Source organism: Embleya sp. NPDC050154, assembly GCF_044460165.1.
GTDB lineage: Bacteria > Actinomycetota > Actinomycetes > Streptomycetales > Streptomycetaceae > Embleya.
Genome location: NZ_JBITJP010000021.1, coordinates 57672 through 114705 on the forward strand (window position 1 = coordinate 57672; position 57034 = coordinate 114705).

At 70.3% G+C, this 57034-nt stretch carries 53 protein-coding genes (2 of these 53 only partly in view); 35 read left to right on the forward strand and 18 right to left on the reverse strand.

Annotation, left to right across the window (positions count from 1 at the left end):
* Window positions 1-307, reverse strand: partial view of a redox-regulated ATPase YchF gene (gene ychF / locus ACIBSV_RS35270; protein WP_395870423.1) — the 5' end (the start) only. 767 nt of this gene lie to the left of the window's left edge; only the first 307 of its 1074 coding nucleotides appear in the window; the start codon lies at window positions 305-307; its stop codon lies beyond the left edge, outside the window.
* Window positions 308-442: 135 nt separating this feature from the next.
* Between ychF and ACIBSV_RS35275 the strand changes: the two genes are divergently transcribed.
* The gene (locus ACIBSV_RS35275; protein ID WP_395870425.1) at window positions 443-985 is read left to right on the forward strand and encodes a hypothetical protein; all 543 of its coding nucleotides are present in this window, start codon (window positions 443-445) and stop codon (window positions 983-985) included.
* A 226-nt stretch (window positions 986-1211) separates the two neighbouring features.
* Entirely contained in the window at window positions 1212-1841 is a 630-nt protein-coding gene (locus ACIBSV_RS35280; protein ID WP_395870427.1) for a DUF6542 domain-containing protein, read from the forward strand.
* A gap of 204 nt (window positions 1842-2045) precedes the next feature.
* Here ACIBSV_RS35280 and ACIBSV_RS35285 read toward each other — a convergent pair whose 3' ends face one another.
* Window positions 2046-2999, reverse strand: a complete 954-nt coding sequence (locus tag ACIBSV_RS35285) for a 4-hydroxy-3-methylbut-2-enyl diphosphate reductase (RefSeq protein ID WP_395870429.1) — start codon at window positions 2997-2999, stop codon at window positions 2046-2048.
* Window positions 3000-3219: 220 nt separating this feature from the next.
* On the opposite strand from ACIBSV_RS35285, the gene ACIBSV_RS35290 reads away from it, so the two are divergent.
* Entirely contained in the window at window positions 3220-4239 is a 1020-nt protein-coding gene (locus ACIBSV_RS35290; RefSeq protein WP_395870431.1) for an acyltransferase, read from the forward strand.
* 54 nt (window positions 4240-4293) lie between these two features.
* Here ACIBSV_RS35290 and ACIBSV_RS35295 read toward each other — a convergent pair whose 3' ends face one another.
* Window positions 4294-5331: an alpha/beta hydrolase family esterase gene (locus ACIBSV_RS35295; RefSeq protein ID WP_395870433.1), complete on the reverse strand. Its 1038-nt coding sequence runs from the start codon at window positions 5329-5331 to the stop codon at window positions 4294-4296.
* A gap of 133 nt (window positions 5332-5464) precedes the next feature.
* Here ACIBSV_RS35295 and ACIBSV_RS35300 point away from each other — a divergent pair, with 133 nt between their 5' ends.
* Window positions 5465-5989, forward strand: coding sequence for a (deoxy)nucleoside triphosphate pyrophosphohydrolase (locus tag ACIBSV_RS35300; RefSeq protein ID WP_395870435.1), 525 nt, complete (start codon window positions 5465-5467; stop codon window positions 5987-5989).
* 24 nt (window positions 5990-6013) lie between these two features.
* Complete coding sequence (locus ACIBSV_RS35305) at window positions 6014-8467, forward strand: SpoIIE family protein phosphatase (RefSeq protein ID WP_395870437.1); 2454 nt, start codon at window positions 6014-6016, stop codon at window positions 8465-8467.
* An 80-nt stretch (window positions 8468-8547) separates the two neighbouring features.
* On the opposite strand, the gene ACIBSV_RS35310 is transcribed toward ACIBSV_RS35305, so the two are convergent.
* The 7 genes from ACIBSV_RS35310 to ACIBSV_RS35340 form a co-directional block, all read right to left on the reverse strand.
* Window positions 8548-8811, reverse strand: coding sequence for a type II toxin-antitoxin system RelE/ParE family toxin (locus tag ACIBSV_RS35310; protein WP_395870440.1), 264 nt, complete (start codon window positions 8809-8811; stop codon window positions 8548-8550).
* On the reverse strand, window positions 8804-9070 hold the full coding sequence (locus ACIBSV_RS35315) for a type II toxin-antitoxin system Phd/YefM family antitoxin (protein WP_395870442.1): 267 nt from the start codon (window positions 9068-9070) through the stop codon (window positions 8804-8806). The genes ACIBSV_RS35310 and ACIBSV_RS35315 overlap by 8 nt, the downstream gene beginning before the upstream one ends.
* Before the next feature lie 109 nt (window positions 9071-9179).
* Window positions 9180-9938 carry a succinate dehydrogenase/fumarate reductase iron-sulfur subunit gene (locus ACIBSV_RS35320; protein WP_395870444.1) on the reverse strand — a complete coding sequence of 253 codons (759 nt, stop codon included), beginning with the start codon at window positions 9936-9938 and terminating at the stop codon, window positions 9180-9182.
* On the reverse strand, window positions 9938-11866 hold the full coding sequence (locus tag ACIBSV_RS35325) for a fumarate reductase/succinate dehydrogenase flavoprotein subunit (protein ID WP_395870446.1): 1929 nt from the start codon (window positions 11864-11866) through the stop codon (window positions 9938-9940). Before ACIBSV_RS35325 ends, ACIBSV_RS35320 begins: the two co-directional genes overlap by 1 nt.
* A gap of 160 nt (window positions 11867-12026) precedes the next feature.
* Entirely contained in the window at window positions 12027-12848 is an 822-nt protein-coding gene (locus tag ACIBSV_RS35330) for a hypothetical protein (RefSeq protein WP_395870448.1), read from the reverse strand.
* Between the two features lie 4 nt (window positions 12849-12852).
* Window positions 12853-13176 (reverse strand): hypothetical protein, encoded by a 324-nt coding sequence (locus ACIBSV_RS35335; protein ID WP_395870449.1) that lies wholly within the window; start codon window positions 13174-13176, stop codon window positions 12853-12855.
* Window positions 13177-13468: 292 nt separating this feature from the next.
* Entirely contained in the window at window positions 13469-14278 is an 810-nt protein-coding gene (locus tag ACIBSV_RS35340; RefSeq protein ID WP_395870451.1) for a hypothetical protein, read from the reverse strand.
* Between the two features lie 201 nt (window positions 14279-14479).
* On the opposite strand from ACIBSV_RS35340, the gene typA reads away from it, so the two are divergent.
* The 11 genes from typA to ACIBSV_RS35395 all read left to right on the forward strand — a co-directional run bounded on the left by typA (window position 14480) and on the right by ACIBSV_RS35395 (window position 29498).
* Window positions 14480-16345: a translational GTPase TypA gene (gene typA / locus ACIBSV_RS35345; protein WP_395870453.1), complete on the forward strand. Its 1866-nt coding sequence runs from the start codon at window positions 14480-14482 to the stop codon at window positions 16343-16345.
* 324 nt (window positions 16346-16669) lie between these two features.
* Window positions 16670-17713, forward strand: coding sequence for an ABC transporter permease (locus tag ACIBSV_RS35350; RefSeq protein WP_395870455.1), 1044 nt, complete (start codon window positions 16670-16672; stop codon window positions 17711-17713).
* Window positions 17714-17847: 134 nt separating this feature from the next.
* Window positions 17848-19611, forward strand: coding sequence for an ABC transporter substrate-binding protein (locus tag ACIBSV_RS35355; RefSeq protein ID WP_395870457.1), 1764 nt, complete (start codon window positions 17848-17850; stop codon window positions 19609-19611).
* 130 nt (window positions 19612-19741) lie between these two features.
* Complete coding sequence (locus ACIBSV_RS35360; protein ID WP_395870459.1) at window positions 19742-20728, forward strand: ABC transporter permease; 987 nt, start codon at window positions 19742-19744, stop codon at window positions 20726-20728.
* Between the two features lie 13 nt (window positions 20729-20741).
* Window positions 20742-21959, forward strand: a complete 1218-nt coding sequence (locus tag ACIBSV_RS35365) for an ABC transporter ATP-binding protein (protein ID WP_395870461.1) — start codon at window positions 20742-20744, stop codon at window positions 21957-21959.
* Window positions 21960-22002: 43 nt separating this feature from the next.
* Entirely contained in the window at window positions 22003-23136 is a 1134-nt protein-coding gene (locus tag ACIBSV_RS35370; RefSeq protein WP_395870463.1) for an ABC transporter ATP-binding protein, read from the forward strand.
* Window positions 23137-23629: 493 nt separating this feature from the next.
* On the forward strand, window positions 23630-25273 hold the full coding sequence (locus ACIBSV_RS35375) for an ABC transporter substrate-binding protein (RefSeq protein WP_395870465.1): 1644 nt from the start codon (window positions 23630-23632) through the stop codon (window positions 25271-25273).
* Window positions 25274-25430: 157 nt separating this feature from the next.
* The gene (locus tag ACIBSV_RS35380) at window positions 25431-26360 is read left to right on the forward strand and encodes an ABC transporter permease (RefSeq protein WP_395870467.1); all 930 of its coding nucleotides are present in this window, start codon (window positions 25431-25433) and stop codon (window positions 26358-26360) included.
* A complete protein-coding gene (locus tag ACIBSV_RS35385) occupies window positions 26353-27363 on the forward strand; it encodes an ABC transporter permease (RefSeq protein ID WP_395870469.1) in 1011 nt (336 codons plus the stop codon). The genes ACIBSV_RS35380 and ACIBSV_RS35385 overlap by 8 nt, the downstream gene beginning before the upstream one ends.
* 16 nt (window positions 27364-27379) lie before the next feature.
* On the forward strand, window positions 27380-28423 hold the full coding sequence (locus tag ACIBSV_RS35390) for an ABC transporter ATP-binding protein (RefSeq protein ID WP_395870471.1): 1044 nt from the start codon (window positions 27380-27382) through the stop codon (window positions 28421-28423).
* Window positions 28416-29498, forward strand: coding sequence for an ABC transporter ATP-binding protein (locus ACIBSV_RS35395; protein WP_395870473.1), 1083 nt, complete (start codon window positions 28416-28418; stop codon window positions 29496-29498). The genes ACIBSV_RS35390 and ACIBSV_RS35395 overlap by 8 nt, the downstream gene beginning before the upstream one ends.
* A gap of 76 nt (window positions 29499-29574) precedes the next feature.
* Here ACIBSV_RS35395 and ACIBSV_RS35400 read toward each other — a convergent pair whose 3' ends face one another.
* A complete protein-coding gene (locus ACIBSV_RS35400) occupies window positions 29575-31716 on the reverse strand; it encodes a prolyl oligopeptidase family serine peptidase (RefSeq protein WP_395870475.1) in 2142 nt (713 codons plus the stop codon).
* A 208-nt stretch (window positions 31717-31924) separates the two neighbouring features.
* Between ACIBSV_RS35400 and ACIBSV_RS35405 the strand changes: the two genes are divergently transcribed.
* The 5 genes from ACIBSV_RS35405 to ACIBSV_RS35425 all read left to right on the forward strand — a co-directional run bounded on the left by ACIBSV_RS35405 (window position 31925) and on the right by ACIBSV_RS35425 (window position 37418).
* On the forward strand, window positions 31925-32125 hold the full coding sequence (locus ACIBSV_RS35405) for a DUF2304 domain-containing protein (protein ID WP_395870477.1): 201 nt from the start codon (window positions 31925-31927) through the stop codon (window positions 32123-32125).
* 129 nt (window positions 32126-32254) lie between these two features.
* Window positions 32255-32875 (forward strand): class I SAM-dependent methyltransferase, encoded by a 621-nt coding sequence (locus ACIBSV_RS35410; protein ID WP_395870479.1) that lies wholly within the window; start codon window positions 32255-32257, stop codon window positions 32873-32875.
* Window positions 32876-32934: 59 nt separating this feature from the next.
* The gene (gene mshB, locus ACIBSV_RS35415) at window positions 32935-33834 is read left to right on the forward strand and encodes an N-acetyl-1-D-myo-inositol-2-amino-2-deoxy-alpha-D-glucopyranoside deacetylase (protein ID WP_395870481.1); all 900 of its coding nucleotides are present in this window, start codon (window positions 32935-32937) and stop codon (window positions 33832-33834) included.
* A 10-nt stretch (window positions 33835-33844) separates the two neighbouring features.
* Window positions 33845-34237 carry a DUF6113 family protein gene (locus ACIBSV_RS35420; RefSeq protein WP_395870483.1) on the forward strand — a complete coding sequence of 131 codons (393 nt, stop codon included), beginning with the start codon at window positions 33845-33847 and terminating at the stop codon, window positions 34235-34237.
* A 355-nt stretch (window positions 34238-34592) separates the two neighbouring features.
* Window positions 34593-37418 carry a VanW family protein gene (locus ACIBSV_RS35425; protein WP_395870485.1) on the forward strand — a complete coding sequence of 942 codons (2826 nt, stop codon included), beginning with the start codon at window positions 34593-34595 and terminating at the stop codon, window positions 37416-37418.
* A gap of 216 nt (window positions 37419-37634) precedes the next feature.
* On the opposite strand, the gene ACIBSV_RS35430 is transcribed toward ACIBSV_RS35425, so the two are convergent.
* Window positions 37635-38354, reverse strand: a complete 720-nt coding sequence (locus ACIBSV_RS35430; protein ID WP_395870487.1) for a hypothetical protein — start codon at window positions 38352-38354, stop codon at window positions 37635-37637.
* Between the two features lie 92 nt (window positions 38355-38446).
* On the opposite strand from ACIBSV_RS35430, the gene ACIBSV_RS35435 reads away from it, so the two are divergent.
* From ACIBSV_RS35435 to ACIBSV_RS35450, 4 genes are all read left to right on the forward strand, one after another.
* On the forward strand, window positions 38447-39397 hold the full coding sequence (locus ACIBSV_RS35435) for an ABC transporter ATP-binding protein (protein WP_395870489.1): 951 nt from the start codon (window positions 38447-38449) through the stop codon (window positions 39395-39397).
* On the forward strand, window positions 39394-40122 hold the full coding sequence (locus ACIBSV_RS35440; protein WP_395870491.1) for an ABC transporter permease: 729 nt from the start codon (window positions 39394-39396) through the stop codon (window positions 40120-40122). The genes ACIBSV_RS35435 and ACIBSV_RS35440 overlap by 4 nt, the downstream gene beginning before the upstream one ends.
* A 65-nt stretch (window positions 40123-40187) precedes the next feature.
* Window positions 40188-41396, forward strand: coding sequence for a sensor histidine kinase (locus ACIBSV_RS35445; RefSeq protein WP_395870492.1), 1209 nt, complete (start codon window positions 40188-40190; stop codon window positions 41394-41396).
* A 10-nt stretch (window positions 41397-41406) separates the two neighbouring features.
* Window positions 41407-42012 (forward strand): response regulator, encoded by a 606-nt coding sequence (locus ACIBSV_RS35450; protein WP_395870495.1) that lies wholly within the window; start codon window positions 41407-41409, stop codon window positions 42010-42012.
* Between the two features lie 36 nt (window positions 42013-42048).
* Here the strand turns inward: ACIBSV_RS35450 and ACIBSV_RS35455 are convergent, their stop codons facing one another.
* Window positions 42049-42801 (reverse strand): class I SAM-dependent methyltransferase, encoded by a 753-nt coding sequence (locus ACIBSV_RS35455; protein ID WP_395870498.1) that lies wholly within the window; start codon window positions 42799-42801, stop codon window positions 42049-42051.
* Between the two features lie 176 nt (window positions 42802-42977).
* On the opposite strand from ACIBSV_RS35455, the gene ACIBSV_RS35460 reads away from it, so the two are divergent.
* Window positions 42978-44591, forward strand: coding sequence for a cellulose binding domain-containing protein (locus tag ACIBSV_RS35460; protein WP_395870500.1), 1614 nt, complete (start codon window positions 42978-42980; stop codon window positions 44589-44591).
* Window positions 44592-44619: 28 nt separating this feature from the next.
* Here the strand turns inward: ACIBSV_RS35460 and ACIBSV_RS35465 are convergent, their stop codons facing one another.
* Window positions 44620-45459 (reverse strand): SirB1 family protein, encoded by an 840-nt coding sequence (locus tag ACIBSV_RS35465; RefSeq protein ID WP_395870502.1) that lies wholly within the window; start codon window positions 45457-45459, stop codon window positions 44620-44622.
* Window positions 45456-46394, reverse strand: a complete 939-nt coding sequence (locus ACIBSV_RS35470) for a GNAT family N-acetyltransferase (protein WP_395870504.1) — start codon at window positions 46392-46394, stop codon at window positions 45456-45458. The genes ACIBSV_RS35465 and ACIBSV_RS35470 overlap by 4 nt, the downstream gene beginning before the upstream one ends.
* Before the next feature lie 204 nt (window positions 46395-46598).
* Between ACIBSV_RS35470 and fdxA the strand changes: the two genes are divergently transcribed.
* The 5 genes from fdxA to ACIBSV_RS35495 all read left to right on the forward strand — a co-directional run bounded on the left by fdxA (window position 46599) and on the right by ACIBSV_RS35495 (window position 51606).
* Window positions 46599-46925: a ferredoxin gene (gene fdxA, locus ACIBSV_RS35475; RefSeq protein WP_020556628.1), complete on the forward strand. Its 327-nt coding sequence runs from the start codon at window positions 46599-46601 to the stop codon at window positions 46923-46925.
* Window positions 46926-47013: 88 nt separating this feature from the next.
* Window positions 47014-48096 carry a succinyldiaminopimelate transaminase gene (gene dapC, locus ACIBSV_RS35480; protein WP_395870668.1) on the forward strand — a complete coding sequence of 361 codons (1083 nt, stop codon included), beginning with the start codon at window positions 47014-47016 and terminating at the stop codon, window positions 48094-48096.
* A gap of 68 nt (window positions 48097-48164) precedes the next feature.
* Window positions 48165-49226, forward strand: a complete 1062-nt coding sequence (gene dapE / locus ACIBSV_RS35485) for a succinyl-diaminopimelate desuccinylase (RefSeq protein ID WP_395870506.1) — start codon at window positions 48165-48167, stop codon at window positions 49224-49226.
* An 89-nt stretch (window positions 49227-49315) separates the two neighbouring features.
* Complete coding sequence (locus ACIBSV_RS35490) at window positions 49316-50101, forward strand: TIGR00730 family Rossman fold protein (protein WP_395870508.1); 786 nt, start codon at window positions 49316-49318, stop codon at window positions 50099-50101.
* A 98-nt stretch (window positions 50102-50199) separates the two neighbouring features.
* Window positions 50200-51606 (forward strand): alkaline phosphatase PhoX, encoded by a 1407-nt coding sequence (locus ACIBSV_RS35495; protein ID WP_395870510.1) that lies wholly within the window; start codon window positions 50200-50202, stop codon window positions 51604-51606.
* A gap of 133 nt (window positions 51607-51739) precedes the next feature.
* Here the strand turns inward: ACIBSV_RS35495 and folP are convergent, their stop codons facing one another.
* A complete protein-coding gene (folP, locus tag ACIBSV_RS35500) occupies window positions 51740-52552 on the reverse strand; it encodes a dihydropteroate synthase (RefSeq protein WP_395870670.1) in 813 nt (270 codons plus the stop codon).
* Between the two features lie 206 nt (window positions 52553-52758).
* Between folP and ACIBSV_RS35505 the strand changes: the two genes are divergently transcribed.
* Both ACIBSV_RS35505 and ACIBSV_RS35510 read left to right on the forward strand, forming a co-directional pair.
* Window positions 52759-53478 (forward strand): DivIVA domain-containing protein, encoded by a 720-nt coding sequence (locus ACIBSV_RS35505; RefSeq protein ID WP_395870512.1) that lies wholly within the window; start codon window positions 52759-52761, stop codon window positions 53476-53478.
* Window positions 53475-54053, forward strand: coding sequence for a DNA-3-methyladenine glycosylase I (locus ACIBSV_RS35510; RefSeq protein ID WP_395870514.1), 579 nt, complete (start codon window positions 53475-53477; stop codon window positions 54051-54053). The genes ACIBSV_RS35505 and ACIBSV_RS35510 overlap by 4 nt, the downstream gene beginning before the upstream one ends.
* Before the next feature lie 103 nt (window positions 54054-54156).
* Here ACIBSV_RS35510 and ACIBSV_RS35515 read toward each other — a convergent pair whose 3' ends face one another.
* On the reverse strand, window positions 54157-54954 hold the full coding sequence (locus ACIBSV_RS35515) for an enoyl-CoA hydratase/isomerase family protein (protein ID WP_395870516.1): 798 nt from the start codon (window positions 54952-54954) through the stop codon (window positions 54157-54159).
* A 304-nt stretch (window positions 54955-55258) separates the two neighbouring features.
* On the opposite strand from ACIBSV_RS35515, the gene ACIBSV_RS35520 reads away from it, so the two are divergent.
* A complete protein-coding gene (locus tag ACIBSV_RS35520; RefSeq protein ID WP_078976897.1) occupies window positions 55259-55426 on the forward strand; it encodes a DUF3117 domain-containing protein in 168 nt (55 codons plus the stop codon).
* A 106-nt stretch (window positions 55427-55532) separates the two neighbouring features.
* Here the strand turns inward: ACIBSV_RS35520 and ACIBSV_RS35525 are convergent, their stop codons facing one another.
* Window positions 55533-56219 (reverse strand): O-methyltransferase, encoded by a 687-nt coding sequence (locus ACIBSV_RS35525; RefSeq protein WP_395870518.1) that lies wholly within the window; start codon window positions 56217-56219, stop codon window positions 55533-55535.
* Between the two features lie 325 nt (window positions 56220-56544).
* Here ACIBSV_RS35525 and sigE point away from each other — a divergent pair, with 325 nt between their 5' ends.
* Window positions 56545-57034, forward strand: the 5' portion of a protein-coding gene (sigE, locus tag ACIBSV_RS35530; RefSeq protein ID WP_052174094.1) for an RNA polymerase sigma factor SigE. It continues 128 nt past the right edge of the window; the window shows 490 of its 618 coding nt (coding positions 1-490); it begins with the start codon at window positions 56545-56547; its stop codon lies off the right edge, out of view.

Sequence of the window (57034 nt, forward strand, 5' to 3'; positions counted from 1 at the left end):
CCTGGCAGATCGCGTCCGACTCGCGGATGTTGGCGAGGAACTTGTTGCCCAGGCCCTCACCCTCGGAGGCGCCGCGCACGATGCCCGCGATGTCCACGAAGTCGACCGTGGCCGGGACCTTCTTGGCCGATCCGAAGATCTCCGCCAGCTTGTCCAGACGCGGGTCCGGCACGCCCACCACGCCCACGTTCGGCTCGATGGTCGCGAACGGGTAGTTCGCCGCGAGCACGTCGTTCTTGGTCAGGGCGTTGAAAAGCGTCGACTTGCCGACGTTGGGCAGGCCGACGATTCCGATGGTGAGCGACAACTGGATTCCCTGGCTTCTCGGCGATCGATGTGGCGCGCTGCGGACATACAAGCGCCTTCGGAAAGTGTAGGTGGTGGCCTGTGGCCAGTAGCATCCCTGGTTTCGTACGCCGGCCACTCAACGACGGGGACATCGATGAGCCGCACCTCGAACACCCAGCACAACCGCAGGCAGCTCATCGACGGCGTGCTGTGGGAGTCCAAGCCCATGCGCGTCCTGCTGTTCACCGCGTTCATTCCGATCGCGCTCGGCTTCCTCGACCTGGCCGGCCTCGGACTGCCGACCGTCGTGGCCGTGGCCCTCTACGGCGGGCTCAGCCTCTTCGTACTCGTCGGCTTCGCGCTCTACCAGTACCGCAAGCTCTCGATCGGCCCCAACGGTCTGGTCTTCCACGGCCTGTTCCGCACGCGCGGCCTGCGTTGGGAGGAGATCTCCTCGGTCGAGGTCAAGCTCAAGGCCAACGCGGGTGACAGCCCCTGCTACGCGGTGGTGCGCTGCGCGATGCGGGCCGGCGGCCGCAAGCAGCACACGATCAACTTCCTGGGCAAGGAGATGTTGCCGTACCTGGCCGTGGACCTGCGCTGGTACGCCGCCTCGCGCGCCATCCCGGTCCAGGTCCTCGGCACCGCCGAGGTGGTTCACGCCGTGGACACGGTGGAGAGCGGCGCCCGGGCGTGACCGACGCCACGCCCATCCGACGACCCGGGTGAATTACTCGACCCGAACTGCCACCAATCCCGGCCGGGAAAGCGTCCTCCCTGGTGAAACCGAGAAATCGGGGGCAGGAAACAGATCGGTCGAGGACGAGGTGAGCGGCGACCGGGCGGACGTTTCGACACGGGCGGAGTGAGGTTTTTCGTGTTCTTGGACGGTTTTGACCGTGATGCGGCAATACCTTGGGTGGATGGAACAGCGCAGCCGAGCGGGAGCGCGTCCCGTACCGACCCGGAACCCCCGGAAAAGGCCGCCCGTGCCGGCGCCGGGACGAGGTGACGCCGGGCGCCGTCGACCCGTTTCGTCCGCGCCGATTCCACCGGCCTCGACACCCGCCGACCGCGAACCGCCCCGGGAGCGCACCGGCCCTCGGCCCCACCCTCGTCGCCCCGGCGCCCCCTCGCGGCGGGCGAACGGCGCGCCCGGCGGATACCGCCCGTCCGGCAGCGGCCTGACCGCCGCCGGTGCGGCCGTGTTCGGCTTCGGCGGCACCCTGCTCGGCGGCCTCGTCGACCACCTGGCCACCGATCGGCTGGGATTCGTGTTCGGGTTCGCGTTCCTGGTCGCCTCGGTGTTCGTGGCCTGGAAGGTGCGCGCCCAGGACTGGCTCGCCGCGATCATCACGCCGCCGATCGCGTTCGCCACGACCGTCGTGCTCGTGAGCACCCTGCTGGGCGACGACACGCAGGAGAGCCATCTCTCCCGGGTGGGCCTGGACCTGATCACCGCGCTGTCCTTCAAGGCCGGTCTGCTGTGGGGCGGTACCGCCCTGGCCGCCGTCGTCGTCCTGGTCAAACGCCGCGCGGCCGACCACCCGTAGCGCGAATCCCGCGAGCCCGCGATACGCGGGGCGGGTCCGCGTACGCCGAAAAGGCCCCGGGCGCGCCGAAAGGCTCGCGGGTGCGCTCGAAAGAGCCGAGCGGGCGCCGAAAAGCCGACGGGCCCGTCCGATGCCTCGGACCGGCCCGTCACCGACAAGTCGCCCACATCACGCACCCCGCGCCCGCCACCGGCACGCGCGGCCTCAGGCGTTGCGCAGGTCCCGGCGCAGCTCCTGCGGCAGCGCGAACTGCAGACGCTCCTCCACCGATCGGTGAATGTGCACGTCGCCGAAGCCGCGCTCGGCCAGCCACGCCAGCACGCCGTCCACGAGCACCTCGGGCACCGACGCGCCGGAGGTGACGCCGACCGTGCCGACCCCCTCCAGCCACTCGTCCTTCAGCTCTTCCGCGTAGTCGACCAGGTACGACGCCCGGGCGCCCGCCTCCAGCGCGACCTCGACCAGCCGCACCGAGTTGGACGAGTTGGTCGAGCCGACCACGATCACCAGGTCCGACTCGGCGGCGATCTGCTTGACCGCGACCTGGCGGTTCTGCGTCGCGTAGCAGATGTCGTCACTCGGCGGGTCGATCAGCAGCGGGAGCCGCTTGCGCAACTCCTTGACCGTGGCGATGGTCTCGTCCACGGACAGCGTGGTCTGGGACAGCCAGGCCACCTTCGACGGGTCGCGCACCTCGACGTTCGCGACGCCCTCGGGGCCGTCCACCAGGTGGATGTGATCGGGCGCCTCACCGGCGGTGCCGATCACCTCCTCGTGGCCCTCGTGGCCGATCAGGAGGATGTCGTAGCCCTCCTCGGCGAAGCGCACGGCCTCCTTGTGCACCTTGGTCACGAGCGGGCACGTGGCGTCGATCGTGCGCAGCGAACGGGCCGCCGCCTCCTCGTGCACCACGGGAGCCACACCGTGGGCGGAGAAGACGACGGTGGCGCCCTCGGGCACCTCCGCCGTCTCGTCCACGAAGATCGCCCCGCGCTTCTCCAGCGTCTCGACGACGTATTTGTTGTGCACGATCTGCTTGCGCACGTACACCGGCGCACCGTACAGATCGAGGGCCTTCTCGACGGTCTCGACGGCTCGGTCGACGCCCGCGCAGTACCCCCGGGGGGCGGCGAGCAGGACGCGGCTGGTTGACGACATGTGTCCATCGTACGGGCGGCCACGCGTGCTCCACCGGGGCCCGCGCGGCAAAGCGCGCGTAATAGGGTCCTTTGTCGAGGCCGGCCGTCGGTGCGCCGCGCCCCGGACAGGACCAGGTCCACCCACGCCGTCCACGGGAAGACGTCGGATGCCCTTCAGCTCAGCGGAACGGCCCGGAAACGACACGTCGCGTCGATCGGAGTCCGCGAAGCGGCGCCGGGTGAGCTGGGATCTGCTGCGGGTGACGTTCGTGGGGCTGGTGCTGCTGTTCCACGGCACCCATCTGGCCCGGCAGTGGCATCCCGAATTGGCCGCGCGTCCGTTCGTCTTTCCGTACCAGTTGGGCGCGAGCCTGCTTCTGGTCGTGTCCGGCTACTTCGCGGCGGTCTCGCTGCGCAAGGGCGACGTGGTGCGCTGGTGGGTCGGCCGGATGGCGCGGATGTTGCCGGCGTTCTTCGTCGGCGTGCTCGGCACGTCGCTGTTCCTGCGGCTGTGCGCGCCGCCGGGATGGTACGCGCCGAGCCTGCGCGACGTGCTCGCCAATCTGGCCATGCTCTGGAACTGGAAACCGCAGTCGTACACCTATGTGGACGCGGCCTACTGGACGATTCCGCTGCAACTGTTGTGGTTCACCGCGATCTTCGCGCTGTGGCGCTCGCGCCGGGTGCACGGGGACGCGACGGTGCGCACGTTGTGGCTGGTGTTGTGCCTCGAACTGTTCCTGCTGCCGGTCCGGCTGCACCTGCAATCGGAGGCGTTCCGCACGCTCTACGACGGGTTCGGGCTCTACCGCGTGCACCTGTTCGTCGCCGGTATCGGGGTGCACCTGTGGTCACGGCATCGCGTCCGCGGCCCGCACGCGGTGTTCCTGCTCGGCGCGTGCTCGTTCGTGCACCTGTGCCAGACCCGGCACGCGTCCTGGACGGTCGGACTCGTGCTGGGCATCGCCGCGATCTGCGTCGCGGCGCTGGGGCCGGACTGGGACCGATGCGTGCCCGCGTGGGCGGGTCGCGCGCTGCAGTGGACGGCCGGGATCACCTACGCGATGTACCTGGTGCACCAGTCGATCGGCTACGTGGTGATGCGCCGACTCCAGGACCACGGCGTCGGCGCGGTGGGGCAACTGCTCGCGTTGGGTGTGCTGGCGGTGCTGCTCGGCTGGCTGCTCACGGTGCTGGTGGAACGTCCCGCGCATCGCGCGATCATGCGCGGCTTCGATCGGCTGCGGCCCAAGCCCTGAGCGGCGGTCCGGCCGGGTGCCGCCGCGCGCGATCCCCGGGCATTCCTCGCGCCCTCACAGCGTGTACTCGGAGAAGAACGCCCACATCAGTTCATTGGCCGAGATCTCCTGGTTGATCCGGCCGAAGCCGCGCACCTCGGTGCCCGCCGCGCCCGGCCAGGTGTGCCCCGCGTCGGACTGCGTGTACAGGACCACCGCCGCGCCGCCCGCGCAGCCGGTGTACGCCGTGCGCTCGACGTGCCGGGACACGCGGGTGCGTACCGCCGTGCTCGGGCAGTCGTCGACGGCCGCCCAACGCCGCGCCGCCTCGGTCACCGAATAGGTCCAGCGCGACGCCCGCCCACCGTCGTAGGGGTTGGCCTGGTCGGCCAGGCCGTGGAAGGTCAGCACCGGGACCGGTCGGATCGGTCGGCACGGCGCCGGCCGCGCGCCGTCGGTGCCGTCCGCGCGCAGGCCCGCGACCGGCGCCACGGCCGCTATCCGCCGACTCAGCGTGCAGGCCAACAGCGAGGTCATCCGCGCCCCGCCGGAGAATCCGGTCGCGTACACGCGCCGGTCGTCCAGGCACAACGAGCGGTCGAGCGCGTCCAGCGTGGCGCCGACGAAGCCGACCTCGTCCCGGCCGCCGACCGCGGCCGGGTGGCCGCCGTACAGCGGCACACCGGGGATGTTCCAGGCCCGCCCGCCGGTCGTCCCGGGGTAGCTCAGGCCGCCCTCCGGGATCGCCACGACGAAGCCGTAGCGCTCGGCGGACGCGCCCAGACCGGTGATGGCCATCTGCGCCACGCCGGTGCTGTTGCTGCCGTGCAGGTTCAGCACCAGCGGCCGCGGCCGGGCGCCGTCGTAGCTGCGCGGGACGTACGCCTGGACCCGGTAGGTCTCGCCGGAGAAGGACACCGGCACGGCCACCCACCCCTGCCGGTCCCGCCCGTCGCACCCGGTGTCCGCGGCGGCGGATCCGGTCGCCGCGGCCGGGCCGTCCTGGCGGGCCGTCAACCGGGCCAGCGCGAACACCGCGAGCACCGCCGCGACCGCGGCGAACACCGCGAGCACCCGGCACACCCGCAGGCCGGTACACCGGAATCCCGCCACAGCCACCCCACCTCGTTCGGTGATCCGGGTCCGGATCCGGTCCGTTTCGCGAGCATGTCCCCGAAGACAGACGTTCGCGAACCGTCCAAGGTTGCCTCATACGGCGACCGCTCGGCACGTAGAGTTGTCCGCCATGACCGGGACCCGCATCGTCGTCGGCGCCGCGATCCTCCACCGAGGGCGCGTACTCGCCGCGTGCCGCAGCGCGCCGGCGGAGTTGGCGGGTGGTTGGGAGTTCCCCGGCGGCAAGGTCGAGCCGGGCGAGAGCGAGGCCGCGGCCCTGGTCCGGGAGTGCCACGAGGAGCTCGGCGCGACGGTGCGACCGGTACGCCGGCTACCCGGCGCCTGGCCGCTCGCGCGTGGGTATGTGCTGCACGTGTGGCTCGCCGACCTGGTCGCGGGCGAGCCCCGGGCGCTCCAGGACCACTCGGCGCTGCGCTGGCTCGGCTCCGGCGAGGTGTCCGGGCTCGACTGGCTGGCCCCCGATCGCCCGGCCGCGGAACTGGTCGCGAAGGTGCTCGCGAAACCGGTCGCGGCCGAGTCGGAGAAGCGGTCCACAGGCCCCGAAATGCCGCCGAGAACACCTGTCGGGTCGACTCGGCCGCACCCGGCGGCCGGGCTTGAGAACGTGATCAACCGGGAAAACGGTCCGGAGTAGCAGCGACAAAGGGATCCGCCGTCCATGGAGCAGCGCCGAGAAGCCGATCGGAATCCGGGGGACGCGACCCGGCGATCCACGGCGCCCGGTTCCCTGTTCGATCTCGTCCCGTCGGCTACGTGGGTGCTCGACGCCGAGGGTCGGATCGTGATGTGGAGCGCCGCCGCCGAGCAGTTGTTCGGCTATCGACGCGAGGACATCCTCGGAGCCCGCGCGGTCGACCTGGTGCATCCGCCGTTCACCGCCGCGCAGGAGGCCGCCACAGGGCAGGCCGTCGCGGGCGCGGACGTCTTCGCCGGCTCGTACACGATGCGCAGGGGCGACGGCACGCTGTGCACGGTGGAGTCGCGCGCGGCCTTCGCCGAGGACCTGGCCGGGAACCGGTTCGTCCTGATCACCTCGATGGACTCGACGGTGGTGCGCAAGGTCGAGGCCGACCTGGCGATCCGCGAGGCGCTGTTCGACCAGTCGCCGATCGGCGTGGGCATCTTCGACGCCGACCTGCGCTACGTCGCGGTCAACGACGCGCTCGCCGCGATCAACCGGCTGCCCGTGGAGGAACACATCGGGCGCCGGCTCGAGGAGGTCCGTCCCGGGATGGACACCGAGCGGGTGCGCACGATCCAGCAGCGGGTGCTGGAGACCGGCGAGCCCGTGGTCGACTCGCGGATCTTCGGCCCGATCCCCACCGACGGCAGCCCGCGCACCGTGTGGTCGATGTCGTACAACCGGCTGGAGGCGCCCGGCGGCCGGATCCTGGGCATCAGCTGTTCGCTGATCGACGTGACCGAGCGGCACTACGCGATGGTCAAGGTGGACGCCGCGCGCAAGCGGCTCGCGCTGCTGAACGAGGCGGGCACCCGACTCGGCGCCACCCTGGACATCCCCCGGATCGCCGAGGAGCTGACCGCGTCGGTGGTGCCCGGCTTCGCCGACCTGGCCGCGGTGGACCTGCTCGACGCGATCGTGCAGGGCGAGGAGATCCCGCCCGGCGCGCACGCCGAGAAGGCCCGCCTGCAACGCGTGGCCTCGCGCGGCGCGCGCCCGGGGCGATACACCGACGAACTGCTCCGTCAGGGCAGCACCCTGGTCTACGCGGCCGACTCGACGTTCGGCCGATGTCTGCGCACGGGCGGCTCGTACCTGATGCGCAACGTGCAGGACGACATGTACGACGAGCTGATCCACGATCCCGGCCGGGCCGAGGCCGCCCGCGCGCTGGGCCTGCACACGATGATCGTGGTGCCGCTCAGCGCCCGGGGCGTGGTGCTCGGCACGATGCTGCTCGGACGCGGCGAGGGCCGACCCGCGTTCGACCCGGACGACCTCACGCTCGCCACCGAACTGGGCTCGCGCGCGGCCGTTTCGGTGGACAACGCGCGGCTGTACCACCACCAGCGCGAGACCGCGGTGATGCTCCAGCGCAGCCTGTTGCCACAGAACCTGCCCACGCTGCCGGGCATCGCGGTCGCGCACCGCTACCTGCCGGGCAGTTCGGTGACCGAGGTCGGCGGCGACTGGTACGACGTGATCCCGCTGTCCGGCGGCCGGATCGGGCTCGTGGTCGGCGACGTGATGGGCCACGGCGTGCACGCGGCGGCGGTGATGGGCCAACTGCGCACCGCGGTACGCACGCTCGCGGGCCTGGAGTTGCCGCCGGCCGAGGTGCTCGGGCACCTGGACGACATCGTGGTGGGCCTGGGCGAGCTGCACTACGCGACGTGTGTCTACGTGGTCTACGACCCGGTGGCGCGCACCTGCGAGTTCGCCAGCGCGGGGCACATGCCGCCGGTCCTGGTACCGCCGGGCGGCCGGCCGCGCGTGGTCGACAACCCACCCGGGACGGTGCTGGGCGTGGGCGGCCTCGGCTTCGAACAGGGCGATTTCGCGGTCGAGTCGGGCAGCACCCTGGTGTTGTACACCGACGGCCTGGTGGAGACCCGTGATCGCTCGCTCGACGTCGGCATCGACCTGCTCTGCACTGCCGTGGCGGGCCCCCTGGGCACCCTCGAGCAGACCGCGGACAAGGTGGTCGCGGACGTGCACGAGGAGCCGGGATTCGACGACGTCGCCCTGCTCGTGGCCCGCCTGGACGCGCTCGCCGAGGACTCGGTCGCCTCCTGGTGGCTGCCGGCCGAACCCGCGGTGGTCTCCCGCGCCCGCGAACTCAGCCGCAAGACCCTCACCGAGTGGGGCCTGGACGCGCTGGTCGACATCACCGAACTGCTGGTCAGCGAACTCGTCACGAACGCGCTGCGCTACGGCGCGGGCCCGATCCGACTGCGCCTGCTGCGCGGCCGGGCCCTGCTGTGCGAGGTCGCGGACGCCGGCACCACCCTTCCGCGCATGCGTGAGGCCGAGGACACCGACGAGGGCGGCCGCGGCCTGCAACTCGTCAACCAACTCGCCGAACGCTGGGGCAGCCGAAAGTCCGGCCACGGCAAGACGGTCTGGTTCGAACTGCCTTTGCCGGAGTAGCCGAGGGGCCACAGCCACGACGGCGACCCGGACCGCGGGGGGTTCTCGCCGATCGGGCGTGCGCTCCTCGAGCCGGCGATTCAGGTGTCGTGGACCGTCGAGCGGTGCCCGACGTGGATCACCCACACCACCAGCTTGCCGTTGTCGATCGTGTAGACGACGCGGTAGTCGCCGACGCGTAGGCGGCGGCGCTCCGGCCGCGATACGAGTGCCGTGGTGTTGAAGCCGAGTGGGTTGCTCTCCAACTGGGTCAGCTTGACCAGGATGCGCAGCGCCATGTCGCGAGGGATCTTGCGAAGTTCGGCCTGCGCTTCGGGTCGAAAGACGGTGCGGTATTCACTCACTGCGCGCCAGGGTCTCCCCCATCACGTCCTCGATCGGGATCCCGGCCGCCGGATTGGCCATGCGCTCGTCGATGACCCGGTTGATCTCGCGCTCTTCCCACTCCTGGTACTTCCGCAGCACCTCGATGGACACCACCGCGGCCACCTCTTTGCCGCGACGCGTGATGACCGTGGGCATGTCGTCGCGATCCGCCCGCTCCACGACCTCGGCCAGGTGCGCGCGCACGTCGCGGATGGACTCTATGGGCATCCGGCTCATGAATCGATGTGTACAGAATGTCTCATGTGTACACAAGCGCGCATTCCCCGTGACGACGCCCGGCCCGCCCACGAGCCCGCGACTCCCGAGCCGAGCGTCGTCCCGCCCCTCAGTCCCCGGACCCCCGTCGCCGGATCTTGTTGCCCAGCCACACCAGCGGGTCGTACTTGCGGTCCGCGACCCGCTCCTTCATCGGAATCAGCGCGTTGTCGGTGATGTGGATGTTCTCCGGACACACGTCCGTACAACACTTGGTGATGTTGCACAGGCCCAGGCCGTGCTCCTCCTGGGCGGCCTTCTGCCGGTCCGCGACGTCCAGGGGGTGCATGTCCAGCTCGGCGATCCGCATCAGGAAGCGCGGGCCGGAGAAGGCCGCCTTGTTGTCCTCGAAGTCACGGATGACGTGGCAGGTGTTCTGGCACAGGAAGCACTCGATGCACTTGCGGAACTCCTGCGAGCGTTCGACGTCGACCTGCTGCATGCGGTACTCGCCCGGCTCCAGGCCGGGCGGCGGCGTGAACGAGGGCACCTGCCGGGCCTTGGCGTAGTTGAACGACACGTCGGTGACCAGGTCGCGGATCACCGGGAACGTGCGCATCGGGGTGACCGTGACCACCTCCTCCGGCGTGAACGTGCTCATCCGCGTCATGCACAACAGCCGGGGCCGGCCGTTGATCTCGGCGCTGCACGAACCACACTTGCCCGCCTTGCAGTTCCACCGCACCGCGAGGTCCGGCGCCTGGGTGGCCTGCAGGCGATGGATGATGTCGAGGACCACCTCGCCCTCGTTCACCTCGACCTTGAAGTCGCACAACTCGCCGCCGGCCTCGTCGCCGCGCCAGATCCGAAAGTCCGCCTTGTAGGACATCAGCCGTCCTCCCCGGGAAGTTCCGCGTCGGTCAGGTACTTCTTCAGCTCGTCGCGCTCGAAGAGTTCGAGCAGGTCGGCACGCATCGGTACGGCCTCGCTCCGGGTCAGGGCCACGGACAGGTGCTCCGCGTCCGGGTCGACGATCGAGCACGCGAGCACCACCCGACGCCACTGCGCGGACATCCCGGGGAAGTCGTCGCGGGTGTGCCCGCCCCGGCTCTCCTGGCGTTCCAGCGCCGAGCGCGCCACGCACTCGCAGACCAGCAGCATGTTCCGCAGGTCCAGGGCCAGGTGCCAGCCCGGGTTGTACTGCCGGTGGCCCTCCACGCCCGCCTTGGCCGCGCGCGCCTTGAGCTCCTCCAGGCGGCCCAGCGCCTCGGTCATCTCGCTCTCTTTGCGGATGATGCCGACCAGGTCGTTCATGGTCTGCTGGAGTTCCTGGTGGACCGTGTACGGGTTCTCCGCGCTTTCCACCGCGAACGGCGCGAGCGCCTCGGCGGCGGCCGCGTCGATCTGCTCCTGGGCGGCTTCGCGCCGCGCCTCGCCGATCTCCTCGGCATAGCGCGCCGCGTGCTCGCCCGCCCGACGGCCGAACACCAGCAGGTCGGACAGCGAGTTCCCGCCGAGCCGATTGCTGCCGTGCATGCCGCCGGCGACCTCACCGGCCGCGTACAGGCCCAGCACGCCCGGCGTCGCGGCGGTGTCCGGATCCACCGCGATCCCGCCCATCACGTAGTGGCAGGTGGGCCCGACCTCCATCGCCTCGGCCGTGATGTCGACGTCGGCCAGTTCCTTGAACTGGTGGTACATCGACGGGAGTTTGCGGCGGATCTCCTCGGTCCCGCCGGCCATCCGGCCGACCACGGTCAGGAACACCCCGCCGTGCGGCGACCCCCGGCCCGCCTTGACCTCGGAGTTGATCGCACGGGCGACCTCGTCCCGGGGCAGCAACTCGGGCGGGCGCTTGTTGTTCTCCTGGTCGTTGTACCAACGGTCGCCCTCGGCCTCGGACTTGGCGTACTTCTCCTTGAACACGTCCGGGATGTAATCGAACATGAAGCGCCTGCCCTCGGAGTTGAGCAGCACTCCGCCGTCCCCGCGCACCGACTCGGTGACCAGGATTCCCTTCACCGACGGCGGCCAGACCATGCCGGTCGGGTGGAACTGGACGAACTCCATGTTGATCAGCGGCGCGCCCGCGAGCAACGCGAGGGCCTGCCCGTCCCCCGTGTACTCCCACGAGTTCGAGGTCACCTTGAAGCCCTTGCCGATCCCGCCGGTGGCCAGCACGACGGCCGGCGCGTCGAACACCGTGAAGCGGCCCGACTCGCGCCAGTAGCCGAACGCGCCGGTGATCCGGGTGCCGGCCTCGGAACCCGCGTCCGGGACGGTCAACAGGCGGGTGATCGTGCACTCCTGAAAGACCTTCAGTCGTGCCTCGGGATCGCCGAACTCGCGCTCGTCCTGCTGTTGCAGGGCGACGATCTGCTGCTGGAGGGTACGGATCAGCTCCAGACCGGTGCGGTCGCCGACGTGTGCCAGCCGCGGATACTCGTGGCCGCCGAAGTTGCGCTGACTGATCCGACCGTCCGCGGTGCGGTCGAACAACGCGCCCCAGGACTCCAACTCCCAGACCCGGTCCGGGGCTTCCTTCGCGTGCAGTTCGGCCATCCGCCAGTGGTTGAGGAACTTGCCGCCGCGCATCGTGTCGCGGAAGTGCACCTTCCAACTGTCCTGCGAGTTGACGTTGCCCATCGAGGCGGCGATCCCGCCCTCGGCCATCACGGTATGGGCCTTGCCGAACAGCGACTTGCAGACGACGGCGGTGCGCAGGCCGCGCATCCGGGCCTCGATCGCGGCCCGCAACCCGGCGCCGCCCGCGCCGATCACGACCACGTCGTACGAATGACGTTCCACTTCGGACACGAGTGCCACTCCTGTACTGGGCTGGGCCGGGGTGTTTCCGGTGATGCTCGGGCTTGGGAGCGTTTACACGGGGGGTGAGTCGCCGCTCCAGGCGGGCGAACTCGGAACAGGCGCGCTCGAACCGGCGAAGCTTGCGCGAGCGCGCTCGGAGCAGACGCGCTCAGAAGAAGCGGGGGTCGTCGAAGGCGCCGCTCGCGACCAGGTACACGTACAGATCGGCCAGTGCGACGCTGAACAGCGAGGCCCAGGCGAGTTCCATGTGCCGGCCGTTGAGCCTGCTGACGAAACCCCACAAGCGGTAGCGCACCGGGTGCTTGGAGAAGTGCTTGAGCTTGCCGCCGACGATGTGCCGGCACGAGTGGCAGGACAGCGTGTACGCCCAGATCAGCAACACGTTGGCGAGCAGCACCAGCGTGCCGAGCCCCATGTGCCCCCAGGCGCCGTGCTCGTCGCGGAACGCGATCAGCACGTCCCAGGACAGGATCACCGCCACGATCGTGGCGAACCAGAAGAAGTAGCGGTGGATGTTCTGCACGATCAGCGGGAACCGGGTCTCACCCGAGTACGAGCCGCGCGGCTCGGGGACCGCGCACGCCGACGGCGACGCCCAGAAGCCCCGGTAGTAGGCCTTGCGGTAGTAGTAGCAGGTCAGTCGGAAGCCGAGCGGGAAGATCAGGATCAGCAGCGCGGGGGACAGGCCCCACCAGTCGCCGAACAGTGGCGCGTTCGCGCTCATCGGCATGCTGTCGCACTTGGACGCCAGACACGGCGAGTAGAACGGCGACACGTACGGCTCGGCGAAGTAGTCGTCGTTCGCGAACGCGCGCCAGGTCGAATAGACGATGAACGCGGACAGGATGGACACCGTCACCGCGGGCGAGAGCCACCAGCGGTCCGTGCGCAGATGCCGGGCTTGGATCTGTGCCCGGCCGGGCGCGTTGGTGCCGGTACCGCCGGCGGGTCCCGTCGTCCCTGTAGCCAAGACGTCACCTTCCTGTGCGGCGGGGCGGTCGCATGCCACCCACGCCTTCGTCGTCCGCGTCCGCGAAGAGGACCGGGTCGTAAGGCAGGTCGGACATCACTTCGGTCGGCGTCGGGACGGGAACGACCGCCGGTTCGCTCTCGGCGACCGTCTCGGCCAGGAAGCCGAGACTGCTCCGCGCCCGGTCCACGTCGTCGCCGAGCCTGCGGACGCCGTACGTGTCGCCGAGCGTGCGGCGCAGAGCGCGCACCGCGCGTGCCAGATCGTCGAGCCTGCGCCTGGCCAGAGCCAGGTCCTCTTGCGCCCGATTCGTCAAGATCGCGCTCACCTCCTGCTTTTCCGGCGCCACGTCGTCGGGGGCCGGGGGATGGGGATGGTGTTGCGGACTTGCCATTGATTCCCGAGGTGGGATCGTCGGCAGTCTGGCGCGAACGATCAATCGATGGAAAGTGTTTCGAGGATCTGATGGGTCACAGATCGGGAAAACATGATCAACGACGAAAAGATCACCGGAATTCGATCTTCGAGGAACAAGATCGAATTCCGGTGATCAGGACGAACGGGGTTCGAGGATCTCCGCGACGGGCGGGAAAGTCGAGGTTTAACGATCTTCGCGAGGCTTAACGGTCCTCGATGCGCATCGTGGCCGCCGGGCTGGATTCCACCCGGGTACGGGTCGCGCCGATTCGCGGCCGGCCGGGAAGAATGCGCTCCGCTTCGGCGAGCGCCTCGCGCGCGGCGACGATGTCGCCCTCGGCGCACACGCACAGCGCGAAAGTGCACAACGCGTCGGCGTGCCCGGCGCGCGACGAACGCTTTTCGGTGGCCACCAGGCGTTTGGCGGCGCGTACCGCCTTGGGCGCGTTTCCGTGCAACACCATCAGCAGCGGTTCGTCGTCCTCGGATTCGAGCCGGATGGTCGCACCGGAGGGATGCAGGTAGGAATCACCGGGTTTGCGCAGTGCCTCCTCGGCGGCGGCCAGGTTGTCCGCGAGCGGCACCGTGCCCATGATCAGCGCCTGCACCATCACCTCGCCGAACAGCGCGCGGGCGGTGTCCCAGGCCGGGTGGCTCGGTCCGATCCGGTCCAGGTAGGCCCGGGCGACCGCCGCCGCGGCGGCGTCGTCGGCGTGCGCCTCGAGCGCCTGGACCCGTGCGAAAGTGCGATAGGGCTCACTTTCGGGCCCCTCGGGAATCAGATCGGCCAATTGTTCGACCATTGCGACATCCCCGTCGCGATACGCCTCGGTGGCCCGTTCGTACAGCAGCCGGGCCCGCCCCGCCGGGGTGCCCTGATCGGACGATGGGGGTGTCTCACCGGCCCCCATATCGGATGGAACGGGCCCAAAGGTCCCGTCCTGCCGGTCGGCGGCCCGTCGGGACCACCGCTTGCGGATGCGCTCGTTGAAGGACTCGCCAGACTCGCTCACACCTACGGATTCTGCCCTGTGGGGCCTTCGAACGGCGGTCGGCGGGCGCCGGGACCGAGCGCGGGACGCTCCTCCCCGTACGATTGACCTTGGCGCCGAGGAGGCAGGCCGGTTCGCGCGACGCTTATCGCGCGGCTGAGGAGGCTCGCGGTCGCCGGCCCGTCCGTAGCATCCCCGACTGAAGCCGAGAGACACGCAGCCGTGCCCACGCGCCATGACATCCGCAACGTCGCCATCGTCGCCCACGTCGACCACGGCAAGACCACCCTCGTCGACGCCATGCTGAAGCAGGCGGGCACGTTCAGTGCCCACCACCAGATGGACGATCGGGTGATGGACTCCAACGACTTGGAGCGCGAGAAGGGCATCACCATTCTCGCGAAGAACACCGCCGTCGCCTATCACCCCAAGGACGGTGGCCCCACGGTCACCATCAACATCATCGACACGCCCGGCCACGCCGACTTCGGCGGAGAGGTGGAGCGCGGACTGTCGATGGTGGACGGTGTCGTGCTGCTCGTCGACGCTTCGGAAGGCCCGCTTCCGCAGACCCGCTTCGTGCTCCGCAAGGCGCTCGCGGCGAAGATGCCGGTCATCCTGTGCATCAACAAGGTCGACCGTCCCGACTCGCGCATCTCCGAGGTCGTCGACGAGACCTACGAGCTGTTCATGGACCTGGACGCGACCGAGGAGCAGATCGAGTTCCCCATCGTCTACGCGTGCGCGCGGGACGGTGTGGCCACCCTGGTGCGTCCCACCGACGGCACCGTGCCCACCGACAGCGACAGCCTGGAGCCGTTCTTCCAGGCCATCCTGGACTCCATCCCGGCCCCCGAGTACGACGAGGGCGCGCCGCTCCAGGCGCACGTGACCAACCTGGACGCATCCAACTTCCTCGGCCGGATCGCGCTGTGCCGCGTGCACCAGGGCACGATCCGCAAGGGTCAGCAGGCCGCGTGGTGCCGGCACGACGGCACCATCGAGCGGGTCAAGATCACCGAGCTGCTGATGACCGACCAGCTCGAGCGCAAGCCCGCCGAGGAGGCCGGTCCCGGCGACATCATCGCGATCGCCGGTATCCCGGAGATCATGATCGGCGACACCATCGCCGACCCCGAGGACCCGCGTCCGCTGCCGCTGATCACGGTGGACGAGCCCGCGATCTCGATGACCATCGGTACCAACACCTCGCCGCTGGTCGGCAAGGGCGGCAAGGGCCACAAGGTCACCGCGCGCCTGGTCAAGGACCGCCTGGAGCGCGAGCTGGTCGGCAACGTGTCGCTGCGCGTACTGCCCACCGAGCGTCCCGACACGTGGGAGGTCCAGGGCCGCGGCGAGCTTGCCCTGGCGATCCTGGTGGAGACCATGCGCCGGGAGGGCTTCGAGCTCACCGTCGGCAAGCCGCAGGTGGTCACCCGCGAGGTCAACGGCAAGATCCACGAGCCGGTGGAGCGGCTGACCATCGACTCGCCGGAGGAGTACCTCGGCGCGATCACCCAGCTCCTGGCGTCCCGCAAGGGCCGCATGGAGACCATGACCAACCACGGCACCGGCTGGATCCGGATGGAGTTCGTGGTGCCCGCGCGTGGCCTGATCGGCTTCCGCACCGAGTTCCTCACGGACACCCGGGGCACCGGCATCGCGCACAGCGTGCACGAGGGCTACGAGCCGTGGTTCGGCGAGATCCGGACCCGCAACAACGGCTCCCTGGTCGCCGACCGCGCGGGTGTCGCGACGCCGTTCGCGATGATGAACCTGCAGGAGCGCGGCCAGATGTTCGTCGAGCCGACCACCGAGGTGTACGAGGGCATGATCGTCGGCGAGAACTCGCGCGCCGACGACATGGACGTCAACATCACCAAGGAGAAGAAGCTCACGAACATGCGCTCGTCGACCTCCGACGAGACCGAGAAGCTGATCCCGCCGCGCAAGCTGTCGCTGGAGCAGGCGCTCGAGTTCTGCCGCGAGGACGAGTGCATCGAGGTGACCCCGGAGACCGTGCGCATCCGCAAGGTCGTTCTCGATCAGAAGGAGCGTGGCCGCTCGGCCTCGCGTGCCAAGCGCTGATCATTTGACGGTCGCCGTCGGCGACCCGAAACGAGCCGGTGACCTGCGGTCGAATCCGCAGGTCACCGGCTTTTCGCATGCTGAGACCAAGTCGATATCTTTGCCCGGTTATATTCGTTATGTTGGCTATGTGCGCGAAATATTCGATCAATAATCGATCAACTTCGAACTTTCAAAGAAACGTAAATGTTAATTACTTTTCGTTTCAAGGTTTACTCTGACTGCCTCTTGACGTCCGGGTAATTGGGTTGCGAGAGTCCGTGCGGCCACCAAACCAAACGGCACTCGGTCGAACCCGACCTCACCTCGGGGGTATTTGCGGCAATGACCATGCAACCCCAGCTGGTCCCGGAAGCGGGCGGACCCCCGGCTTCAGGGGAACCCGGCGCGATGCTCGACAAAACGGGCGTCGGCGCCGTACCGAAAGAGATCGTCGGGCGTTCGCCGAGCCAACTGGCATGGCGGCGCTTTCGCAAGGATCGTATCGGTATGGTCTCGACGGCCATAGTGGTTTTCTTTTTCGTGATCGCTTTTGCCGCGCCCTTGATCTCGAAGCTGTACGGCAAGAACCCTTACACGCGTTACGGCCAGACCGAGCCCGGGTTGCTCAACTCCCGCGGGTTCCCGATCGCGCCCAACGGTGGCATGTCCGGGGAGTACTGGTTCGGCATCGAGCCGACGCTGGGCCGGGACGTGCTGACCCAACTCGTCTACGGCATCCGGACGTCCCTGCTGCTCGCGGTCATCGTGGTGCTGATCGTCACGATCATGGGCACCATCCTGGGGATCACGGCCGGCTACCTCGGTGGTCGGACCGACTACGTCATCAGTCGGGTCATCGACACCCTCCTGGCGATGCCGTCGCAGCTGTTCTTCATCGCCTTCACGCCGATCGCCCTCGCGCTGTTCGTGAGCGACCGCGAGACCACGCCGACCTGGCTGCGGGCCACGGCGCTGATCATCGTGTTGTCGCTCTTCGGCTGGTGCCGGATCGCCCGCATCCTGCGCGGGCAGGTGCTGTCGATGCGCGAGCGCGAGTTCATTGAGGCCGCCAAGATCAGCGGCGCGAGCTCCAGGCGGATCATCTTCCGCGAGCTGCTGCCCAACCTGTGGACCCCGATCCTGATCGTCGCGACGATCGAGGTGCCGACCTACGTCACCACCGAGGCGGCGCTCTCCTTCCTCGGCGTCGGCATGACGGAGCCGACCCCCGACTGGGGCCGGATGATCCACAAGGGCTTCGAGAACATGCAGAGCGACGTCACGTACATGGCCTTCCCGGCCGCCGCGATGGTGATCTTCGTACTCGCCTTCAACCTCTTCGGCGACTCGGTCCGCGACGCGCTGGACCCCAAGGCCAACCGATGAGGGGGCGTGGTCACGTCCCTGGTCGACGCGCATAAACCGCGTTCCGTCACGGCCTTCGCGTCTGCTTCTGGCACTTCCTTGCATGCCGTAAGGCACCAGCCGGGTCAACCCGGATTTCTTGATGAGGGGATTACATGACAACGACCGGGAAGCACCGGTTCGCCGCGTTGCTCGCAGTGGGGGCCCTCGCGGTCTCGGCGTCCGCGTGCAGCAGCGGCGGCGGGGACGAGAAGGAAGAGCAGGGCAAGCCGCAGGCCAAGACCGCGGCCGTCTCGGTGGGCACGGCCGCCGATTCGAAGGGGCCCGCCCCCGAGATCCCCGGTGCCAAGAAGGGCGGCGTGGCCGGCGTCCTCAACCGCAGCGGCTTCGCGCACCTGGACCCCCAGCGCGCGTACGTCAGCAACCTGATGACCATCTCCGAACTGGTCTCGCGGCGCCTGACCTTCTACAAGAAGGAGGGCGACAAGACCACGCTCGTCGGCGACCTGGCCACGGACCCGGGCACCACCACCGACGGTGGCAAGACCTGGAAGTTCACCCTGAAGGACAACCTCAAGTACGAGGACGGCACGCCGATCGTCGCGGCGGACGTCAAGTACGGGGTGGAACGCTCCTTCCACAAGGCCTACAACCAGGGCCCCAAGTGGGTGCAGCAGTGGCTCACGGGCACCGAGAACTACTTCGAGGTGTACGAAGGCCCGTTCAACGGCAAGGAGTTGGGTCCGGACAAGATCGAGGTGCCGGACGCGAAGACGATCATCTTCAAGCTGACCGAGGCGCACCCCGACTTCCCGTTCGCGGTCGCCATGGGTACCTCCTCGCCGATGCCGAAGGCGAAGGAGACCAAGGACGACAACGACCGCAAGCCGTTCGCGAGCGGTCCGTACAAGATCACCACGCACGAGCCGGACAAGGCCCTGATCCTGGACAAGAACACGAACTGGGACCCGGCGACCGACGCGATCCGGCACCAGTACGTGGACCAGTTCAAGTTCGAACTCGGGGTCGCGGCTCCGCAGCAGTTCCAGCGGCTGACCGCCGCGGCCGGCAGTGACGCCGCCGCGTTCACCCTCAACGAGCGCCCCGACGCCAACTTCGCGCAGCAGATCGCGACCGACCCGGCGCTCAAGAACCGGGTCACCGACGCCGTGGGCCCGTACACGAACCGCTGGGACATCAACAACAAGCGGATCACCGACGTCAACGTGCGCAAGGCGATGTTGACCGCGTTCCCGCGCAACTCGGCCCGACTGGCCGAAGGCGGCCCGACCGCGGGCGACTTCGCGAACTCGCTCGCCTCGGTGACCCAACTCGGCTTCGCGCCGTACAAGAGCCTGTTCGACGGTCTGCCGCCGGACGGTGACCAGGCCAAGGCCAAGCAGATGCTGGAAGCGGCGGGCAAGGTCGGCCAGAAGGTCGTCTTCTGCTTCACCACGTCCAAGACCCAGCAGGAGCGCGCGCTGCCCATCATCGACTCGCTGAACAAGGCGGGCTTCCAGATGGAGCGCAAGGAGATCTCCGACAAGGAGTACTACGACGTCATCGGCAAGCTGGACACCCCCTGCGACCTGTACTGGGCCGGCTGGGGCGCGGACTGGCCGACCGGCGCCACCGTCTACACCCCGGTCTTCGACGGTCGCAAGGTCGTCGACGACGGCGAGAACTACTCGCAGTACAACAACCCGAGCGTGAACACGGAGATCGACCGGATCCTCAAGATCACGGACGTGAACCAGCAGGCGGTCGAGTGGATGAAGCTGGACCAGAAGATCATGGAAGACGTGCCGACGATCCCGTACCTGTACCAGCGGCACCGTCTCGTCTACGGCCCGCAGATCGGTGGTGCCGGGCTGAACATCCACGGTGCGATCGACCTGCACAACGTCTTCGTCAAGTAGTAGCCGTCAGCCCCTCTTCCGGTTGATCCGACGGTGAAGCGTTCGGTCCGGGACCCCGAGACGGGGGTCCCGGACCGACGCGGCGGGACGGATCCACCCCCTGGGCACATCGCGGAGGAAGCCCGGCCTCATGCTTCGATTCCTGGTCCGTCGGCTGATCGGCGTAGTGGCGATCCTGCTCGTCGTCAGCGGCATCACCTTCTATCTCTTCTTCGCGGCCTCCGGCGCCGACGACGTCGTACGACTTTCGTGCGGTCGCAACTGCACCCCGGAGATGCGCGAAGTGGTCCGGCAGAACCTCGGCCTGGACAAACCCCTCATCGAACAGTTCTGGATCTTCATCTCGGGGATCTTCACGGGCCGGACCATCGGCGACAAGGCCTGCGACGCGCCTTGTCTGGGCTACTCGTTCGCCAACAACGAGAACGTCTTCGACAAGTTGTCCGACCGTTTCCCGGTGACCCTGTCGCTCGCGATCGGCGCGATCCTGCTGTGCACCACGATCGGCATCGGGATGGGCGTGCTGGCCGCGCTCAAGCGCGGCAAGACCACGGACAAGGTGACCACCGGCGTCGCACTGCTCAGTGGCTCCGCCCCGATCTACGTTCTGGGCCCGCTGTTCATCTACGTCTTCGTGCAGCAACTCGGATGGCTCGACCGACCGACGGACCCCCCATCGTTCTTCGGTGATCCCGGAGGATGGGCATCCGCTCTGCTGCTGCCGTGGATCTGTCTGATGACGATCCATATGGCGATGTACTGCCGCCTCACCAGATCCACCATGGTCGACGTGTTGTCCGAGGACTACGTCCGAACACTCAAGGCCAAGGGCCTGTCCGGACGCAGCGTCTACTTCAAACACGCCTTCCGCGGCGCGCTCAGCCCGATCGTCACCGTCCTGGGCGTGGACATCGGCGTCCTGATGAGCGGCACGATCATCACCGAGTCCACCTTCAGCCTGCACGGCATCGGCATGCTCGCGGTGACCTCGGTGGTCGACTCGGACCTGCCGATGATGATGGGCGTGGTGATGGTCGCGGCCACCTTCACGATGCTCGCCAACCTCGCGGTGGACATGGCCTACGCGGCCATCGACCCCCGGGTACGGCTGTCATGACGGGCGGCCCGCGATGAGACTCCGCCGCGGCGCGGCCACCAGCCCCGCCGAATCCGAAGCGTCAAAGCCCACCACGCCCGCGGCATCCACGGATGTCACGGTCTCCGACGAACAGGCCCGGGAGCAGGACATGGCCGCCGGCACCGATACCACCGACGGCACCCCGAGCCTGGTCAAGCAGCGCGATTCGAGTTCCTCTGGCGACCGGCCCGACGCGTTCCTGTCGGTCCGGGACCTGCAGGTGCACTTCAGCACCGAGGACGGTGTGGTCAAGGCCGTCGACGGGTTGTCCTTCGACGTCGAGAAGGGCCGCACGCTCGGCATCGTCGGCGAGTCCGGATCGGGCAAGTCGGTCTCCTCGCTGACCATCCTGGGACTGCACAACCGGGAACGGACGAAGATCCACGGCGAGATCCGGTTCGACGGCCACGAGTTGGTCCGGATGCCCGAGCGCAAACTGCGCGACCTGCGCGGGCGCCGGATCTCGATGATCTTCCAGGACCCGCTGACCGCGCTGTCGCCGTTCTACACGGTCGGCGAGCAGATCGCCGAGTCCTACCGCCGGCACACCGGTGCCAATCGGCACGACGCGCACGCGCGGGCCATCGAGATGCTGGACCGGGTCGGCATCCCCAACCCCAAGACCCGGGTGAACGACTACCCGCACCACTTCTCCGGCGGCATGCGCCAGCGCGCGATGATCGCGATGTCCCTGGTCTGCGACCCCGACCTGTTGATCGCCGACGAGCCGACGACCGCGCTCGACGTGACGGTCCAGGCGCAGATCCTCGATCTGCTGCGGGACCTGCAGGACGAGTTCGGCACCGCGATCCTGTTCATCACGCACGACCTGGGCGTGATCGCGTCGATGGCGCACGACGTGCTCGTGATGTACGCGGGCCGCAGCGTCGAGAAGGGCACCGTGCGCGAGGTGCTCAAGAACCCCCGCCACCCGTACACGTGGGGCCTGTTGTCGTCGATGCCCAACCTCTCGGGCGACGTCGACATCCCGCTGCGGCCGGTCCGCGGCACTCCGCCGAGCCTGTTGTCCCCGCCCTCGGGATGCCCCTTCCACCCGCGCTGCGACTACGTCGACGTGGTCGGCGGCGACCGGTGCTCGACCGAGCGCCCGCCGCTCGCCCTGGTGGACGGTCGCGGCGCCGCGTGCCACCTGAGCGCCGAGGACAAGCAACGGATCTTCATCGACGACGTCCGCCCGCTGCTCGGCTGACCGCCCAAGCCCGGCCGACGACGGTAGAAAGCAGGAAACGACGATGACCGAGACGATCAGCGAGTCCCCGGCGCCGACCCCGGACCCCGCGCCCGCGTCGCCCGGCGAGGCGCTGCTCGACGTGCGGGGCCTGGTCAAGTACTTCCCCGTCAAGGGGGGCGGTCTGGTCCGCCGCAAGACACTGCACGTGCGCGCGGTCGACGGGATCGACCTGTCGGTCGCGGCGGGGGAGAGCGTGGGCCTGGTCGGCGAGTCCGGCTGCGGCAAGTCCACGACCGGTCGGCTGATCAGCCGGCTGCTCGAACCCACCGGCGGCACGATCCGCTACGACGGCAAGGACATCACGCACGCCACCCGGCGGCAGATCGCGCCGATCCGCACCGAGATCCAGATGATCTTCCAGGACCCGTACTCGTCGCTGAACCCGCGACAGACGGTGGGCGCGATCATCGCGTCGCCGATGGAGGTCAACGGGATCGATCCCGAAGGTGGCCGAAAGAAACGGGTCCAGGAGCTGCTGGAGCGGGTGGGCCTGAACCCCGAGCACTACAACCGCTTCCCGCACGAGTTCTCCGGCGGGCAGCGTCAGCGCATCGGCATCGCCCGCGCGCTCGCGCTGCAACCGCGGCTGATCGTGGCCGACGAGCCGGTCTCCGCGCTCGACGTGTCGATCCAGGCGCAGGTGATCAACCTGCTCCAGGGCCTGCAACGGGACCTGGGCATCGCGTTCGTGTTCATCGCGCACGACCTCGCGGTGGTGCGGCACTTCTCCCAGCGGGTGGCGGTGATGTACCTCGGCAAGATCGTGGAGATCGCCGACCGCACCTCGCTGTACGCGAACCCGCACCACCCGTACACGCACACCCTGCTGGCCGCGGTGCCCGAGGCGGACCCGGACAAGGGCTCGAACCGGACACGGGTACACGCCTTCGGCGACATGCCCTCGCCGATCAACCCGCCGTCGGGTTGCCGGTTCCGGACCCGCTGCCCCAAGGCGCAGGACGTGTGCGCGAGCGAGGAACCGCCACTGATCGGGATCGAGAGCCTGCTCCAGGGCCACCGCGTCGCGTGCCACTTCCCCGGACCGTTGGAGGCCACCGCGAAGGCGGAGGAGGAGATGCCCGAGGAGCGGATCGAGGCGGCCTTGGAAGCGGGCATCGTCTCCGACCCGGAGTAACGACCCGCCCCTCTATCGCACTCCGGAACGGGATGCCACCGATTTGGTGGCATCCCGTTTTTCGTGCTTTCCTGCAGGTCAGCTACGCGCGTTGAACCGGATCCGATGCGCCGGCGGAGGCCGTCTCGGCCGGGCGAGTATCGTCACGCTCGGTAGCGTTTCTCGCTTTGTGAGACGAGGTAGGGGCCGTGCTATGGGTGTTCGTTCATCGGACTGTATGCTCCGGGCAGCGGTACATGGTGTCCGTTTGATACGGCTTCATTACTGGTCTCATATGTCTGGGTTTCGAGATTGATCACAGATTTACGTGATCAAACTGAAACCTGTAGGGGATTGGTCGCAGCCAATCGGTGACGGATAGTAGATCCGCTTGTGCTCGGAACCTGGTCACGCGCTCGGGGGCGCCGACTCTACGAGCAGCTGTGACGGAAGCTTCCCGCTTGGGAGCCCCGTTGCACTTCACTTCGGTAGTGATTCCATGAGGAGGCAACCCATGCGCGGAACAACGCGCGTGAAGTGGGTCGTGGGTATGGCCGTTCTCGGCCTGGCCGCGACTGCGTGTGGCAGCAGCGATGACGACAAGGGCAGCAAGGGCGGCAGCGGGCTCCCCGCCGGCTACTACTCCGCCAGCAGCACCGAGCCGCAGAACCTGATTCAGCCGGCGAACTCGAACGAGACCGGTGGGTTCTACCCGCTGCAGCTCATGTTCCGCGGTCTGTACACCTACGACTCGAAGACCGGCCAGCCCGTGCCGGCCATGGCGCAGTCGGTGGACAGCCCGGACTCGACGAACTACACCGTGAAGCTCAAGCCCGGGTGGACCTTCCACAACGGCGAGCCGGTCACGGCGAAGTCCTTCGTCGACGCTTGGAACTGGGGTGCCAACTCCGAGAACAAGCAGATCAACTCGAGCTGGTTCGCCAAGATCGAGGGCTACGACGCGGTGCACCCGGAGAACGGCGCGCCGACGACCAAGGAGATGTCGGGCCTGAAGGTGGTGGACGACAACACGTTCACCATCAAGCTCACCCAGGCCGTCTCGTCCTTCAAGGCGAGCCTCGGCTATGTGGTCTACTCGCCGCTGCCGCAGGAGTTCTTCAAGGACCCGAAGAAGTACGGCGAGGCGCCGATCGGCAACGGTCCGTTCCAGCTCGACACCGCCAACGGCGGCTGGAACCACAAGAAGTCGATCACCGTGAAGAAGTACGACAAGTACGCCGGTGATGACAAGGCGAAGTCGAACGGTGTGCGTCTGGAGATGTACACCACGTACGACGCCGCCTACACGGCGCTGCGCGACAACAAGCTCGACGTGATCGACCAGATCCCGACGGCGGCGGTCGGCAGCTTCAAGAAGGACCTGGGCGAGCGCGCGATCGAGGCCCCGCAGTTCTCGATCCAGAAGATCGGCTTCCCGCTGTACGACGCCGGCTGGGGCGCCCCGGGCAAGGAGAAGGTCCGTCAGGGCCTGTCCATGGCGATCGACCGGGCGAGCATCGTCAAGGCGATCTACAAGGGCGCCGAGCAGCCGGCGACCGACTGGCTGGCCCCGAACATCCCGGGTTACAGCAAGGACATCACCGGCGAGCTGACCAAGTACGACCCGGCCAAGGCCCGTGAGCTGGTCACGGCCGGCGGCGGCATCCCCGGTGGCAAGCTCACCATCGCCACCAACGCGGACGGCCCGCACAAGGAATGGGTCACCGCGGTCTGCAACAGCATCAACGAGTCGCTGAAGCAGCCGGGCGCCTGCGAGCCGAAGCTGTACCCCGAGTTCAGCGTGGCGCGCAAGGACATCACCGACAAGAAGATGACCGGCGCGTACCGCACCGGCTGGCGTGCGGACTACCCGTTCCCGGACAACTTCCTCGCGGACGTCTACCTGACCGGTGCCGGCTCCAACGACTCGGGCTACTCCAGCCCGGTGTTCGACGACCTGGCCAAGCGCGCGATGGCCGCCCCGGACCAGACCGAGGGTGTCAAGCTCTGGCAGCAGGCCGAGCAGCAGATGGCGAAGGACGTTCCGTCCATCCCGCTGTGGTACTACGTGACCAAGGCCGGCTCCTCGACCAAGGTCTCCAACGTCCAGTTCGACCCGTACGGCAACCCGGTCTTCACCGAGGTCACCGTCAAGTAGTGATCCGGACATGAACCGGCGCTGACATCGGTCCGGCCGCACCCCCGGGTGCGGCCGGACCTTGCCGGTGGCGGCCGGACCGGCGACGTGCGATCCGCGGCGCCGGTTGCTGGTCCGATCCCTCGCTTCGGGCCGACGACGACAGCAGGAGGCTGGCATGGGGCGATATGTCGTACGGCGACTGCTCCAGATGATCCCGGTGTTCATCGGGACCACGTTCTTGATTTATTTCATGGTGTACCAGCTCGGTGGCGATCCCATCGCAGCCATGTTCGGCGACAAGGGTGCCGACCCTGTCTTCGTGCGCCAGATGCGGGAAGAGTTCCACCTGAACGACCCGCTGATCGTGCAGTACTGGTACTACATCACCGACCTGCTCCAGGGTGATTTCGGGACGAGCTTCAACGGCCGTCCCGTCGCCGACGAGCTCAAGCGAGCCTTCCCGGTGTCGATCCGGCTCGCGATGATCGCGTTCGCGATCGAGGTCGTCGTCGGTGTCGGCCTGGGCCTGCTGTCCGGCCTGCGCCGCGGCAAGTTCGTCGACACGCTCGTTCTCGCCGGCACGCTGGTGGTCATCTCGATCCCGGTCTTCGTGCTCGGTACCGTCGCCCAGTTCTGGCTGGGTTCGGAGTGGGGCATTTTCGAGGCCACCGCCACCGTGGGCGACGCAACCTGGAGTCAGCTCCTGTTGCCGGGCATCGTGCTCGGCTCACTTTCCTTGGCCTTCGTCGCCCGACTCACCCGGACCAGCGTCGCGGAGAACATGCGCGCCGACTACGTCCGGACCGCGACCGCCAAGGGTCTTCCGCGTCGGCGGGTGGTCACCCGCCACCTCCTGCGCAACTCGCTCATTCCCGTGGTGACGTTCCTCGGTGCGGATCTCGGTGCCCTGATGGCCGGCGCGATCGTGACCGAGGGCATCTTCAACGTCGACGGTGTCGGCCGCCTGATCTATCTCGCGGTCACCAAGCACGAGAGCGCGACAGTGGTCGGCGCGGTGGCGGCGCTGGTGATGATCTACCTGGTCATGAACCTGATCGTCGACCTGCTGTACGCCGTCCTGGACCCGAGGATCCGGTATGCCTGACATGAACAAGCAGCAGCGCGAACAACTGGGGACCAGCAGCGACGAGCAGCCCCAGTCCGCCATCGAGCTGCCCGGAATGCTGCTCGCGGACGAAGAGGGCACGACCCTGGAGAAGCGCGGCGCCTACGCGGCGCCCGACGTGCAGGGACCGCAGGACAAGCCGCGCGGGGCCTGGGCCGAGGCGTGGCGCGAGCTGCGCAACAGCCCGAGCTTCTACGTGTCGGGCGTGCTGCTGCTCTTCCTGGTGTTCATGGCCTGCTTCCCGGGTGTGTTCACGAACATCGACCCGCGGCACTGCCCGATCCTGGACACCAACAAGGACCCGTCCGGCGACCACTGGTTCGGCACCAACGTCCAGGGCTGCGACGTGTACGCGCGTACCGTCTACGGCGCCCGCGCCTCGATCATCGTCGGCGTGGCCACGACCGCGCTGATCGTGGTCATCGGCGGTCTCGTCGGTGCGCTGTCCGGCTACTTCGGCGGCTGGCTGGACACCATCCTGGCTCGCATCACCGACATCTTCTTCGGCATTCCGCTGCTGCTGGCCGCGCTCGTGTTCATGAGCTCGGTCAAGGACCGCACCGTGTGGACCGTGGTGACCGCGCTCGGCGTCTTCGGTTGGATGCAGATCGCGCGCATCATGCGCGGTTCGGTGATCACCGTGAAGAAGTCCGACTACGTGGTCGCCGCCAGGGCGCTCGGCGCCGGCACCCCGCGGATCCTGGGCCGGCACGTGCTGCCGAACGCGATCGCCCCGGTGATCGTGGTCGCGACCATCTCGCTCGGCACCTTCATCGCCACCGAGGCGACGCTGTCCTTCCTGGGCATCGGGCTGCCGCCCACCGAGATCTCGTGGGGCGCGGACATCAGCTCCGCGACCACCGCGCTGCGCGACTCGCCGTACCAGCTGATCTTCCCGTCGATCTTCCTCTCGGTCACGGTGTTCAGCTTCATCCTGCTCGGCGACGCGGTGCGCGACGCCCTCGACCCGAAGCTCCGCTGAGGGAGGGGACAGACAAGTGACGACGATCGACACGAAGAACAAGCCCGAGGGCTCGGGCTCGGCCGCCGCCGCGCCGCTGCTCGAAGTGGACAACCTCCACGTCGAGTTCCGCACTCGCGACGGCGTGGCCAAGGCGATCAACGGTGTCTCGTACGACGTCAGCGCCGGCGAGACGCTCGCGGTGCTCGGCGAGTCCGGCTCCGGCAAGTCGGTGACCGCGCAGACGATCATGGGCATCCTGGACATGCCGCCGGGGCATATCACCGGTGGTGAGATCCGCTTCCACGGCAAGGACATGCTCAAGATGTCCAAGGAGGAGCGCCGGAAGATCCGCGGCCAGAAGATCTCGATGATCTTCCAGGACGCGCTCTCCGCGCTCAACCCGGTGTACTCGGTCGGCTTCCAGCTCGCCGAGATGTTCACCGTGCACCGCGGGATGTCCAAGAAGGACGCCAAGCTCAAGTCCATCGAGTTGATGGACCAGGTGCGCATTCCGGCTGCCAAGGACCGGGTGAACGACTACCCGCACCAGTTCTCCGGCGGTATGCGCCAGCGCATCATGATCGCGATGGCGCTCGCGCTGGACCCCGAGCTGATCATCGCGGACGAGCCGACCACGGCGCTGGACGTGACCGTGCAGGCGCAGGTGATGGACCTGCTCGCGGAACTCCAGCGCGAGCGCAACATGGGCCTGATCCTGATCACCCACGACCTCGGCGTGGTCGCCGACGTCGCGGACAAGATCGCGGTCATGTACGCGGGCCGGATCGTCGAGCAGGCGCCGGTGCGCGAGTTGTACCGGCAGCCGACCCACCCGTACACCAAGGGTCTGCTCGAGTCGATCCCGCGCCTGGACCACAAGGGCCGCGAGCTGTACGCGATCAAGGGCCTGCCGCCGAACCTGATGCGGATCCCGTCCGGCTGCGCGTTCAACCCGCGCTGCCCGTACGCGCAGGACGTGTGTCGCAGCGAGGTTCCGCCGCTGCACGAGATCTCGGTCGGGCGTGGCAGCGCTTGCCACTTCTGGGAGACCGTGATGGAGGGAGAAGTCCGTGGCTGAGTCCGCGAGCGGCGCGACCGCCGCCGATCTGCGCAAGCTCGTCAAGCCGGTGGCGCAGGGCGAGCCGATCCTTCAGGTGCGAGGGCTGGTCAAGCACTTCCCGATCACCCAGGGCATCCTCTTCCAGAAGAAGATCGGCGCCGTCAAGGCCGTCGACGGTGTCACCTTCGACCTGATGAAGGGCGAGACCCTCGGTCTGGTCGGCGAGTCGGGTTGTGGCAAGTCGACGGTGGCCCGACTCCTGATGAACCTGGAGACGATCACCGCCGGCAGCGTCCTGTACAAGGGCGACGACCTGGCGAAGCTGTCCGGTCGCGCGCTCAAGGCGGTGCGCCGCAACATCCAGATGGTCTTCCAGGACCCGTACACCTCGCTGAACCCGCGGATGACGGTCGCCGACATCGTCGGCGAGCCGTACGACATCCACCCGGAGGTCGCGCCCAGGGGCGACCGCAAGCGGCGGGTCCAGGAACTGCTGGACCTGGTGGGTCTGAACCCGGAGCACATCAACCGGTATCCGCACCAGTTCTCCGGCGGTCAGCGCCAGCGCATCGGGATCGCCCGCGGCCTCGCGCTCAACCCGGAGATCATCATCGCGGACGAGCCGGTCTCCGCGCTGGACGTGTCGGTGCAGGCGCAGGTGGTCAACCTGCTGGAGAAGCTGCAGAACGAACTGGGTCTGTCCTACCTGTTCATCGCGCACGACCTCTCCGTGGTGCGGCACATCTCGGACCGCGTCGCGGTGATGTACCTCGGGCGAATCGCCGAGATCGGCACCGACGCGCAGATCTACGACCACCCGACGCACCCGTACACCCAGGCGCTGCTGTCCGCGGTGCCGGTGCCGGACCCGGACGGCCGTGAGCACCGCGAGCGGATCATCCTCACCGGTGACGTGCCCTCGCCGGCGAACCCGCCGTCGGGCTGCCGGTTCCGCACCCGCTGCTGGAAGGCGCAGGACATCTGCGCCGAGCAGGAGCCGTTGCTGGAGATCCGCAAGGGCCTCTCCGGTCTGGGCGCGCACGACAGCGCGTGTCACTTCGCCGAGGAGAAGGACATCGTCGGCGCGTCCTGAACCGCGCACCGACCCGACAGTGCCCGCCGTTCCGATCGGAACGGCGGGCACTGTCGTGTTTCCGGGCGGCTTCGGGTCAGCCGGCGCCGTCGGTCGCCGGCCGCGCCAGGGCGCGGTGCAGGAAGTCGACCTGGAGGAGCAGGAGGTTCTCGGCGACCTGCTCCTGCGGTGTCATGTGGGTGACTCCGGACAGCGGCAGCACCTCGTGCGGGTAGCCCGCCGCGAGGAGCGCGCCGCTCAGCCGCAGGGTGTGCGCCGCGACCACGTTGTCGTCGGCGAGGCCGTGCACCAGCATCAGCGGGCGGCGGGTCGCCGCCACTTCGCCCGGCTCGGTCCCCGAGACGAGCGAGTTCTCGCGGTACACCTCGGGCCGTTCGCTCGGCAGGCCGAGATAGCGCTCGGTGTAGTGCGTGTCGTACAGCGCCCAGTCGGTGACCGGCGCGCCGGCGACCGCCGCGTGGAAGACGTCCGGGCGGCGCAGGACGGCCAGCGCCGCCAGGTAGCCGCCGTAGGACCAGCCCCGGATGCCCACCCGCGTGGTGTCCAGCCAGGGCCGCTCGGCGGCGAGCGCTTGAAGCGCGTCCACCTGGTCCTGGAGGGTGATCGGGCCGAGGTCGAGGTGGACCGACTTCTCCCACTCGGGGGAGTGCCCGGGGGTGCCCCGGCCGTCCGCGACGAGCACCGCGAAGCCCTGGTCGGCGAACCACTGCGAGGTCAGGTGCGGGTTGCGGGCGGCGAGCACGCGCGGGCCGTGCGGGCCGCCGTACGGGTCCATCAGGACCGGCAGCCGCTCGCCTGAGGCGGGGTCGAACCCGGTCGGCAGGAGCAGCGCGCACGGGATCTCGCGGGCCCCGGCGCGGAGCAGCTCGACTCGTGCGGTGAGCACCGGGGTGGCCGCGTGCGAGGTGATCTCGGCGAGTTCGGCGCCGTCCCGGTGCACGGTGACCCGGGTGCCGAAGCGGTCGAGCGAGGCGGACAACAACACCGTGGTGTCGCCGGAGCGCACCGCGCTGTGCCAGCCGGGCTCGGTGCTCACCCGGGTGACCCCGTCCGAGGCGACGCGGTACACGTGCACCTCGCCGATCTCGGCGGCGCTCGCGTCGGTGCCGGCCGACGCGGTGATCAGCACGTCCTCGTCGGCGATGTCCAGGATCGTGCGGACGAACAGGCGCCGGTCGGTCGACTCCTTGTCCGCGACCACCAGGCGACGCGCGCCGTCGGCGTCGACCAGCCGGACCAGCCGACCGTCCGGCGTCCACGCCGGTACGCCGGGGATCAGGTCGACCCACACGTCGTCGGTCTCGGTGTGCAGTTCGCGGGTGGTCCCCGTGGCGACGTCCACGGCGAGGGTGAGCAGGCGCTTCTGGTCGCGCGGCTGCACACTCAGCAGCGGGTCGCCGCCGGCCGACCAGTGCACGCTCGCGAGGTAGGGGTACGCGTCGTGATCCCAGCCCAGTTCGGTGCGGTTGCCGTCCAGACCGATCAGCCACGCGGTGACCTCGGCGTTGGCGGTGCCGGCCGCCGGATAGGCGACCCGGGTCGGCGCGGCGGCCGGGTTCGCGGGGTCGCCGATCCACCAGCGGTCCACCGGCGCGTCGTCGGCGCGTGCGGCGATCAGCGCGGAGCCGTCGGGGGCCCACCAATAGCCCCGGAACCTGGACATCTCCTCGGCGGCGATGAACTCGGCCAGACCCCACGTGACGCCGTCGCCGTCCGGTTCGGCCAGCGCGACGTCGAGCGAGCCGTCGGCGGTCACCACGCGCAGCGCGCCGCCGGCCACGTAGGCGATGTGCGTGCCGGTGGGGGAGGGCCGCGGATCGATCACCGGGCCCGGCACGGCAAGCTCGCGCGGGGCCTCGCCGGTGGCGAGGGAGACCGCGAACAGCCGGCCCGAAAGGGTGAAAGCGGCCAGGTCGCCCACGCTGTCGAGCGCGTAGCCGACGATGCCGGCCGCCCCCTCGCGACTGCGTTCGCGCCGGGCCCGCTCCTCGGCCGACAGGTGCTCGGCCGCGCCACCGAGCAGGACCGCGGGATCGGCCACCAGGCGCTCGACGCCGGTGAGCGGATCCAGCGTCCACAGGCACGTGGTGGAGTCGTCGGCGGCCTTGGACCGCAGGAATGTGATCCGGCGGTCGGCGATGCCGAAGCCGCGTGGAGCGCCTTGGGTGAAGCGCTGCGTGCGGGCGTATTGCCGGGGAAATGTGATCTCCGAGCTCATGCGCCACAGCGTACGGGGGCGGTGACGGCGGGAGGAGGGGAGACCGAGGGAGAGTGCGGACGGTTGTACGAACACCACCTCGCGCCCGCTGAACGAGTGAACGCGGTTCGTGACCGTTGGGCTTACAGTCTGTGTGTAGACATGTCCCTTTGGGTGCGAAGGCCGGTTTCCCCGAGTCGGCCCCGGACCCCCTGCGCACAGGAGGTGCGTGACTGTGGTGGTGTCCGTCTCCGCCGTGCTGCTGCTCGGTGTCACCGTGGTCTTCCTCGTCCGGAAGTCCTCCCTCAGGCCCGTCCACGCGATCGTCTGCGCGTTGCTCGGCTTCTATTTGTCGAGCACGTCCATGGCCCCCTCCATCCGCGACGCGGGCATGAGCTTCGCGGGAGTGGTGAACGGGATCCACTTCTGACCGAGTCGCGGGATCGATCTTCGACGGGCCCGCTTCCTGATCGAGCCTCGTGGGCGTGGGCCCCGGGGCCGCTCCCGGGGTCGGCACGTTGCGATGACGGGTTCGGCGGGCTTTGTAGGCTCGTCTGCCATGACCAATCGATGGCTGGCCAATACCGGTGGCACCCGAGGGCCCGAGTACGCCGAGCGGTTTCGCAGGCTCGCTGCGGAAGGGCGGGACCTGCACGGTGAGGCGCGGTTCTGCGACGAGCTGCTGGACGAGCCCGCGCGCGTGCTGGACGCGGGCTGCGGGACGGGTCGCATCGCGATCGAGTTGGCCCGGCAGGGCCACGAGGTGGTCGGCGTCGACCTGGACGCCTCGATGCTGGCCGAGGCGGAGGCCGCCGCTCCCGGGCTGACCTGGGTGCTCGACGACCTCGCCGACCTGGAGCCGCGGGCGCTCGGCGGTCGCGGGAGCTTCGACCTGGTGGTGGCCGCGGGCAACGTGATGATCTTCCTGGCCCCGGGCACCGAGGCCGAGGTCGTGCGCGCGCTGGCCACGATGTTGCGGCCGGGCGGCGTGCTGGTCGCCGGCTTCAGCCTCGCGGGCGGCCCCGACGGGGTCGGGGCGACGCTCGGCGTCGACGAGTACGAGGCCGCGTGCGCGGCTGCCGGGTTGGTCCGGCGCACCCGGTACGCCGGGTGGGCGCGCGAGCCGTGGATCGAGGGCGGCGACTATCTGGTCGCCGTGCACGCGATGCCGACCGGCTGACCCGTGACCGCGGGGGTCGCCCCCCGGGCACGTCGGTTCGGCTGCGTAGGCTGTCGAACATGACCGAACGCACCGAGGCCCCGCTGCGGCTGTTGCTCGTGCACGCCCATCCGGACGACGAAGTGATCAACAACGGCGCTTCCATGGCGCGCTACGCCGCGGAGGGCGTGCACGTCACGCTCGTCACCTGCACGCTCGGCGAGGAGGGCGAGATCCTGGTCCCCGAGCTGGCCCACTTGGCCGCCGACCGCGAGGACGCGCTCGGGCCGCATCGGATGACCGAGATCGCCGACTCGATGAAGGTGCTCGGCATCGCCGACCAGCGCTTCCTGGGCGGCCCGGGGCGCTACCGCGACTCCGGGATGATGGGCGTGCCGAGCAACGAGCGGCCCGACTGCTTCTGGCAGGCCGACGTCGACGAGGCCGCCGAGCACCTGGTGCCGGTGATCCGCGAGGTGCGCCCGCAGGTGCTCGCCACCTACGACGAGCGCGGCGGCTACGGCCACCCGGACCACATCCAGGCGCACCGGGTGGCCCTGCGCGCCGCCGAGTTGGCCGCCGACCCGACCCACGCCGAGGGCGAGGGCGAGTCCTGGACGATCGCCAAGATCTACTACAACGTGATGCCCCGGTCGGTTCTCAAGGCCGGCATCGAGCGCATGGTGGAGGCCGGCCAGGAGGTGCCCTTCACGGCCGTCGAGGTCGACGAACTGCCGTTCGCGGTGGACGACGACCAGGTCACCACGGCGGTGGACGCGGGCGAGTACGTGGGCGCCAAGTTCGACGCGCTGCGGGCCTACCCCACCCAGGTCTCGGTCGAGGACGGCTTCTTCGCGCTGTCCAACAACATCGGCCAGAGCATCATGTCGGTCGAGCACTACCGACTGGTCCGCGGCGACCTCGGGCCCACCGGCCCGGACGGCCGCGAGGACGACCTGTTCGCCGGACTGCGCCCGTAAGGTAGCCCTCGTGCCACAGAAAGCCGGCCGCGTCGCGGCATACGTCGTGCTGTTCCTGCTCGGCGTGGTGATCGCCTTCATCGGGGCGTTCACCCAGGCGGCCTACCCGCCCGCCGGGCTGATCGTCGCGCTCGCGGGCAGCGGCGCCCTGTTCGTCGCGGGCGGTTCGCTGTTCAAGGCGAAGGCCGGGGCGGTGGTGCCGGTGGCGGGCTGGATGTTGACCGTGTTGTGGCTGGCGAGCTGGACCAAGCCGGAAGGCGACTGGATCTTCGTCAGCGGGTTCCTGTCCTATATCTACCTGCTCGGTGGCACCATCTTTGGTGTCGCCTCGGCCACTTACCCCTGGGGCGGCATCAAACCCGTCCTTCTTTCGGGTGAATCGGTCAAGACGCATACGAGGTGAGGCCCTTGCGCGGCCATGCTTGCCGACGGCGCGTGTCATGCGGCACGCGACGGTGCGGGGTACCGGTGTGGCGGGAGCGCAGTATTGTGTTTGCCGAGGTGCGGTGCGTGTCATGCCCTGTCCACAGGGCCGTCGCGACCGACTCCTCTAGCCCGTCGTACCGGGCAACCTCGGTGGCCGAGTTCGTCCACTCGCCTTCGAAGGGGAGCAGGAAAACCCTCGAAGGCGGTGTCACGACCCGCACGCGGCGTGTGTCAACGCACCGTCGTCGCACTTTCCTGGATACCGTCCGACCCCGGGCGGGGGCGGCCGTGCGCCGCCACGCAACCTTCAGCTGTCGGAGAGCTCGTTCTTCGTGAGTAACGACCAGCCCCCCACGCCCGACGACCCGGGCGCGCAGCCGCGCCGCGACGACCTCGGCGGTGATCCGCATCCGTTCTTCGGACGGGTCGGCCGGCAGTCGCAGGCAGCGCCCGCTGCCCGTGAGCGATCCGTCGCGCCCGCGTCGCCCCACCCATCCCCCGATCCGTTCGGGGACGACGACGAGTTCGCGTCGTGGTTCGACGACGAACCGCCCCGGCCCGCGCCCGTCGCGGGGCCGCCCGGTGGCTCGTCGTGGCCCAGCGCGGACGACGATGTGCCACCCGTCGCGGAGCCGCCTCGGCACGCGGCCCCGCAGTTGGGACCCAACGGGCTGCCCCAGCGCGTTCCCGGCGCCTCGGGAGCCAGGAGCCTGACGGCCGACGGGACGGGTGCGCCCGGTCCCGTGCCGTTCTCGGACGGGCCGCCGCCGTTCGTACCGGCGCAGCCCGGACAGCCGCCGGCCCCACCCCGACCGCCGGGGCAACCGGGATCCGGCATGCCGACCGCCCACGCGGGCGAGCCCGGCCCGGGCACGCCCGGTGCCGGCCTGGACGACGCCGGCTACGGCCCGCCGCCCGGGACCGAACCGGTCGTCCAGCCGAACCAGCCGGTCGCGGCGGCCGAGAGCGGTGCGCTGCCCCCGCGGGTGGGCCGCCGCCGACTGATCGCCGGCTTCGGCACGCCCGAGGCCGCGCCGGTCCCGGTCGCGCCGACCGAGGAGGCGGACGCCGAATCGGACGCCGAGTCGGGCGACCAGACCATGACCACCCGGGTCAGCATCAAGATCCCCGGGTCGCGGCCGATCCCGCCGGTGGTGCTGCGCGGCCAGGCCCCGCTGCCCTCACAGGAGGCGCCGCGGTGGACCCGGGACGGCGAGGGCGAGGGACCGTACGAGTACCAGACCCGGCAGGAACAGGACGCCGCCGACCACGGGTTCCCGCAGTACGGCAGCACCGACGCGCACGCGACGGAGCCCGGCGCGGGACACCCCGCCGACACCGGGGAGAACCGTGAGGAAGCCCGGCCGGCGCCGGCGCGACCCGCGCGGCGCAAGCCGAAGGCGCTGATCGCGTGCGCGGCCGGTCTCGCCGTCCTCGGCGGGGTGTACGGCGCGTCGCTGGCCTACGCCGGCGGCGGGGTGCCGCGCGGCACCTCCGTGCTCGGCGTCAACATCGGCGGCCAGTCCCGGGACGAGGCGGTCCGTACGCTCGAACAAAAGCTCGGCGACCGCACCACCAAGCCGATAAAGCTCACCCTGGCCGGCAAGCAGCTGGAGCTCGCCCCGGCGGTGGCCGGACTGCTCCTGGACGCCCGCGCGACGGTCAGCGAGGCGTCGAAGGGCGGGATGAACCCGCTCACCTCGGTGCCCGCGATGTTCGGCAAGACCCGGGAGACGGCGCCGCGTACGGTGGTGGACCCGGTCAAGCTGGGCGCCGAACTGGAAGCGCTCGCCGCCGAGGCCGGTGGCGCGCAGACGGACGGCGGGATCTCGTTCGCGGGCGGCCAGGCCGCGGCGGTGGCCCCGAGCAAGGGCAAGGTGCTGGACACCCCCGCCGCGATCAAGCTGGTCGAGGCGGCCTTCCTGCACGGCAACGGTCCGGTCGAACTGCCCACCAAGGCCGCCGACCCGAAGGTCAACCAGGCCGAAGTCGACCGTGCGATGCGCGAGTTCGCGGTGCCCGCGATGTCCGGACCGGTCACCCTGACGGCCGGCAACAAGAGCCAGAAGCTGACCCCCATCGTGCTCGCCAAGTACCTCACGATGGTCCCGGACGGCAGCGGCAGGCTACAGCCCAAGATCGACGTGAACGGGTTGCAGGACGAACTGGGGCAGACCTTCTCCTCGGTCGGCGAGAAGCCGAAGAACGCCACGTTCAAGGTCGAGGGCAAGTTGGCGGCCGGGGCCAAGGTGTCCGTGGTGCCGTCGGTGGCGGGCAAGGGCGTCTCCGGCGCGACCGCGGCCGACGCGCTGCTGTCGGTGCTGGCCAAGACCGGCGCGGCGCGGACCGCGAAGGTCAACCTCGGTCCGGTCGAGCCCGAGCTGACCACCGAGGCCGCCAACAAGCTCGGCATCACCGAGGTGATGTCGACCTACACGACGAACTACCCGTACGCCGCGTATCGGTTGACCAACATCCACCGGGCCGCCGACCTGATCACCGGCTCGGTGATCAAGCCCGGCGAAACCTGGAGCCTGAACAAGACGGTCGGCGAGCGCACCGCGGAGAACGGCTTCGCCAAGGGCACGATCATCAACAACGGGCGCTTCCAGACCGACTTCGGCGGCGGCGTCTCGCAGGTGGCCACGACGACCTTCAACGCGGTGTTCTTCGCCGGGCTCAAGGACGTCATGCACCGCCCGCACAGCTTCTGGATCGATCGCTACCCGGCCGGCCGCGAGGCCACCGTGGCCTGGCCCTCGCTCGACCTGAAGTTCCAGAACGACTCCGGCAAGAACGTCTATCTGGAGTCCACATACACCGACTCCACGGTGACCGTGACGCTGCTCGGGACGCGCAAGTACGACGACATCAAGGCCGAACCCGGCAACAAGTACGACGTGGTCAAGCCCAAGTCGGTGGTCGACAAGTCGGCCGGCTGCGTGGAGCAGGCAGCGTCCGACGGGTTCAAGATCGACGTGACCCGGGTGTTCTTCCAGGGCGGCAAGGAGACGGCGCGGGAGAAGTTCCACACCAAGTACGACCCGGCGGACAAGATCACCTGTGATCGCACCGGCGGCGGTGAGGGCGAGGGGCAGGGCCGCACCGCGGACGCGCCGCCGGCGGGCGGATTGCCGGTGCGCGCCTCCGACGACTGACGTACCGACGGACCGACCGACCGGCGGATCATCGCCGGCACCGGGGACCGGACACGCGCGGCACACGCCGGACGGGCTCGACGAGCTCGTCCGGCGTCGTGTCCTCCGGGGCGGTCTCGTCGCCGGGTGGGGTCGCTCCCGAGGTGGATCAGACCCCGCGCGGGCTCGGTCCCCGGCCTTGGACCCGGGCCTTGGGGGCCTTGGTCCCGGGCCCGTTCAGTCCCTGGGGCGACCCACGTCTCGGGACAGGTCCAGGGCCAGGAAGCGGTCCACGTGTGCCAGTGCCTCGAACCGGGCGCCCGGCGCGAACCCCTGGTCGCGGGACAGCTCGATCAGGAGCCGTAGCGCGGTGCGGGTGTCCAGGTCGTCGTCGAGCGCGGCGTGGATCGACCCGATCGCCTCGGCCGGCATCGCCTGGGACGGGGACTCGGCGAACTCCGCCGTCCGGGCCCGCAACTCGGCGAGTGTGCGCTCGGCCTCGACCACGCCGTGATAGCCCTTCGCGTCCGCCCGCAGGGGCTGGTCCGCGGCCAGCGTGAGCAGGAGCAGGCGCAGCGCGAGCGGGTCCCCGGGGTGCGGGACGGGGTGCCGATTCGCCGCCTCGACCACCGCCGACGGATGCAGCACGTGCACCCGGGCCCGCGGGCCCTGATCGCCGTTCTCCCCGATGTACAGGTCGATCGCGCCGTCCGGTTGCCCGGTGGTGGGCACCGGCATGTTGTACCGCCCGTAGCCGGCCGCGTCCGCGATTCGGGCGCGGTACGGCAGTTGATGGATCGTCACGGTCAGCCGGTGTCGGCCCGCGACCCGACGGAAGGTGTCGGCGAGGATCGCCGCGCGCAGCGAGCGGCTCGGATACGCCACGCGCACCCGTCGGCCGATCGAGGTGGTCACGGTCTCGGACTTGCCGGTCTGGGAATCGGTCAGTCGCACCATGCCGCCCACCGTAGGCGCCCATGACATCTGTCATGGCGCGATCAGGAGGTTTCCCACTTCGTCGTGTCCACGCCTTCGGCCAGGCTGAAGCCATGAAGATCAGGGCTGGGGAACAGACGACCGCGCCGGCCGTCGCGCTGAGCGGCGTGCGCAAGCGCTTCGGTGACCTGCACGCGGTGGCCGGGCTCGACCTGGAGCTGCGCCAGGGCGAGACGGTCGCGCTGCTGGGGCCCAATGGGGCGGGCAAGTCGACCACGCTCGACCTGCTGCTGGGCCTGAGCAGGCCCACCGAGGGCACCGTCGCGCTGTTCGGCGCCGACCCGCGCGAGGCGATCCGTCGCGGCCGGGTCGGCGCGATGCTCCAGACCGGCGGCCTGATGCCGGACGTGACCGTCGGCGAGATGGTCGAGCTGGCCCGAGACCTGCATCCGCGCCCCTTGCCGCAGGCGGAGGTGCTGCGCCGCGCGGGCATCGAGGACCTGGTCGGCAAGGACGTCGGCAAGCTCTCCGGCGGGCAGGCCCAGCGAGTGCGGTTCGCGGTCGCCATCGCGGGCGAGGTGGACCTGATCGTGCTGGACGAGCCGACCACCGGGATGGACGTGGACAGCCGGCAGCGGTTCTGGGTGAGCATGCGCGAGCAGGCCGAGCTGGGCCGCACCGTGCTGTTCGCGACGCACTACCTGGAAGAGGCGGACAACGTCGCCGACCGGGTGCTCGTGCTGCACCGGGGCAGGTTGCTCGCCGACGCGAGCGCCGCGCAGATCAAGGCCCGCGCGGGACTGCGCCGGATCGCCTTCGACCTGGACGCCCCGGTCGAGCGGTACGAGCCCACGCTGCGCGCGCTGCCCGGCGTCGAGCACCTCGAACTGGGCGCCGGCACGGTGCGCATCCGCAGCGCCGACGCGGACGAGACGGTCGCCGCGATCTACGCGGCGGGCCTTCGGCCGCGCGGACTCGAAGTGGCCGGACTCGGCCTGGAGCAGGCGTTCCTGGCGATCACCCAACAGGCGGACGAGGCGGAAGGCACGGAGATCGCGTCATGAAGACCCTGATGAGGCTGGAGATCCTGCGGATGTTGCGCAACCGCCGGTACCTGATCTTCACGCTCGCCTACCCGGTCGCGATGTACCTGATCTTCGGCAGCCAATCCGGTGACGTCGACGGCACCGACGTCTCCGCCTACATCATGGTGTCGATGGCCTCGTTCGGCGCGGTCGGCGCGACGCTCAGCGCGGGCGTGCAGCGGATCGCGGCGGAACGGCAGAGCGGGTGGACCCGGCAGTTGCGGCTGACCACGCTGACCGGGCGCCAATACGTGATCTCCAAACTCGTGTCCGCCTCGGTGGTCGGCCTGCCCGCGATCGTGCTGGTGCTGTTCACCGGCTTCCTGCGCGGCGTGCGGCTGGACCCGTGGCAGTGGGGCGTGATCGTGCTCGCCCTGTGGTTCGGCTCGTTCGTGTTCGCGGTGCTGGGGATCGGGTTGGGCTATCTGGTCGCACCCGACTCGGCGCAGCCGATGTTCATGCTGGTCTATCTGGGCATGGCGGTGCTCGGCGGGATGTGGGTCCCGCTGACCGGGTTCCCGCGCTTCCTGCAGGACGTCGGACACGTGATGCCGACCTACCGATTGGGCCAACTCGGCTGGGAGGTGCTGGGTGGACACCACCCCCGGGTGTCGGACGTCCTGGTGCTGGCCGGCTATCTGGTCGCGTTCACCGCGCTGGCGGCGTGGCGCTACCGTCGCGACGAGCAGAAGGTCGCGGCCTGATCCGGGACCACTCGCAGGACGGGGTCTCGTGCACGACGGGATCCTTCGTACGGAGGGCGCACGACATGGACTGGTCGGACCCGACGCGGCAGGACAGCGCGCGAGGGCGGGCGATCCGGATGTCGTGGTCGCTGCTGTGGTTGTTCTTCCTTACCCCGGTCGTGCACGACCTGGCGACCGGGGACTACGGGCCGGTACGGCTCGCGGTGGGCGCGTTCGGCCTGCTGGTGGTGGTGGTCTGCTACGTGTCGCTGGTGTTCGGCGGGGTCGGCTGGTTCGGGCTGTTCGGGCGGGTGGAGGGCGCGCTGCGCAAGGCGCTGGACAGCGATCGCGCCCAGCAGGTGACCTGCCTGGTGTTGTGGGCGACCGCGGTCGCGCTGATCCTGACCTTCGACGACGCGTGGTTGGGCCTGATGGTCTACGTGTCGGTGTCGGTCGGCGCCGGGCTGCGGTTCCCGCGGTCGATGTGGGCGATCCTGGGCTGTGTGCTGAGCGGGCTCGTGCTCGGTGTGCTGCTGGACGCGGCCGGCAACGACATGCTCGTACTCGCGTTCGTCACGGTGCTCACCGGCGGCCTGATGATCGGCGTGCGCCGACTGCTGGAGACGCTGGCCGAGTTGCGCGAGGCCCGGGAGATCGTGGCCCAGCTCTCGGCCAACGAGGAACGCCTGCGGATGGCGCGCGACCTGCACGACGTGCTGGGCCACTCGTTGTCCCTGATCACGCTCAAGAGCGAGCTGGCCGGCCGGTTTCTGCCCGGGCACGTCGAGCGCGCGGCCGAACAGGTCGCGGACATCGAGCGGGTCAGCCGGCAGGCGCTGGTGGACGTACGCGAGGCGGTCGGCGGATATCGGCGGCCGACCTTCGCGGTCGAGCTGGCGGGCGCCCGGATCGCCGCCCGGGCGGTGGGCATCGAGCTGATCCAGCTCCCGGAGCAGTGGCCGGTGTGCCCCGACCCGGAGGCCGAGGCCGTGCTCGCGTGGGCGCTGCGCGAGGCGGTGACCAACACGATGCGGCACAGCGGCGCACGGCGCTGCACGGTGGCGCTGGGCACGGGCCCGGTGTGGAGCCTGGACGTCACCGACGACGGGCGGGGTGCGGCGGGTCGCGAGGGCAACGGGCTGACCGGGCTGCGCGAGCGGTTCGCGGCGGCCGACGGCAGCATCGGTGTGGGTGTCCCCGAGGGCGGCAAGGGGTTCCGATTGACCGCTTCGGTCCCGGTGCTTCCCGGTAAGGACGAGGAGGGGCAGATCGATCCCGGGGCGAACCGCTAACGTTCGGCCGGTGATCAACGTTCTGCTCGCCGAGGACCAGGCCATGGTGCGCGAGGCACTCGCCGCGCTGCTGGGCCTGGAGGAGGACATCCGCGTCGTCGCCCAGGTCGCGCGTGGTGACGAGGTGGTCGAGGCGGTCCGGACGAGCGCGGTGGACGTGGCCCTGCTGGACATCGAGATGCCCGGTCAGGACGGCCTGGCCGCCGCGGCCGACCTGCGCCGGGCGTTGCCCGGGTGCCGGATCGTCATGTTGACCACGTTCGGCCGGCCCGGCTACCTGCGTCGCGCGATGGAGTTGGGTGCGGACGCGTTCCTGGTCAAGGACGCGCCCGCGGCCCAATTGGCCGACGCCATCCGGCGGGTGCTGCGCGGTGAGCGGGTGATCGACCCCACGCTCGCGGCCACCGCGCTCTCGGTCGGTGCCGATCCGCTCACCGAGCGCGAACGCGACGTGTTGCGCGCGGCGGCGGACGGCTCGACGGTGTCCGAGATCGCGTCGCGGTTGCACCTGTCCGAGGGCACCGTGCGCAATCACCTGTCCTCGTGTATCGGCAAGACGCACGCCCGCAATCGGGCGGACGCGGTCCGCATCGCGCACGAGAACGGCTGGTTGTGAGCGGCCGACCGTGAGCCGCCGGTCGCGCCGGGCGGGTCAGGTCGCGACCGCGACGAAGCGCAGCCGGACGTAGTCCGCGTACCACGTGCCCTCGCGCGACCGGCGGTCGCGCACCAACTCGTCCACGCGGGCCAACAGCGTCTCGTGCGCGGCTTCGGGGAAGTGCGCGAGGGTGCTCGGCCCGAACATCCGCCACCAGTCGGCCGCGGTGTCGCCGGGGGCCAGTGCCGTGGGACGGTCGAAGTACTGCATCAGGCGCACCTCGAAGCCGGCCCGCTCCAGCCGACCGGCGTGCTCGGCCGGGCTCGGGAAGTACCACGGCAACACCGGTTCGCCCAGGCCCTGTTCGGCGGCGGCCGTGCGCAGGCCCCGGATCAGCGCGGCGACGTTGCGGCCGCCGCCCTGCTCGGCGACGAAGACGCCGCCCGGGCGCAGCGCGGCGTGTACGCGGGCGAGCACCTCGTCGGGCCGGGTCATCCAGTGCAGCGCCGCGTTGGAGAAGACCTTGTCGACCGGCTCGGCCGACGTGAAGGTGTGGCCGTCGGCGACGTCGAAGCTCACCCCGGACCCGGCGTGCTTGGCCCGTGCGGTCCGGATCATCCGCGCGTCGGCGTCGATCCCGTGCACCCGCGCACCCGTTCCGGCGATCTCGACGGCGAGGTCGCCGGTGCCACAGCCCAGATCCAGGATCGACTCGTCCGGCCGGGGCGCGAGCAGATCGATCATGGGGCGTCCATGTGCCGAGACGAAGCCGAAGTTGCTGTCGTACGTTGCGGCATCCCAATCCATGCCTTGCAATGTATGACTCCTATCCAGAATTCGATACTCATATCTCATGGAGTGAGACGAAAGATCTTTCTCGTGGATCACGCGGACAAGATCGATGGGACGCGAGCCCGAAGGCCGGTAGAGTCCTCGTGCCCGGCGGCCCGAGTGCCGCCGGAGAGGATGTCGGAGGAATGGGCATGGGGTCGCACCGGGCAAGCGGGCCCGAGCCGGGCTCCCGTCGTCCCCGTCGGGAGCGGATCCGCTGGCTCGCGGCGAGTGCCGCGCTCGCCGCACTGCCCGCCGCGTTGATCGTGGCCCTGTCCGGGGATTCCTCGACCCCCGACCACGCGCTCAGCGCCGATTACGTCCGCACCGGCTCGTGGCCCACCGGCTACAGCGGGCAGTACGTCCTGCGCAACTCCGGCTCCGACACGGTCAAGGGCTGGACCCTGCGCTTCGACCTGCCGGCGGGCACCCGGATCGCCAACGTGTGGAACGGTCGGCTGGAGCCGGCCACCGGCAAGTACACGGTGCGCAACGAGAATTGGAACAAGGCACTGCGTCCGGGCGAGAGCATCGTGGTCGGCTTCGAGGTCCGCCGGGAAGGCGCCGGTGTGCCGACCGCGAGCGAACCGGCCCGCCCCGACGGGCCGATCGCCTGCACGATCAACGACAAGCCGTGCACCGGGGCCGGTCCGACCGCCTCGGGCGAGCGGTCGACGCCGGCCGGGTCGATTCCGCCGGTCGGCCCGCTCGACACCGACCGGCGCACCGCCTCGGCCGCCCCCACCGCGACCGGCACCGCACGCGCCGGCGGCTCGCCGGCCGGCTCGACACCGCCACCCGCGAGCGGACCCGCCGGCGGCGCGACCCCGCGCTCGGGCACGGTCGAACACCTCGCGCCCTACCTGGACATGACGCTCCCGGGCCCGCTCGACCCCACTCAGGCGGGAGCGGCCGGCACGGTGCGCGAGCGCACGCTGGCCTACGTCGTGGACGGCGGCGGCTGCCGGCCGATGTGGGGCGGGGTGACCCGACTCGACGATCCGGCGACCACCGGCCGGATCGCCGCGCTGCGCGACGCGGGCGGGTCGATCCGGGTCGCGTTCGGCGGCGCCGGCGGCACCGACCTCGCCGCGTCCTGCGGCACGCCCGAGGAACTGGTCGCCGCCTACCGGCAGGTGCTGGCCGCGACCGGGGCGAGCGGCATGGACCTGGACATCGAGGGCCGCTCGCTGGTGCGCCCCGACGTGGTGCAGCGGCGCAACGCGGCACTGCGCCTGCTCCAGGAGGGCGCCCGCGCGAACGGACAGAGCGTGGACGTCGGGTACTCGCTGCCGGTGGACCCGCTCCAGGGCCTGGGCGAGGAGGCCAAGGCGCTGCTGCGGGACGCCGCCGCGCAGCGGGTCGAGGTCTCCTACGTCAACGCCAAGGCGCTCAATTACGGCGCGGCGGTGGCGCCTCGACCGGAGGGCCGGATGGGCCGGTTCGCGAGCGACGCCGCGCACGCCGTGCAGGGGCAGATCCGCGAGGTGTGGCCGAACCTGTCCGAGGAGCAGGCCTGGCGGCGGGTGTCCGTGACGGTGATGATCGGCCGCAACGATGTCGCCGGCGAGGTGTTCACGCTGGAGGACGCCCGCACCTTCACCGAGTTCGCCCGGTCCGTGCATCTGGGACGGGTCGCGTGGTGGTCCGCCGCCCGCGACAAGCCGTGCCCCGAGGACGCCGCGGACGCGACCGGCGCCGACCCCACGTGCAGCGGGATCGCCCAGGACGCCGACGCGTTCCTGCGTGTCTTCGGCGGCGGCTGAGCCGCGCCACGCCGCCGGTTTCGAGGCCTCAGTTCAGTCGGGCTCGGGCGGCTTTGGCCTCGGCCAGCACGCTCTCGGCGACCTTCGGGTCGATGCGTTCGACCAGCTCCGCGTACTCCTGCAGCTGTCGGGCGCCGGCCGCGAACTGGCCGGTCCGCGCGAGCAGCGAGCCGCGCTCGTGCCGCAGCGCCGCCGGATGACGCGGCAGCAGCAGGGACAGCTCGACCGCCCACAGCCGGGTCCAGGCACCCTCGATGCCGCGCTCGGGCTGGGCGGCCCAGGCCCGGATGTTGTTCAGGACGCGGAGCAGGATCGTGGTCGGCCTGGCCGGTTGCAGCAGCGTCGGATCGCCCGCCTGGCCGCCCGCCTCCGCGGCCAGGCGCCGGGCTCGGGACACCGACAGCGGCACCCCGCCGTGGAACGGGTCGGCCAGCTCGAACGCGCCGTCCGGATCCCCGATCCCGACCACGAAATGTCCCGGCAACGCGACGCCGTACACCGGCAGCCCGGCCCGTCGGCCCACCTCGATCCACACCACCGACAGCAGGATCGGCAGTCCGCGCCGGCGGCGCAGCACCTCGTGCAGCAGCGACGAGCGCAGGTCGGCGTAGTCGGACTGCTGCCCGAAGAAGCGGGCCCGCCCGCCGAGCACCGAGGCCAGCGCCGCGGCGGCCCGCGGCGGGTCGTACTCGGATCCCGCCTCGGCCCGCACCGCGGCCGCGAGCCGATCCAGCTCGGCGATCCCCACCGCGGGGTCGAAGGCCGGGTCGACCTCGACGCCCATCAGCAGCGCGGCCTCGGCCAGATTCACCTCGTCCGCCCGGACCACCGAGGCGAACCGGTCGCGGGCGTTGCCGGGAGCGCTCACGGGCGCTCGACCGGCGACCGGCGGTAGTGGTAGCCGTGGTGGTCGGTGAAGCCGAGCGCGTCGTAGAGCTCGCGCGCGGGCCGGTTGTCCGATTCCACCTGGAGCCAGCCGGTGACCGCGCCGCTCGCCAGCGCCCGGTCGGTCAGCGCCCGCACGATCGCCCGGGCGTGGCCCCGACGGCGGTGGGCCGGGTCCACCTCCAGGGCGGCGAAGCCCGCGTACCGACCGAGCACGCACACGCGTCCGATCGCGATCGGCTCGGCGGAGGCCGGATCCGAAACGGTCGCGAACAGGGTGCCCGGCGGTCCCTGCAGCACGTGTCGCTCGGCGCCGCCGCCCGGGCCCGCGACGTGGTGGTAGAGCGAGAGCCACGCGTCGGTGAGGGTGCTCTCCACCCGAACCGCGCTCGCGTCCACGTCGCGCAGTACGTCCGCCGCGCGCACCAGTCGCCCCGTGCGCATCAGCGCGTCGCCCTCCGCGGGCCAGTCGGCCGCGTCCAGGAAGCGGTCGAACGGGTCGTCGTGCGCGACCTGGAACAGTGTCGGCAGCCTGCGCTCGGCGTACCAGGCATTCACTCGATCGAGTGCCTCCGCGAACGGCACGCCCGGCTCGCCCAGGACCAGCACCGAGTTCGCCCGCCGGGTGAATCCCTCGGCCGCGCGCAACAACCACTCGCCGTAGGTGGCGATCTCCGGCGCGGGCCAGGACCGGCTGGCCACGTCCTGCAACCGGGCCGGGGTCAGGCGTCGGACCGGCGGCGGGACCACCTTGGCGGCCACGATGCTCGCTTCGGCCACCCGGGCGATACTGCCGTCCCTGCGGGTGATTGTCAGCACACCGTCGCGCCAGTCCACGAGGTCGCCCACGACGTCTGTGTAGGTCGCTCCGGAGTCCTCCGGCGGCAGCTCGCGGCGCACCGACACGCGTCTGCCCACATCCCGTGGTGTGATCCTCTTCACCTGTCCGGCTTCCCCGATCCGGGCTGACCTCGTCCGCCCACGTCTGCTGACATGTTCCCGGCCCACAGGTAAGGGCCACCTGCTAGGAGTAGGCCCCGGCCCACCGCGATACTAGTTGCGGGCACCGACGTTGCCGCGCTCCCGCGCACCCTGTACCGCCCGCATGAGGAGGAACCCGACGTGACCTACGTCATCGCGCAGCCCTGCGTCGACCTGAAGGACAAGGCATGCATCGAGGAGTGCCCCGTCGACTGCATCTACGAGGGTGAGCGTGCGCTGTACATCCACCCCGACGAGTGCGTCGACTGTGGAGCCTGCGAGCCCGTCTGCCCGGTCGAGGCAATCTTCTACGAGGACGACACCCCGGAGCAGTGGAAGGACTACTACAAGGCGAACGTGGAGTTCTTCGACGACCTCGGTTCCCCGGGTGGCGCGTCGAAGATGGGTCTGATCGCCAAGGACCACCCGCTGATCGCCGCGCTGCCGCCGCAGGCGACCGGCGAGTAGCGCCGACGTGACCGCTTCGCACAACGGTGCCGAAGCACCCGCCGACCCCGCCGCCGCGCGGGGTCGGCAGGCGCGTCGTGTCACCGACCTGCTCCCCGTCTTCCCCTGGGACCGCCTCGAACCGTTCGGCCGGCGGGCGCGCGCCCACCCCGACGGCGTGGTCGACCTCTCGGTGGGCACGCCCGTGGACCCCACCCCGGAGCCGATCCGCGCCGCGCTGCGCGCGGCCGCCGACTCGCCCGGGTATCCGACCGTGTTCGGGAAGCCCGAACTGCGCGAGTCGATCGCGGCGTGGCTGCGCCGCCGGCTCGGTGTCACCGGCGCGAACCCGGACGCGGTGTTGCCGGTGATCGGCACCAAGGAACTCGTCGCGGCGCTGCCGGCCCAGCTCGGGCTCGGCCCGGGCGACACGGTCGCGCACCCGGCGCTGGCCTACCCCACCTATGACGTGGGTGCGCGCCTGGCCGGTGCCACGCCGCTCGCGGTCGTGGACGGCACGCTGCCGGACCCGGCGGGCGTGCGGATGATCTGGCTCAACTCGCCGGGCAACCCGCACGGCGCGGTGCGTTCGGCCGACGAGCTGCGCCGCATCGTCGAGTGGGCCCGCGCGCACGAGATCCTGGTGGTCTCCGACGAGTGCTACATCGAGCTGTGCTGGGACGCCCAGGCGGTGTCGGTGCTGCACCCGGACGTGTGCGGCGACTCGCACGAGGGGCTGCTCGCCGTGCACTCGCTGTCCAAGCGCAGCAACCTGGCCGGCTACCGCGCGGGCTTCGTCACCGGCGACCTCGCGGTCGTCCGCGAGCTGCTCGCGGTGCGCAAGCACTCCGGGCTCATCATGCCGGGCCCGGTGCAGGCGGCGATGACCGTCGCGTTCGCCGACGACGAGCACGTCGCGGCGCAACGCGCCCGCTACGCGGCCCGGCGGACGGCACTGCGCGGCGCGCTGGAGTCGGCCGGCTTCCGGATCGAGCACTCCCAGGCGAGCCTGTACCTGTGGGCCACGCGCGACGAGGACTGCTGGGAGACCGTGGCGTGGTTCGCCGAGCGCGGCATCCTGGTCGCCCCCGGCGACTTCTACGGCTCGCTGGGCGAGCGGCACGTGCGGATCGCGTTCACCGCGACCGACGAGCGGGTGGCGGCGGGCGTGGACCGGCTCAAGAACGGTTGAGCGACGAACCCCGATTCACTTGACACATCGTCAGTTGTCGTGTCCCGGGGCAGGGATAGGCTGCCGGTATGACCGTGAGGCTTGATCTGTCCCAGGACGCGGCGTCGCTTACCGCGCAACTCGTCGACATCCCCTCCGTCAGCGGCGACGAGCGTGTGCTCGCCGACGCGGTGGAGGAGGCGCTGCGCGCCTGTCCACATCTGACCGTGTACCGCGACGGCGACTCGGTGGTCGCGCGCACCGACCTCGGTCGGGCCGAGCGGATCCTGATCGCGGGCCACCTGGACACGGTCCCGATCGCGGACAACCTGCCGTCGCGGATCGAGGGTCCGCTGATGTACGGCTGCGGCACCTCGGACATGAAGAGCGGCGTCGCGGTGCAACTGCGGCTCGCCGCGCACCTGCCCGAGCCCAATCGCGACGTCACCTACGTGTTCTACGACTGCGAGGAGGTCGACGCCGCCCGCAACGGCCTGCTGCGGCTGGCGAACACCCATCCGAAGTGGCTGGAGGCCGACTTCGCGGTGCTGATGGAGCCGACCGGCGGCGCGGTCGAGGGCGGCTGCCAGGGCACGTTGCGGGTGCGGATCACCACGGTGGGCACCCGGGCGCACTCGGCCCGCTCGTGGCTGGGCGACAACGCGATCCACGCCGCGGCGCCGATCCTGACCCGGTTGCAGGGCTACGAGGCGGCCCGGGTCGTGATCGACGGGCTCGAATACCGCGAGGGGCTCAGCGCGGTCGCGATCGAGGGCGGCGTCGCGGGGAACGTCATCCCCGACGCGTGCACGGTCACGGTCAACTTCCGGTTCGCGCCCAATCGCAGCGTCGAGGAGGCGTTCGAGCACGTGCGCGAGGTGTTCGCCGGCTTCGACGTGGTGCTCACCGACTCGGCGGAGGGAGCGCTTCCGGGACTGGACCGGCCGGCCGCGGCGGCGTTCGTGGCGGCGATCGGCACCGCGCCGCGGGCCAAGTTCGGCTGGACCGACGTGGCACGCTTCTCCGCGCTGGGCATCCCGGCGGTCAACTACGGGCCCGGCGACCCCAACCTCGCGCACAAGCGGGACGAACACGTGGAGATCGCGCTGATCGGCGACAGCGAGAGCCGGTTGCTGCGCTGGCTCGGGTAGCGGTCGGCGCGCGGCGCCTTCGCCGCCCGCGCGGGGCGGTTACCGGGTAAATCCGATCAACCGCCGCTCCGGCGTGACAGGGTGGCCGGATGGATGCGCGATTCGCTCCGTCGGAGGAGCCACCCGAGTTCGCCTCGCCCAGTGAGGTGGAGGAACAGCATCCCGGCATGGGTCACCTCGGTACCGAGGCGTGGCGCGTGCTGCGGATCCAGACCGAGTTCGTCGACGGCTTCGGCATGCTCGCCGATCTCGGCCGGGCGGTCAGCGTGTTCGGCTCGGCCCGGACCAAGCCGGGCTCGGCCGAGTACCGGATCGGCGAGCGGGTCGGCCGGGCACTGGCCGAGGCCGGCTACGCGGTGATCACCGGCGGTGGCCCCGGCGCGATGGAGGCCGCGAACAAGGGCGCCCGGGACGCCGGCGGCCAATCCGTGGGCGTGGGCATCAAGCTCCCGTTCGAGTCCGGGCTCAACCCCTACGTGGACCGGGGCATCACGTTCCGGTACTTCTTCGCGCGCAAGACGATGTTCGTCAAATACGCGCAGGGCTTCATCGTGCTGCCCGGCGGAATCGGCACGCTGGACGAGTTGTTCGAGGCGCTCACCCTGGTCCAGACCGGCAAGGTCACGCACTTCCCGGTGGTGCTGATCGGGCGCGACTACTGGACCGGGCTGATCGACTGGGTGCGCGACGTGGTGATCGCGCAGGGCAAGGCGTCGCCGGCCGACCTGGACCTGATCCGGATCACCGACGACGTGGACGAGGCGGTGCGGATCATCCGGGACGCGGATCTGGAGTGCTCGAAGATCGAGGCCGAGTCGCGCGCGGACAAGGCCGCCGCCGAACGCCGCGCCGGTGGCGGAGCAATTGCCACCTGACGGGCATTCGGGCGCCCCGTCGCGTTCACTTGGGGGACACCGACGGGCGAAAGCGTAGGGGCGTCCCGATTTTTCCCGCCTGTCACTGGAGAAACCAGATGTCGCTGTCCCGTAGGGGTTTCCTCGGTCGCACCGCCACCACCGGTGCCGGTGTCGCCCTCATCGGCAGCACCGGCATGTTGCTCGCCCCCAACGCCTCGGCCTCGTCCCGCGGCGGTCACGGCCGGCCGCCGGCCCAGCCCGGCTACGGTGCGCTGATCAACGACCCCGCCGGGCGCCTGGCGCTTCCGAAGGGCTTCTCGTACCAGATCGTCACCGAGGCGGGTGTCACCAAGCTGGAGTCGGGCGAGGCCACCCCGAGCAACCACGACGGCACCGGCGCGTTCAAGCTGCGCGGCGGCGGCACGGTCCTGGTCAACAACCACGAGCTCGGCGGTTCGCTCAAGGACACCCCGCTGCCGGTTCCGCACCTGTCCGGTCTGACCTACGACGAGGGGCTCGCCGGCGGCTGCACCGTGGTCGAGGTGAACCGTTACGGCAGGCGCATACGCGAGTACGTCGGCGTGGCCGGCACCGCGACCAACTGCGCGGGCGGGGTGACCCCCTGGGACACCTGGCTGACCTGCGAGGAGACCGAGCAGCTCGCCGGTCAGGGCAGCGCGACCAAGGACCACGGCTACGTGTTCGAGGTCGACCCCTACGACCGCCGCGCCAACCGCGACCCGAAGCCGATCAAGGCGCTCGGCCGGTTCGCGCACGAGGCCGTCGCGGTCGACCCGCGCCGCGGTCACCTGTACCTGACCGAGGACGCGGGCAACCCGAACGGGCTGTTCTACCGCTGGGAGCCCCCGCGCCACTGGGACGGCGGCCGCGGCCGGCTGCGCAAGCTGGCCGACGACGCGGGCACCCTCGCGGCGATGCGCTGCGTGGACGCGAGCGGCAAGCACGTGGACGACCTCTCCCGCGCGACCGAGATCGGTACCACGTACGCGGTCAACTGGGTGACCGTGCCCGAGCGCGACGCGCGCACGGTGTCCATCCGCAAGCAGTTCCAGAACAGCGACATCACCCGCGGTCGCAAGATCGAGGGCATCTGGTGGGGCGACGGTGGCGCGTACGTCGTCACCAGCTTCGCCCGCAAGGAGAGCCCGGGCACGCCGCACGACGGCCAGATCTGGTTCTACGACCCGCGTCGGGGCCGGCTGACCCTGAAGCTGCGCTTCGGCGTCAACACCACGCCGGACGTGGACGGTCCCTACGACGGTCCGGACAACATCAGCGTCTCGCCGCACGGCGGCGTGATCATCGCCGAGGACGGCGAGGGCGTCCAGCACCTGCTGGGTGCGACCGAGGACGGCAAGACCTACCCGATCGCGCGCAACGACATCCCCGGCGGCAGCGAGTTGACCGGCCCGACCTTCTCCGAGGACGGCCGCACGCTGTTCGCGAACCTGCAGAGCCCGGGCACGATGTACGCGATCACCGGTCCCTGGAAGCGCTGCTGATTCGACGGCGACGCCGCCCCGGCGGTCCGCACGCCGCGATCGGCGCTCCCAACGTCGGCGCCCGCCCCCACCTTCCCGGTGGGCGCGGGCGCCGTACGCGTTCCCGGGGGCCGCGTGGGCGGCCCCCGGGGGGTCAGGCCAGTCCCCGCCGGGCCACCGCGGGCTGCCGGGTGCCGTGGATCGAGGACACCATGTCCAGCACCTGCCGCGTCTCCGCCACCTGGTGCGCGCGGTACACCCGGGCGCCCAGCCACGCGCTCACCGCGGTGGTGGCCAGCGTGCCGAGCAGGCGCTCGTTCACCGGCTTGTCCAGCGTCTCGCCGACGAAGTCCTTGTTGGACAGCGAGACCAGCACCGGCCAGCCGGTGTCGACCATCTCGCCGAGTCGGCGGGTCGCCTCCAACGAGTGCCGGGTGTTCTTGCCGAAGTCGTGCCCGGGGTCGATCAGGATCGCGTCCCGGCGCACCCCGAGCCGCGCGGCGCGCTCGGCCAGGCCGACCGTGACGTCCAGGATGTCCTCCATCACGTCCACGTAGCCGATCCGGTGCGGCCGGGTGCGCGGCTGCGCCCGCCCGGCGTGCGTGCACACGATGCCCACGTCGTACTTCGCGGCCACCTCGGCCAGCTTGGGGTCCACCCCGCCCCACGCGTCGTTCATCAGGTCCGCGCCCGCCTCGCAGACCGCCTCGGCCACCTCGTGTCGCCAGGTGTCGACGCTGATCACCACGTCGGGGTGGCGGCGGCGGACCTCGGCCACGAAGGACGCCGTCCGGCGGATCTCCTCGGCGACGTCCACCTCCGCCCCCGGACCGGCCTTGACACCCCCGATGTCCACGATCCCCGCGCCCTCGGCGACCGCGCGCTCGACCGCGTCCAGAGCGGGTCGATCGTCGAACGTCGCGCCCTTGTCGAAAAACGAGTCCGGCGTCCGGTTGACGATCGCCATGATCACCAACTCGTCACCGCCGAACTCCCGTCGTCCCAGCCTCAGCGTCGTCACCCCGTCGACCTCCGCTACCCACACCCTGCACGTGCCACCTGACCCCCTGATCGTGGCACGATCGTCCCGTGCGACGACCCGGGGGCTTCCCGAAGCGGCCCGGAGCGGACACCCGTGCCAGCACCTGCACCACCGTCGAAGGGGAGCCGTCCGTGTTCTGGATCCAGCTTGTCGTGGTGACCGGGGTGATCCTCGTGATCGCCGCGGTCGTGCTCGGGGCGGGTGGCTCCCTCCCCGACGCCTACCGCGAACAGCCCGAGCTGCGGATGCCCGGCGACCGCCCGCTCACGAGCGCGGATGTCGACCACATCCGGTTCCCGGTGGTCTTCCGCGGCTACCGGATGAGCGAGGTCGACCTGGTCCTGGACCGCCTCACCGGCGAGCTCGCGGCACGCGACGCGCGCATCCTGGAGCTCGAGTACAAGATCACCGGCACCACCCCGGCCGGGCTCACCGTCTCGGTCCCGGGCGCGACCACCGCGGGCGCGAGCGCGGTCGGCGCCGGCCGGCTCGCCCCGCCGCCGCGCGGGTCGGGCACCACGCTGTCCCTGGAGAAGCCGGACCGGGCCGACGAACTCGTCGCCGACGCGACGTCGACCCCGACCCCGGCCGCGCCCGCGGCCGTCGACGAAGCGGACGGGACGCGGGACGAGAGTCCGAACGAGCAGCGGGACGAGACCGCGGACGCGAAGCGGGACGAGACGCCGGACGCGGGGAAGACCCCGGAGGCGAGTGCCGAGGCGGCGACCGAGCCGGGCGCCGCGGCGGACGCTCCGGCCGACCGGGTCGGCGACGCCGAGTCGACCGCGGAGTCGACCGCGGAGTCGACCGCGGAGTCGACCGCCGAGCCGAAGGGCGACCCGAAGCCGTGACCGTCGTCGGCGGTCCGATCGCGGGACCGGACGGGTTGCCCCGCTGCCCGTGGGGCGCGTCCGGCCCCGAGGACTACCGGGCCTACCACGACACCGAGTGGGGCGTTCCGGTGCACGGCGAGGACCGGCTGTACGAGCGGTTGTGCCTGGAGGCGTTCCAGTCCGGGCTGTCCTGGCTGACCATCCTGCGTCGGCGGGCGGGCTTTCGGGCCGCTTTCGCGGACTTCTCGATCGCCCGGGTGGCGCGGTTCGACGACGCGGATCGGGCTCGGCTGCTCGCCGACGAGGGGATCATCCGCAATCGGGCCAAGATCGACGCGGCGATCGCCAACGCGCACGCCGCGCAGGCCCTCCAAGGCGGTCTGGACGCGCTCGTATGGTCGTTCGCACCTTCCGGACGCCGGAAGGCTCCCGCGGCCCTGTCGGACGTACCGGCGGTCACCGACGAGTCCACCGCGCTGGCGAAGGAGCTCAAGCGCAAGGGTTTCCGGTTCGTCGGCCCGACCACCGCCTACGCGCTGATGCAGGCCTGCGGGCTGGTCAACGACCACCTCGAGGGCTGCGTGTCCCGCTGAACGAGGCCGGCCGCGGCGTCGAGAGCGGTCCGCGCGTCGACACCGCGGACCGTCGTGCGCGACCCGAGGGTCCGCGCGGCGGTCCGCGCCGCCGGCACCGGGGTCAGCGGCCGACGAAGGTCGGCTTCTCCTTGGCCACGAAGGCCGCGACCGCGATCCGGTGGTCCTCGGAGCCACCCGCGCGCAGTTGCAGCTCGTCCTCCTTGGCGAGCGTGTCCACCAGCGAGTGGGACGCGCCGAAGGCCACCGACTCCTTGAGCGCGGCCAGCGCCACGGTCGGGCCGTCGGCCAGCCGGCGGGCCAGTTCGCGGGCCGCGCCGACGACCTCGTCGGCCGGGACCACTCGGTTGGCCAGGCCCAGTTCGAGCGCCTCGGCGGCCTTGACGGTGCGCGGCAACATCAGCAGCTCGACCGCCCTGGCCTGACCGACCAGGCGCGGCAGCGTCCAGGAAGCGCCGGAGTCGGCGGTCAGCGCGACCCCGGCGAACGCGGTGTTGAACCCGGCCGTGTCCGCCATGATCCGGAAGTCGCACGCCCACGCGATCGCCGCGCCGGCCCCCGCGGCGACGCCGTTGACCGCCGCGACCACCGGCTTGGCCATCGTCGCCAGCGCGGTCACCAACGGGTTGTAGTGCTCGCGCACGGTGGCGAAGGTGGCCTCGGGGCCGGTCTCCAACTGCCGGATGTGCGCCTTGAGGTCCTGGCCGGCACAAAACGCCCGACCGCTGCCGGTCAGCAGCACGGCCCGGACGGCGGGGTCCTCGGCCGCGCGGAGCACCGCGTCGCGCAAAGCGATCTTGGTCGGCTCGTCGAGCGAGTTCATCGCGTCCGGGCGGTTCAGCGTGACGGTCGCGACCCCGTCGGCGAGTTCGTAGAGCACATTGTCGGTCTTGTCGGCCATGGCCTGCCTCCGCATCGGATCCATCTCCGCAGGTGGGATGTGCACAGCATGCCGGACCGCCGTGCCGTGCCCACGCCCGGCCCTGACGGACCGTCAGCTCACTGCCGGGGCGGGATCGAGCCGGCGCGGAGCCGGGACGGACCATCTCATTTCAGTGCCGTACGGACGTGGTTCGAGAGGCCGACGGGACCCGATGTTGCTCACCCCACCGTTCGATGCGGGATAATGGTCCCTGATCAATGCTCTCGAAGACCGGTGGCCGGTTTGAGCACCGGTGCGTCGATATGCAGGAAGGGGAACGAGCATGGCGGCCATGAAGCCGCGGACGGGCGACGGCCCGCTCGAGGTGACCAAGGAAGGGCGGGGCATCGTCATGCGCGTTCCGCTTGAGGGCGGTGGACGGCTCGTAGTCGAGCTGTCGGCCGATGAGGCCGGTGCCCTGAGCGAGGCGCTGAAGAACGCCGTGGGCTGACCCCCAGGGGCGACGCCCTCGACGAAAGTCGTGATGCGACGGCCCCGGTCCGGACATGGAGACTCATGTCCGGACCGGGGCCGTCGGCATGCGCCGGCGGCGTCGATCAACTCCGACGGGCCGCGCACAGCAGGCCGTCGCCGACCGGGAGCAGGGCGGGCACGAGCGACTCGTGCTCACGGATCACCCGCAGCACGTCGCGCACCGCGGCGGTCTCCGCGTCCCGGTGCGCCGGATCGGCCACCCGGTCGCGCAGGAGCGCGTTGTCGAAGCACACCACGCCGCCGGGCCGCAGCAACCGCAGCGCCTCGGCCAGGTAGTCCAGGTACTCCAGCTTGTCGCCGTCGCAGAACACCAGGTCGTAGCCGCCGTCGGCGAGCCGGGGCAGCACTTCCAGGGCGCGGCCGGGGATGAAGCGGGCGCGTCCGCTGGGGAAGCCCGCCTCGGTGAAGGTCTCCTTGGCGAGGCGCTGGTTCTCCGGGTCGGCGTCGACCGTGGTGAGCACGCCGTCGGAGCGCATGCCGCGCAGCAGGTAGAGCCCGGAGACCCCGGTCCCGGTCCCGATCTCGGCGACCGCCTTGGCCTCGACCGCGGCCGCGAGGAAACGCAGCGCGGCGCCGGCGCCGGGACCTATCGGGAGCACGCCGACTTCCCGGGCGCGGGCGCGGGCGCCCGCGAGGACGGCGTCCTCGCCGACGTACTCTTCCGCGAACGCCCAGCTCGCCTGGCGATTGCCGGAAATGGCTTCCTCCTCTGTCCCGGCCCCCCGTACGCGTCCCGACGAGGCGGCCACCTGAGCGCAAGCGTATTACCGAGGGCTCGGCCGCCCGGTCGGGGAGCGCCGCACGAGTGCGCGCGGGCGGCGGCGACGAGATCCGTCGAGCGACCGGTGCGGGATCGGGGAACCGCGCCCGGGCGCGGTTCGTTGGCTCCCTCGGAAGACAGGTGAACACGAGGCTCGTGGTCTCGCGGCACCGAAGGTGGGTCGGATGTGGGCTCGGCGCCCTTATCCGGGCTTAACAGGCAGGACGCTTATGGTGGTTGCGCTACTCGGAAGAGGAGGTGTGGCAGTGGTCGACCACCGCGGGGAACAATCCTGTACCCGCGACGCGTCGCCGATGCCGGATCACGTGGCCGAAGCCGCAAACGCAATCAGCAGCCCAGCCCAGGCCGAATGGGTCCCGCCGTCGTGGGAGGACATCGTCCGAACCCACTCCGCTCGGGTCTATCGGCTCGCCTACCGCCTCAGCGGCAACCCGCACGACGCGGACGACATCACCCAAGAGGTGTTCGTCCGAGTGTTCCGATCGTTGTCGAGCTACACGCCCGGCACGTTCGAGGGTTGGCTGCACCGCATCACCACGAACCTTTTCCTCGACATGGTTCGGCGCCGTCAGCGCATCCGCTTCGAGGGTCTGGGCGACGACGCGGGCGAACGCCTCGCCGGTCGTGAGCTCTCACCCGCGCAGGCATACGACGACGCCCACCTGGACGCGGACGTCCAGCAGGCGCTGGATGCCCTCGCCCCGGAGTTCCGCGCCGCGGTCGTGCTGTGTGACATCGAGGGCCTGTCGTACGAGGAGATCGCCACCACGCTCGGAGTGAAAC

What these genes read in the sequence shown, in the direction of transcription:
- ACIBSV_RS35275 (WP_395870425.1), top strand. Translation starts at nt 443, where the DNA reads ATGAGCCGCACCTCGAACACCCAGCACAACCGCAGGCAGCTCATCGAC.
- ACIBSV_RS35280 (WP_395870427.1), top strand. Translation starts at nt 1,212, where the DNA reads ATGGAACAGCGCAGCCGAGCGGGAGCGCGTCCCGTACCGACCCGGAAC.
- ACIBSV_RS35285 (WP_395870429.1), bottom strand. Translation starts at nt 2,999, where the DNA reads ATGTCGTCAACCAGCCGCGTCCTGCTCGCCGCCCCCCGGGGGTACTGC.
- ACIBSV_RS35300 (WP_395870435.1), top strand. Translation starts at nt 5,465, where the DNA reads ATGACCGGGACCCGCATCGTCGTCGGCGCCGCGATCCTCCACCGAGGG.
- ACIBSV_RS35305 (WP_395870437.1), top strand. Translation starts at nt 6,014, where the DNA reads ATGGAGCAGCGCCGAGAAGCCGATCGGAATCCGGGGGACGCGACCCGG.
- ACIBSV_RS35315 (WP_395870442.1), bottom strand. Translation starts at nt 9,070, where the DNA reads ATGAGCCGGATGCCCATAGAGTCCATCCGCGACGTGCGCGCGCACCTG.
- ACIBSV_RS35320 (WP_395870444.1), bottom strand. Translation starts at nt 9,938, where the DNA reads ATGTCCTACAAGGCGGACTTTCGGATCTGGCGCGGCGACGAGGCCGGC.
- ACIBSV_RS35350 (WP_395870455.1), top strand. Translation starts at nt 16,670, where the DNA reads ATGACCATGCAACCCCAGCTGGTCCCGGAAGCGGGCGGACCCCCGGCT.
- ACIBSV_RS35355 (WP_395870457.1), top strand. Translation starts at nt 17,848, where the DNA reads ATGACAACGACCGGGAAGCACCGGTTCGCCGCGTTGCTCGCAGTGGGG.
- ACIBSV_RS35360 (WP_395870459.1), top strand. Translation starts at nt 19,742, where the DNA reads ATGCTTCGATTCCTGGTCCGTCGGCTGATCGGCGTAGTGGCGATCCTG.
- ACIBSV_RS35365 (WP_395870461.1), top strand. Translation starts at nt 20,742, where the DNA reads ATGAGACTCCGCCGCGGCGCGGCCACCAGCCCCGCCGAATCCGAAGCG.
- ACIBSV_RS35370 (WP_395870463.1), top strand. Translation starts at nt 22,003, where the DNA reads ATGACCGAGACGATCAGCGAGTCCCCGGCGCCGACCCCGGACCCCGCG.
- ACIBSV_RS35375 (WP_395870465.1), top strand. Translation starts at nt 23,630, where the DNA reads ATGCGCGGAACAACGCGCGTGAAGTGGGTCGTGGGTATGGCCGTTCTC.
- ACIBSV_RS35380 (WP_395870467.1), top strand. Translation starts at nt 25,431, where the DNA reads ATGGGGCGATATGTCGTACGGCGACTGCTCCAGATGATCCCGGTGTTC.
- ACIBSV_RS35385 (WP_395870469.1), top strand. Translation starts at nt 26,353, where the DNA reads ATGCCTGACATGAACAAGCAGCAGCGCGAACAACTGGGGACCAGCAGC.
- ACIBSV_RS35400 (WP_395870475.1), bottom strand. Translation starts at nt 31,716, where the DNA reads ATGAGCTCGGAGATCACATTTCCCCGGCAATACGCCCGCACGCAGCGC.
- ACIBSV_RS35410 (WP_395870479.1), top strand. Translation starts at nt 32,255, where the DNA reads ATGACCAATCGATGGCTGGCCAATACCGGTGGCACCCGAGGGCCCGAG.
- mshB (WP_395870481.1), top strand. Translation starts at nt 32,935, where the DNA reads ATGACCGAACGCACCGAGGCCCCGCTGCGGCTGTTGCTCGTGCACGCC.
- ACIBSV_RS35430 (WP_395870487.1), bottom strand. Translation starts at nt 38,354, where the DNA reads ATGGTGCGACTGACCGATTCCCAGACCGGCAAGTCCGAGACCGTGACC.
- ACIBSV_RS35435 (WP_395870489.1), top strand. Translation starts at nt 38,447, where the DNA reads ATGAAGATCAGGGCTGGGGAACAGACGACCGCGCCGGCCGTCGCGCTG.
- ACIBSV_RS35440 (WP_395870491.1), top strand. Translation starts at nt 39,394, where the DNA reads ATGAAGACCCTGATGAGGCTGGAGATCCTGCGGATGTTGCGCAACCGC.
- ACIBSV_RS35445 (WP_395870492.1), top strand. Translation starts at nt 40,188, where the DNA reads ATGGACTGGTCGGACCCGACGCGGCAGGACAGCGCGCGAGGGCGGGCG.
- ACIBSV_RS35455 (WP_395870498.1), bottom strand. Translation starts at nt 42,801, where the DNA reads ATGGATTGGGATGCCGCAACGTACGACAGCAACTTCGGCTTCGTCTCG.
- ACIBSV_RS35460 (WP_395870500.1), top strand. Translation starts at nt 42,978, where the DNA reads ATGGGGTCGCACCGGGCAAGCGGGCCCGAGCCGGGCTCCCGTCGTCCC.
- dapE (WP_395870506.1), top strand. Translation starts at nt 48,165, where the DNA reads ATGACCGTGAGGCTTGATCTGTCCCAGGACGCGGCGTCGCTTACCGCG.
- ACIBSV_RS35490 (WP_395870508.1), top strand. Translation starts at nt 49,316, where the DNA reads ATGGATGCGCGATTCGCTCCGTCGGAGGAGCCACCCGAGTTCGCCTCG.
- ACIBSV_RS35495 (WP_395870510.1), top strand. Translation starts at nt 50,200, where the DNA reads ATGTCGCTGTCCCGTAGGGGTTTCCTCGGTCGCACCGCCACCACCGGT.
- folP (WP_395870670.1), bottom strand. Translation starts at nt 52,552, where the DNA reads ATGGCGATCGTCAACCGGACGCCGGACTCGTTTTTCGACAAGGGCGCG.
- ACIBSV_RS35515 (WP_395870516.1), bottom strand. Translation starts at nt 54,954, where the DNA reads ATGGCCGACAAGACCGACAATGTGCTCTACGAACTCGCCGACGGGGTC.
- ACIBSV_RS35520 (WP_078976897.1), top strand. Translation starts at nt 55,259, where the DNA reads ATGGCGGCCATGAAGCCGCGGACGGGCGACGGCCCGCTCGAGGTGACC.